This window comes from Streptomyces sp. NBC_01116, assembly GCF_041435495.1.
In the GTDB taxonomy this organism is placed as follows: domain Bacteria; phylum Actinomycetota; class Actinomycetes; order Streptomycetales; family Streptomycetaceae; genus Streptomyces.
This window is the reverse complement of sequence record NZ_CP108644.1, coordinates 2,292,024-2,349,694: the sequence shown is the minus strand read 5'-3', so window position 1 is coordinate 2,349,694 and position 57,671 is coordinate 2,292,024. Positions and strand designations below refer to the sequence as shown.

48 protein-coding genes (2 of these 48 cut by a window edge) are annotated in these 57,671 nt (G+C 71.8%); 19 read left to right on the top strand and 29 right to left on the bottom strand.

Annotated features, from left to right (window positions below; all coding sequences use genetic code 11):
* Positions 1-432: the 3' portion of an ABC transporter permease gene (locus OG245_RS10190; RefSeq protein ID WP_371623208.1), read on the top strand. The gene continues 303 nt to the left of window position 1, outside the view; 432 of the gene's 735 nt are visible here — the last part of the coding sequence; its start codon lies off the left edge, out of view; the stop codon is at positions 430-432.
* Positions 433-547: 115 nt separating this feature from the next.
* On the opposite strand, the gene OG245_RS10185 is transcribed toward OG245_RS10190, so the two are convergent.
* Together OG245_RS10185 and OG245_RS10180 are read right to left on the bottom strand one after the other, a co-directional pair.
* The gene (locus tag OG245_RS10185) at positions 548-1,213 is read right to left on the bottom strand and encodes an HAD-IA family hydrolase (RefSeq protein WP_371623207.1); all 666 of its coding nucleotides are present in this window, start codon (positions 1,211-1,213) and stop codon (positions 548-550) included.
* Positions 1,214-1,448: 235 nt separating this feature from the next.
* On the bottom strand, positions 1,449-2,687 hold the full coding sequence (locus tag OG245_RS10180) for a peptidoglycan-binding protein (protein ID WP_371623206.1): 1,239 nt from the start codon (positions 2,685-2,687) through the stop codon (positions 1,449-1,451).
* 170 nt (positions 2,688-2,857) lie between these two features.
* Here OG245_RS10180 and OG245_RS10175 point away from each other — a divergent pair, with 170 nt between their 5' ends.
* Positions 2,858-5,032 (top strand): DHA2 family efflux MFS transporter permease subunit, encoded by a 2,175-nt coding sequence (locus OG245_RS10175; RefSeq protein WP_371623205.1) that lies wholly within the window; start codon positions 2,858-2,860, stop codon positions 5,030-5,032.
* A gap of 72 nt (positions 5,033-5,104) precedes the next feature.
* Here the strand turns inward: OG245_RS10175 and OG245_RS10170 are convergent, their stop codons facing one another.
* Entirely contained in the window at positions 5,105-5,590 is a 486-nt protein-coding gene (locus tag OG245_RS10170) for a GNAT family N-acetyltransferase (RefSeq protein WP_371623204.1), read from the bottom strand.
* 61 nt (positions 5,591-5,651) lie between these two features.
* On the opposite strand from OG245_RS10170, the gene OG245_RS10165 reads away from it, so the two are divergent.
* Positions 5,652-6,848 carry a serpin family protein gene (locus tag OG245_RS10165; protein ID WP_371623203.1) on the top strand — a complete coding sequence of 399 codons (1,197 nt, stop codon included), beginning with the start codon at positions 5,652-5,654 and terminating at the stop codon, positions 6,846-6,848.
* 148 nt (positions 6,849-6,996) lie between these two features.
* Positions 6,997-9,156 carry a phosphatase PAP2 family protein gene (locus tag OG245_RS10160; protein ID WP_371623202.1) on the top strand — a complete coding sequence of 720 codons (2,160 nt, stop codon included), beginning with the start codon at positions 6,997-6,999 and terminating at the stop codon, positions 9,154-9,156.
* A gap of 201 nt (positions 9,157-9,357) precedes the next feature.
* On the opposite strand, the gene OG245_RS10155 is transcribed toward OG245_RS10160, so the two are convergent.
* On the bottom strand, positions 9,358-10,611 hold the full coding sequence (locus OG245_RS10155) for a cytochrome P450 (RefSeq protein WP_371623201.1): 1,254 nt from the start codon (positions 10,609-10,611) through the stop codon (positions 9,358-9,360).
* 305 nt (positions 10,612-10,916) lie between these two features.
* On the opposite strand from OG245_RS10155, the gene OG245_RS10150 reads away from it, so the two are divergent.
* Entirely contained in the window at positions 10,917-12,095 is a 1,179-nt protein-coding gene (locus OG245_RS10150) for a steroid 3-ketoacyl-CoA thiolase (protein WP_371623200.1), read from the top strand.
* A 15-nt stretch (positions 12,096-12,110) separates the two neighbouring features.
* On the opposite strand, the gene OG245_RS10145 is transcribed toward OG245_RS10150, so the two are convergent.
* The 6 genes from OG245_RS10145 to OG245_RS10120 all read right to left on the bottom strand — a co-directional run bounded on the left by OG245_RS10145 (position 12,111) and on the right by OG245_RS10120 (position 19,383).
* Entirely contained in the window at positions 12,111-12,989 is an 879-nt protein-coding gene (locus OG245_RS10145; RefSeq protein WP_371623199.1) for an ECF transporter S component, read from the bottom strand.
* Positions 12,986-14,746, bottom strand: a complete 1,761-nt coding sequence (locus OG245_RS10140; protein WP_371623198.1) for an ABC transporter ATP-binding protein — start codon at positions 14,744-14,746, stop codon at positions 12,986-12,988. Before OG245_RS10140 ends, OG245_RS10145 begins: the two co-directional genes overlap by 4 nt.
* Positions 14,743-15,996 carry an energy-coupling factor transporter transmembrane component T gene (locus tag OG245_RS10135; protein WP_371623197.1) on the bottom strand — a complete coding sequence of 418 codons (1,254 nt, stop codon included), beginning with the start codon at positions 15,994-15,996 and terminating at the stop codon, positions 14,743-14,745. The genes OG245_RS10140 and OG245_RS10135 overlap by 4 nt, the downstream gene beginning before the upstream one ends.
* Entirely contained in the window at positions 15,993-16,772 is a 780-nt protein-coding gene (locus tag OG245_RS10130) for an SCO2322 family protein (protein WP_371623196.1), read from the bottom strand. The genes OG245_RS10135 and OG245_RS10130 overlap by 4 nt, the downstream gene beginning before the upstream one ends.
* Positions 16,769-18,019: a prenyltransferase/squalene oxidase repeat-containing protein gene (locus tag OG245_RS10125; RefSeq protein ID WP_371623195.1), complete on the bottom strand. Its 1,251-nt coding sequence runs from the start codon at positions 18,017-18,019 to the stop codon at positions 16,769-16,771. The genes OG245_RS10130 and OG245_RS10125 overlap by 4 nt, the downstream gene beginning before the upstream one ends.
* Before the next feature lie 317 nt (positions 18,020-18,336).
* On the bottom strand, positions 18,337-19,383 hold the full coding sequence (locus OG245_RS10120; RefSeq protein WP_371623194.1) for an MBL fold metallo-hydrolase: 1,047 nt from the start codon (positions 19,381-19,383) through the stop codon (positions 18,337-18,339).
* Between the two features lie 194 nt (positions 19,384-19,577).
* Between OG245_RS10120 and OG245_RS10115 the strand changes: the two genes are divergently transcribed.
* Both OG245_RS10115 and OG245_RS10110 read left to right on the top strand, forming a co-directional pair.
* On the top strand, positions 19,578-21,047 hold the full coding sequence (locus OG245_RS10115) for an aldehyde dehydrogenase (protein WP_371623193.1): 1,470 nt from the start codon (positions 19,578-19,580) through the stop codon (positions 21,045-21,047).
* Positions 21,047-21,280 carry a ferredoxin gene (locus OG245_RS10110; protein WP_003969446.1) on the top strand — a complete coding sequence of 78 codons (234 nt, stop codon included), beginning with the start codon at positions 21,047-21,049 and terminating at the stop codon, positions 21,278-21,280. The genes OG245_RS10115 and OG245_RS10110 overlap by 1 nt, the downstream gene beginning before the upstream one ends.
* Positions 21,281-22,031: 751 nt before the next feature.
* On the opposite strand, the gene OG245_RS10105 is transcribed toward OG245_RS10110, so the two are convergent.
* The 8 genes from OG245_RS10105 to OG245_RS10070 form a co-directional block, all read right to left on the bottom strand.
* Positions 22,032-22,448, bottom strand: coding sequence for a contact-dependent growth inhibition system immunity protein (locus tag OG245_RS10105; RefSeq protein WP_371623192.1), 417 nt, complete (start codon positions 22,446-22,448; stop codon positions 22,032-22,034).
* 40 nt (positions 22,449-22,488) lie between these two features.
* Entirely contained in the window at positions 22,489-27,165 is a 4,677-nt protein-coding gene (locus OG245_RS10100) for a putative T7SS-secreted protein (protein WP_371623191.1), read from the bottom strand.
* A complete protein-coding gene (locus OG245_RS10095; protein ID WP_371623190.1) occupies positions 27,165-27,800 on the bottom strand; it encodes a hypothetical protein in 636 nt (211 codons plus the stop codon). The genes OG245_RS10100 and OG245_RS10095 overlap by 1 nt, the downstream gene beginning before the upstream one ends.
* Positions 27,797-28,282, bottom strand: a complete 486-nt coding sequence (locus tag OG245_RS10090; RefSeq protein WP_371623189.1) for an SseB family protein — start codon at positions 28,280-28,282, stop codon at positions 27,797-27,799. The genes OG245_RS10095 and OG245_RS10090 overlap by 4 nt, the downstream gene beginning before the upstream one ends.
* A gap of 532 nt (positions 28,283-28,814) precedes the next feature.
* A complete protein-coding gene (locus tag OG245_RS10085; protein WP_371623188.1) occupies positions 28,815-30,092 on the bottom strand; it encodes an MFS transporter in 1,278 nt (425 codons plus the stop codon).
* Between the two features lies 1 nt (position 30,093).
* Complete coding sequence (locus OG245_RS10080) at positions 30,094-31,890, bottom strand: condensation domain-containing protein (RefSeq protein ID WP_371623187.1); 1,797 nt, start codon at positions 31,888-31,890, stop codon at positions 30,094-30,096.
* Positions 31,887-33,215: a DUF6271 family protein gene (locus tag OG245_RS10075; protein WP_371623186.1), complete on the bottom strand. Its 1,329-nt coding sequence runs from the start codon at positions 33,213-33,215 to the stop codon at positions 31,887-31,889. The genes OG245_RS10080 and OG245_RS10075 overlap by 4 nt, the downstream gene beginning before the upstream one ends.
* Positions 33,197-34,285 (bottom strand): phytanoyl-CoA dioxygenase family protein, encoded by a 1,089-nt coding sequence (locus tag OG245_RS10070; RefSeq protein ID WP_371623185.1) that lies wholly within the window; start codon positions 34,283-34,285, stop codon positions 33,197-33,199. The genes OG245_RS10075 and OG245_RS10070 overlap by 19 nt, the downstream gene beginning before the upstream one ends.
* A gap of 430 nt (positions 34,286-34,715) precedes the next feature.
* On the opposite strand from OG245_RS10070, the gene OG245_RS10065 reads away from it, so the two are divergent.
* The 3 genes from OG245_RS10065 to OG245_RS10055 all read left to right on the top strand — a co-directional run bounded on the left by OG245_RS10065 (position 34,716) and on the right by OG245_RS10055 (position 36,600).
* Complete coding sequence (locus tag OG245_RS10065; RefSeq protein ID WP_371623184.1) at positions 34,716-35,573, top strand: hypothetical protein; 858 nt, start codon at positions 34,716-34,718, stop codon at positions 35,571-35,573.
* Positions 35,574-35,651: 78 nt separating this feature from the next.
* Entirely contained in the window at positions 35,652-35,903 is a 252-nt protein-coding gene (locus tag OG245_RS10060) for an acyl carrier protein (protein WP_371623183.1), read from the top strand.
* Positions 35,904-35,913: 10 nt separating this feature from the next.
* A complete protein-coding gene (locus tag OG245_RS10055) occupies positions 35,914-36,600 on the top strand; it encodes a 4'-phosphopantetheinyl transferase superfamily protein (RefSeq protein ID WP_371623182.1) in 687 nt (228 codons plus the stop codon).
* Here OG245_RS10055 and OG245_RS10050 read toward each other — a convergent pair.
* Positions 36,566-37,177 carry a TetR family transcriptional regulator gene (locus OG245_RS10050; RefSeq protein WP_371627853.1) on the bottom strand — a complete coding sequence of 204 codons (612 nt, stop codon included), beginning with the start codon at positions 37,175-37,177 and terminating at the stop codon, positions 36,566-36,568. The genes OG245_RS10055 and OG245_RS10050 overlap by 35 nt on opposite strands.
* A 266-nt stretch (positions 37,178-37,443) precedes the next feature.
* Between OG245_RS10050 and OG245_RS10045 the strand changes: the two genes are divergently transcribed.
* The 3 genes from OG245_RS10045 (at position 37,444) to OG245_RS10035 (ending at position 40,629) form a co-directional block, all read left to right on the top strand.
* A complete protein-coding gene (locus tag OG245_RS10045; protein ID WP_371623181.1) occupies positions 37,444-38,757 on the top strand; it encodes a glycosyltransferase family 4 protein in 1,314 nt (437 codons plus the stop codon).
* Between the two features lie 70 nt (positions 38,758-38,827).
* Entirely contained in the window at positions 38,828-39,559 is a 732-nt protein-coding gene (locus OG245_RS10040) for a class I SAM-dependent methyltransferase (RefSeq protein ID WP_371623180.1), read from the top strand.
* Positions 39,556-40,629, top strand: coding sequence for a prenyltransferase (locus OG245_RS10035; protein ID WP_371623179.1), 1,074 nt, complete (start codon positions 39,556-39,558; stop codon positions 40,627-40,629). The genes OG245_RS10040 and OG245_RS10035 overlap by 4 nt, the downstream gene beginning before the upstream one ends.
* Positions 40,630-40,652: 23 nt before the next feature.
* On the opposite strand, the gene OG245_RS10030 is transcribed toward OG245_RS10035, so the two are convergent.
* Positions 40,653-40,946: a hypothetical protein gene (locus OG245_RS10030; protein ID WP_371623178.1), complete on the bottom strand. Its 294-nt coding sequence runs from the start codon at positions 40,944-40,946 to the stop codon at positions 40,653-40,655.
* Between the two features lie 184 nt (positions 40,947-41,130).
* On the opposite strand from OG245_RS10030, the gene OG245_RS10025 reads away from it, so the two are divergent.
* Both OG245_RS10025 and OG245_RS10020 read left to right on the top strand, forming a co-directional pair.
* The gene (locus OG245_RS10025) at positions 41,131-41,709 is read left to right on the top strand and encodes a hypothetical protein (RefSeq protein WP_371623177.1); all 579 of its coding nucleotides are present in this window, start codon (positions 41,131-41,133) and stop codon (positions 41,707-41,709) included.
* A gap of 177 nt (positions 41,710-41,886) precedes the next feature.
* Complete coding sequence (locus OG245_RS10020) at positions 41,887-42,666, top strand: maleylpyruvate isomerase family mycothiol-dependent enzyme (RefSeq protein WP_371623176.1); 780 nt, start codon at positions 41,887-41,889, stop codon at positions 42,664-42,666.
* Between the two features lie 22 nt (positions 42,667-42,688).
* Here OG245_RS10020 and OG245_RS10015 read toward each other — a convergent pair whose 3' ends face one another.
* The 7 genes from OG245_RS10015 to OG245_RS09985 form a co-directional block, all read right to left on the bottom strand.
* A complete protein-coding gene (locus OG245_RS10015; RefSeq protein WP_371623175.1) occupies positions 42,689-43,699 on the bottom strand; it encodes an LLM class F420-dependent oxidoreductase in 1,011 nt (336 codons plus the stop codon).
* Positions 43,700-43,810: 111 nt separating this feature from the next.
* Positions 43,811-44,668 (bottom strand): DUF5336 domain-containing protein, encoded by an 858-nt coding sequence (locus OG245_RS10010; protein ID WP_371623174.1) that lies wholly within the window; start codon positions 44,666-44,668, stop codon positions 43,811-43,813.
* Positions 44,669-44,835: 167 nt separating this feature from the next.
* Entirely contained in the window at positions 44,836-45,756 is a 921-nt protein-coding gene (locus OG245_RS10005) for an N-acetylmuramoyl-L-alanine amidase (protein WP_371623173.1), read from the bottom strand.
* Between the two features lie 77 nt (positions 45,757-45,833).
* Entirely contained in the window at positions 45,834-46,490 is a 657-nt protein-coding gene (locus OG245_RS10000; RefSeq protein ID WP_371623172.1) for a class I SAM-dependent methyltransferase, read from the bottom strand.
* 140 nt (positions 46,491-46,630) lie between these two features.
* On the bottom strand, positions 46,631-47,938 hold the full coding sequence (locus OG245_RS09995; protein ID WP_371623171.1) for a M20/M25/M40 family metallo-hydrolase: 1,308 nt from the start codon (positions 47,936-47,938) through the stop codon (positions 46,631-46,633).
* On the bottom strand, positions 47,935-49,329 hold the full coding sequence (locus tag OG245_RS09990) for a cytosine permease (RefSeq protein ID WP_371623170.1): 1,395 nt from the start codon (positions 49,327-49,329) through the stop codon (positions 47,935-47,937). Before OG245_RS09990 ends, OG245_RS09995 begins: the two co-directional genes overlap by 4 nt.
* Entirely contained in the window at positions 49,329-50,282 is a 954-nt protein-coding gene (locus tag OG245_RS09985) for a DUF1177 domain-containing protein (protein WP_371623169.1), read from the bottom strand. The genes OG245_RS09990 and OG245_RS09985 overlap by 1 nt, the downstream gene beginning before the upstream one ends.
* Positions 50,283-50,430: 148 nt before the next feature.
* Between OG245_RS09985 and OG245_RS09980 the strand changes: the two genes are divergently transcribed.
* Both OG245_RS09980 and pepE read left to right on the top strand, forming a co-directional pair.
* Positions 50,431-51,258 carry an IclR family transcriptional regulator gene (locus OG245_RS09980; RefSeq protein ID WP_371627852.1) on the top strand — a complete coding sequence of 276 codons (828 nt, stop codon included), beginning with the start codon at positions 50,431-50,433 and terminating at the stop codon, positions 51,256-51,258.
* Between the two features lie 143 nt (positions 51,259-51,401).
* Positions 51,402-52,130 (top strand): dipeptidase PepE, encoded by a 729-nt coding sequence (gene pepE, locus OG245_RS09975; RefSeq protein WP_371623168.1) that lies wholly within the window; start codon positions 51,402-51,404, stop codon positions 52,128-52,130.
* Here the strand turns inward: pepE and OG245_RS09970 are convergent.
* Complete coding sequence (locus OG245_RS09970) at positions 52,055-53,641, bottom strand: MFS transporter (protein WP_371623167.1); 1,587 nt, start codon at positions 53,639-53,641, stop codon at positions 52,055-52,057. The two genes, pepE and OG245_RS09970, sit on opposite strands and share 76 nt — an antisense overlap.
* Before the next feature lie 176 nt (positions 53,642-53,817).
* On the opposite strand from OG245_RS09970, the gene OG245_RS09965 reads away from it, so the two are divergent.
* Both OG245_RS09965 and OG245_RS09960 read left to right on the top strand, forming a co-directional pair.
* Positions 53,818-56,130: an acyl-CoA dehydrogenase gene (locus OG245_RS09965; RefSeq protein ID WP_371623166.1), complete on the top strand. Its 2,313-nt coding sequence runs from the start codon at positions 53,818-53,820 to the stop codon at positions 56,128-56,130.
* Between the two features lie 28 nt (positions 56,131-56,158).
* Positions 56,159-57,352: a lipid-transfer protein gene (locus tag OG245_RS09960; protein WP_371623165.1), complete on the top strand. Its 1,194-nt coding sequence runs from the start codon at positions 56,159-56,161 to the stop codon at positions 57,350-57,352.
* Between the two features lie 75 nt (positions 57,353-57,427).
* Here the strand turns inward: OG245_RS09960 and OG245_RS09955 are convergent, their stop codons facing one another.
* Positions 57,428-57,671 carry the end of a BCCT family transporter gene (locus OG245_RS09955; RefSeq protein WP_371623164.1) on the bottom strand. It continues 1,538 nt past the right edge of the window, so 244 of the gene's 1,782 nt are visible here — the last part of the coding sequence; the start codon falls outside the window, past its right edge — the gene reads right to left on this strand; the stop codon is at positions 57,428-57,430.

The window sequence follows — 57,671 nt, the reverse complement described above, 5'->3', positions numbered from 1 at the left end:
GTGGTGGGGGCGCTGCTGCTCACGGGGCTCGTGCCGGTCCGGGGCCTGGCGCTCATTCCGGTGGCGGGCATCCTCATCGGCGGGGCGCTCACCGCGACCGTGCTCGGCGGGCGGCGCGCCTTGGACGAACTGGCCGGCCGGCGCGGAGAGGTGGAGGCGGGCATGGCCCTCGGGCTGCTCGACCGGGACGCCCGGCTGGAGATCGTCCGGCCGGCGGCGTCGGACGCGTTGCTGCCCGGGCTCGATCAGACCAGGACGGTCGGGCTCGTCACCTTGCCGGGGGCGTTCGTGGGCATGCTGCTGGGCGGCGCCTCACCCGTGGAGGCGGGCGCCGTGCAGCTGTTCGTCCTGGTGGCGCTGATGGCGGTCCAGGTGGTCGCCGTCGCCACGGTCCTGGAGCTGGTCGCGCGCGGGCTGATGCACCGGGACTGAGCCCCGGGACTGAGCCCCGGGGGTGCCCTGTCCGGCCCAGGGGGTGCGGCCCGGGAGGTGCGGCCCGGGAGGTCCGGCCCGGGAGGTCCGGGCGGTCCGGCCCGGGAGGTCCGGCTCAGGCGGCCTCGGTGATGTGCAGGCGGATCGAGCCGTCCCCGGCCGCCTCCACGCGCACCTGCGTCAGATCGTCGACATGGGCGTCCGGTGCGAGGGCCGCCGCGCGCGGGCCGACGCCCACGACGCGCATGCCCGCCGCCCGGCCCGCCGCGATGCCCGCCTCGGAGTCCTCGAACACGATGCAGTCCGCCGCGCCGAAGCCCAGCTCCGCCGCGCCCTTGAGGAAGCCCTCGGGGTCCGGCTTGCTGGCGCCGACCTGCTCGGCGGTGACGCGGACGGCGGGCATCGGCAGCGCGGCCGCGGCCATCCGGGCCGTCGCGAGCGCGGTGTCGGCGGAGGTCACCAGGGCGTGCGGCAACTCGGCGATCGCGGCCATGAACGCGGGTGCCCCGCCGATCGGCACGACGCCCTCGACGTCGGCGGTCTCCTCGGCGAGCATCACCCGGTTGTCCGCGTGGTTCTCCTCCATCGGGCGGTCCGGGAGCAGGACGGCCATCGTGGCGTACCCCTGACGGCCGTGGACCACCTTGAGCGCTGCCTCGGGGTCCAGCCCGTGCTCGATCGCCCAGCGCCGCCAGCAGCGCTCCACCACCGCGTCGGAGTTCACGAGGGTGCCGTCCATGTCCAGCAGGAGGGCGTGTGCGGTGAGGACGGTGGGAGGCATCGGCTGCTCCAGGACGCGGGGAGGTGTGCGAACAGCCCGGGTGCGCGTGCCGCGGGGCATGGCGTACACGGGCTGTGAAGGGTGCGCGGTACGAGGGTGCGGTACCGCGTGCGGTGAACAGAGCAACCCCCGCCCGCCGGTCAGGGAGTGCGGGCGGGAGCTACTTTGTTCCATCACGATACAAAAACCGGAGCCGGAACGCCAATCCCTCCGCCGGGCGGAAGGGCTGCCGGGCTCAGTGGCGTCCGCGTCCGTTCGTCTCCGCCTCCAGCACGCCCCGGGTGTTCGGCCCGTACACGCCCACCGGATCGCCGTCGATGTCCTGGTAGGACTGGTAGATCACCACGGCGCTCCTCACCTGGTCGTTGTAGTTCCCGTCGGACGGCCCCGCGTAGAGCCACACCTCCTTGAGCCTGTTCTGCAACTCGGTGACCTCCGGGCCGCGGTCGCCGGGGCGCAGCGAGGCGCCGGTCAGCCCCGGAGGTGCGTCGGTGGGCTGCGTGGCCGGAGGGGCGCCGTCGGTCGCGGTGGGCGACGCGCTCGCCTTCGGCGACGCGGACGCGCTGGTGGTCGGGGAGGGCTCCCGGCTCCTCGTCGGCGAGGCGGACGGGGACGTCGATGCGGACGGTGTGGCCGAGGGGGACCGCGTAGCGGGCGGAGCGGTCGACGCGGAGGGCGACGGGGCCACCGACGCGGCCGGTTCCTCCTCGGTGTCCGGGACGCTCGTGGTCGCCTCCGGCAGCGCCTCGTCCGTGCCGTCGTCGCCGCCGAACAGCCCGCCGGCGAAGGCCGCCGTGCCGACCACCGCGGCCACGGCCGCCCCCACGGCGAGCGCCCCGAAGGGGCGCCTGCGGCGCGGTCGCACGGGGTCGGAGCCGAAGGCGGGGCCCGCGCCCGGCGTGCGTCTGCGGCTTCCGTCCGGCGGCGCGGGGTACGCGGCGCCGCCGGGGCTGCCGGTGTCGCCAGGGCCGCCGAGGCCGCCCGTGCCCATGCCTGCGCCCGCGCCTGCGCCCGCACCCACGCCCGTACTCATGTCCGGGTCCGGGCCGCCGCCCGCCAGGAACAGCGGCATCGTGGCCGCCGCCGCACCCGGGTCGATCGCAGGCTCCCCGGTCCCAGTAGCGCCCGCGGCGCCCGCGGCGCCCGCAGCGCCAGCAGTCCCCGCGGTGCCGGGGCCCGGCGGGCCGGTCCCGGTCGCCGCGCTCTCCCACGTACCGGACCCGGAACGGGGCCCCCCGTCCCAGCCCCCGTCCCCGGCCGGTCCTGCGTGGTCCGTCAGCGTCACGTACGGCCGGATGCGCAGCGGGTCGAAGTCCTCGGCCGCGGCGATCTCCGCCGTACGGGCGGCGCGCTGTTCGTCCTCCGTGAGCTGCGCCGTCGGTGCGCCGACGGCGCAGCGGCACGGCGTCCGGTGCTCCGTGCCGGGCTCCCCGGCCTTCCGTCTCCCGCACTCCGGGCAGGCGTGTCCGGTCATCGTGGGTCCCCTCCCTTGAACTGCCTGCGATTATGCAGCCCGCTCCGGGGAAGCCCAACGGCCTGCTGGGGCTCGGCCCGTCCCCGGCAGGCCATATCGGGGTGAAACGGCCAGGATGGGGGTGTAGTGGATCAGGTGGTCAGTTGATTCAGCGGATCGAGGAGACGCCCGTGGCCCAGCAGCTGAGCCCGTCACCCCCGGCGCCCGGTGAGGGACAGTCCCACCGGAGCGTCCTGGTGGCGATCGGAGCGCTGCTCCTGGGCATGCTGCTCGCGGCACTCGATCAGACCATCGTCTCCACGGCGCTCCCGACGATCGTCAGTGAGCTCGGCGGTCTCGACCACCTGTCCTGGGTGGTGACCGCCTACCTGCTGGCGGCCACCGCGGCGACCCCGCTGTGGGGCAAGCTCGGCGACCAGTACGGCCGCAAGAAGCTCTTCCAGACCGCGATCGTGATCTTCCTGATCGGCTCCGCGCTCTGCGGCGTCGCCCAGAACATGCCCCAGCTGATCGGCTTCCGCGCCCTCCAGGGACTCGGCGGCGGCGGTCTCATGGTGCTGTCGATGGCGATCGTCGGCGACCTCGTCACCCCGCGCGAACGCGGCAAGTACCAGGGGCTCTTCGGCGCGGTCTTCGGCGTGACGAGTGTCCTCGGGCCGCTCCTCGGCGGCTTCTTCACCGAACACCTCAGCTGGCGCTGGGTCTTCTACATCAACCTGCCGATCGGCGTCGTCGCGCTGGTCGTCATCGCGGCCGTCCTGCACATCCCGGTCCGCCGCGAGAAGCACACCATCGACTACCTCGGCACCTTCCTCATCGCGGCCGTCGCCACCGCCCTGGTGCTCGTCGCCTCCCTCGGCGGTACGACCTGGGCGTGGAGCTCCCCGCAGATCATCGGTCTCGCGGTGCTCGCCGTCGTGCTGCTCGTGGTCTTCGTCGCCGTCGAGCGGCGCGCGGTCGAGCCCGTACTGCCGCTGAAACTGTTCCGGATCAGGACCTTCAGCCTCGTCGCCGTGATCAGCTTCGTCATCGGCTTCGCCATGTTCGGCGCGATGACCTACCTGCCGACCTTCCTCCAGGTGGTCCACGACATCACCCCGACGATGTCCGGCGTGCACATGCTGCCGATGGTGATCGGCCTGCTGATCACCTCGACCGGCTCCGGCCAGGTCGTCAGCCGCACCGGCCGCTGGAAGGTCTTCCCCATCACGGGCACGGCCATCACGGCCGTCGGGCTGCTGCTGCTCCACCAGCTCGACGAGAACAGCTCCACCTGGCTCATGAGCGCCTTCTTCTTCGTCTTCGGCGCCGGTCTCGGCCTGGTGATGCAGGTCCTCGTCCTGGTCGCCCAGAACTCCGTCTCCTACCGGGACCTCGGTGTCGCCACCTCCGGCGTGACGTTCTTCCGGTCCATCGGCTCCGCGTTCGGCGTGGCCATCTTCGGGACCATCTTCGCCAACCGGCTGACCGGGCAGCTCACGGACGCGCTCGCCGGACAGTCGCTGCCGCCGGGCGTCGACGCGGGGCGGCTGGCCGCCGACCCCCGGGCCATCGGGCAGCTCCCGGCCGACCTGCGGCCCTCCGTCCTCGGCGCCTACTCCACGTCCATCACGGACGTCTTCCTGTACGCCGTCCCGGTGGTCCTCCTGGCCTTCGTCCTCGCCTGGTTCCTCCGCGAGGACAGGCTCCGGGGCTCGGTCACCGCCCCCGACACCAGCCAGACCCTCGCCTCCAACCCCGTCGAGCGCTCCTCGTACGACGAGTGCGCCCGCGCACTGTCGGTGCTGGCCACCCGGGAGGGCCGCCGTGAGATCTACGAGGAGATCACCGCGCGGGCGGGGTACGACCTGCTGCCCGCCGCCAGCTGGCTGCTCCTGCGGATCAAGCGGCACGGCACCGTCGAACCCGCCCGGCTCGCCGAGACGGCGCCCGTACCGCTGCACGTGATCACCGATGCGGCCCGGCAGGTCGAGGAACGCGGACTGGCCCGCCGGGAGGGCCTGCAGATGATCCTCACCGACAGCGGGGCCGAGGCCGTCGTGCGGCTCTCGCAGGCGCGTGAGGACTCCCTCGCGGAACTCCTCGGCGACTGGTGGGGTCCCGAGCGCCCCACCGACCTGATCAGGCTCGTCAGCGAACTGACCGCCGAGGTCAGCGGCTCGACCAGGGAGCGGCCCCCCTATCCGAAGCCTCCTCGCGACCACGAGGCCCACCTGCGCCAGGACGAGCGCGAGGCCCACCGGCGGAGCCTCGACGGCTACGACGATCACGGCCGGAGTCCCGGCGATCACGGACGGAGCCCCGACGATCGCGACGATCACGGCCGGCGCCACCCGCCGGCCTGAGCGCCTGCCTGAGCATCCGCCTGAGCGCCCGGAGACCGGTCCGGGGCGCCGCCCGACAGGCCGGACGCCGCGTCACAGCTCCTTGGCGAACCAGTGCTCCGCGTACTGGCGCCGGTGGAACGCCGGCACCTCCCGGTACCCGTGCTTCGTGTACAGCCCGCGCGCCTCGACCAGGTCGCCGCGGGTGTCCAGCCGCAGCAGCCGTACGCCGTACGCCCTCGCCGCCTCCTCCACCGCGGCCAGCAGCAGCCCGCCACCGCCCGTGCCCCGGAACGCGGGGCGCACGTACACCCGCGTCAGCTCCGCCGTGCCCGGACCGGCGGCCTCCGTCAGTAGCAGCCCGGCGCAGCTCGCCGCCTTGCTCCCGTACCGGCCGACGACGAACTGCCCGGTCGGCGGTACGAGCAGGTCGGCGCCGTCGTCGTCGAGCCCGTCGTCGATCTCCGCGGTGGTGGCGGGCCGCTGCCAGTACCGGCTCGCCACCTCGTCGTAGTAGTCGCGGCGCAGGGCGCTCGCGTCGGGGGAGTCGAATCGTTCGGCGGCCACGGTCCAGGTCATGTGGGGCATTCTTGCTGCCGCACGGCCGGGAGGCGAAGCAATTTATGTGTAGGGGGCAGTAGTGACTGATGTGTCCGCGACCGCGACCGACGCCGCGACCGGTGTGACCGCGACCGATGCCGCTACCGAGGTGACCGCGACCGACGCAGCGACCGCGACCGGAGCCGTCCAGCGCCTCGCCGCGCGCTGGATACGGGACGGCATGGCCGCAGGAGAGGGCCCGGACGGGACGGGGAGGGGCGCCGACTTCGTGTGCTCGCCCGCCGGGCTCTGGCTCGCCCTGGCCGCCGTGGCCGCCGGTGCGCGCGGCGCGACCGCCGCCGAGCTGAGGGCCCTCCTGGGCACCGCGGACCGGGAGGCCGCGCCGGCCGTCACGGAGGTGGCCCGCACGCTGGCCGGGACCGGGGCGCTGGGCGTGGCCACCCGGGTCTGGAGCCGGGTACCCGTCCTCCCCGCGTACCAGGAGGCGCTTCCGGACGTCCGCTTCGACCCGATGGACCCGGCGGCCGTCGACGCCTGGGTCCGCGAGGCCACCGGAGGGCTGATCGAACGGCTGCCGTCGGCGATCACCGACGCGACCCTGCTCGCCCTGGTCAACGTCCTGGCGCTGAAGGCCCGCTGGGAGGATCCGTTCGAGGGCGTGCGGACGCGGAACCTGCTGTTCACCGACGCGGCCGGGGCGGTCGGCCCGGTGCCGACCATGATCAAGGACGTGCCGCCGGCCGACGTCCGGACGGTGGACGGCACGTACGTCGTCGAGCTGCGTTGTGCCAGGGAACCCGGCGGCCTGCCCGGGGCCCGGGTCCGCCTCGTCCTGGGAGAGCCGGGGGCCGGGGCCGGCCGGGTGCTGCCCGTGGGATGGGCGCCCCGGGGCGCGGGAGCCCTGCTGGACGCCGACCGGGTGACCATCGGGCTGCCACGCCTCGGCCTGCGGACCCGGGTGCCCGTCACCGATCACCTGCCCGCCCTCGGCGTACGGCTGGCCACCTCCGACGCCGCCGACTTCTCCGGCCTTTCGCCGGAACGCCTCGCCGTCTCCGCCGTGGTCCAGGAGGCCGTGCTGAAGATCGTCGAGGAGGGCGTGGAGGCCGCGGCCGTGACGGTGGTCCCGATGCGTCCGGGCGCCGCACCCCGGCAGGAGCGGGCGCGCCACATCGCCTTCAACCGTCCCTTCGGCGTCGTCGTGCTGGCCGGGTCCGAGGACACCCCGCTGTTCACCGCCTGGCAGGCGGAGGCTCCGGTCGCCCCGATCGCCTGAGGCCTGCCGGCGGTCCCCGTCATCCCCACGGACGACTACTTCCGGACCGAAGCAGGATGACAGTCAGGCAAAGAGGGGGTTGATTGTGTCTACCTCGTAGGGCAATGCGAGGCTTCATCCGGCATGGCCCCACTCGAAGGGGAGATGCATGGAACGGTGGGAGGGTCGGCGCAGCGTGGTGAATGCGGATCACAGTGTGCGCGGTGGCGCGGCGACGGACACGGGGGGAGGGGCCGGGCTGACCAGGGCCCTGCTCTGGCTGGTCGTGGCCGTGCTTGCGGTACGGCAGGTGGCGGTGGTGCTCCGGCAGCCACCGGGAGAGCGGCTCCTCGATCTGGAGACCTGGATCGGGGAGAACGGTGTCCTGCACGTGACGGGCTCGCTGTACGACAGCGGTCGGTTCACCGGCACTCCCTTCGCCGGGCTGGTGCTGAAACCTCTCACCGCTTCGGCCCAACAGGCCCTGGGCGTCGCGTGGACGTTCGGGTCCCTGCTGCTCGTCGTCGCCCTCGGCCTCGTCGCGGCGCGGGCCCTGCCCGCACCGGTGGGCCGCCGGACGGCGCTGCTCGCCGCCCCCGTCGCGATCAGCCTGCTCATGCTGTCGCTGCCGGTGCGCAACGCCCTGCACCTGGGTCAGACCAGCATCCTGCCCGTCCTGCTGGTGCTCCTGGCCTGGTTCGTCGTCCGGGAACACCGTGCGGCGGGCGTTCTCGTCGGCCTCGCCGCCGCCTTCCAGCCGGTGCTGCTGCTCTTCGCCGCCCTGCTCTGGCTGACCGGCAGGCGGCAGGCGTCGGTGAGCGCGGGCGTGACCTTCGCCCTCGCCACGGCCGCCGCCTGGGCTGCGGCGCCGAAGGACTCGTGGACGTACTGGGTGCACCATCTCGCGGGCGCGGGGCTGGGGGAGCGGCCGGACAGCCTCGCCAACCAGTCCCTGCACGGGGCGCTGCTCAGGCTCGGCCTCGAAGGTCCCGTGGAGATCGCCCTGTTCCTGGTGCTCTCCGCCGCCGTCGTGGTCGTCGGACTGCGGCGCGCGGTGCGGTACGCGCAGGACGGACAGGTGCTCCTCGCCGTGGCCGTGACCGGCTGCGTCGTGGTCGCCGTCTCGCCGACCGCCTGGCAGCACCAACTGCTGTGGGTGCTCCTCGCGGTCGTCGGCAAGGTCGGCAAGCGGGCCTCCGACCGGCTGGTCTGGCCGTCCGTGGTGCTGCTGGTCGTCATCCTGCCGGGCACGATGCTGCTGCCGAACATCGAGGCGCTCTTCCCGGTCCGCGACAACGTGCTGCTCCTCGTGGCGCTCGGCGCGGCCTGCCTCGCCCCGTTCGTGCCCCGCACCTCGCCGTACTGGCAGCACCCCGTCCCCACCGACTACGCGAAACCGGTCGCGGCGCGCTGGAGACGCGTGCCGCTCCTGCCGTTCTGGCGCCGGGTCCTCACCCGCCCCAACCTGCTGCTGGAACTCCTGCTCATCAGGGTCGTCTACGACGCCTACGCCCAGGTCCGCCTCGCCGCCAGGGCGGGCCGCCCGCTCGCCGAGGAGCACGGCCGGCAGATCCACGCCATCGAGCAGTGGCTGCACATCGACATCGAGCACTGGGTCAACCACACGGTCGTGCAGATCACCTGGCTGCGTGAGTTCTTCGACTACTACTACTCCACGTTCCACTTCATCGTCCCGCTGACGATCCTCGGCGTCCTGTACGCGCGCCGCCCCGCCGACTACCGCTGGGTCCGCTCGTCCATCGGCTTCGCCACCCTGCTCGCCCTCGTCGGCTTCTGGCTCTACCCCCTGGCCCCGCCCCGGCTCATGCCCGGCCTCGGCTTCATCGACACCGTCCACGGGGTGCAGGACTTCGCGAAGCCCGACTACGGGACGCTGACCACCGTCACCAACCAGTACGCGGCGATGCCGTCGCTGCACTTCGGCTGGTCGCTGTGGTGCGGTGTGGTGATCGTGATGCTGGCTCCGAAGCTGTGGATGAAGGCGCTCGGCCTGCTGCACCCGCTCTTCACGATCGCCGCGATCGTGGCCACCGCCAACCACTGGGTGCTCGACGCGGCCGGCGGCGCGCTCGTCGTGGCGATGGGCTTCGGGCTGACATATCTGCTGTCGGGGCCGCGGCAGCTCCTGACCGACGGGGAGGGGGCGGGGGAGCCCGCGCGGACGACGTCGCAGCCCGCCCACTCCGACCCTGAATCCGACCCCGGCCCTGAATCCGAATCCGAATCCGACCCCGGCCCCCGGCCCGGCTCAGACCCCGACCTCGACCCCGAACCCGCCGTCGTGCCCGAAAAGGTCGGCGGCAAGTAGGCGACACGACACGGAGCAGGCCCGGCCGCGCCGGGCCGAACGCGCCGAAGGGGTGCCGGGACGGCTGGAACCCGTCCCGGCACCCCTTCGGCATGGATCGCCGCGTCCTCCCATGGTCCGCCCGCCGCGCCCGCCGCGCCCGCCGCGCCACCCGGACGGACGGCCGCGGACGGCCCGGGATGGTCCGGGACGGGGCAGGTATCAGGTGGCCGCGTCCGTCGTCACCTGGAGCTGCTTGATCCCGTTCAGCCATGCCGAACGCAGCCGCCGCGGGTCCTCCAGGAGCCGCAGGTCCGGCAGTACGTCGGCGATGGCGTTGAAGATCAGGTCGATCTCCATCACGGCCAGCGACTTGCCCAGGCAGAAGTGCGGGCCGCCGCCCCCGAACCCGAGGTGCGGGTTGGGATCGCGGGTGATGTCGAAGGCCTCGGGGGCGTCGAACACCTCGGGGTCGTTGTTGGCCGAGGAGTAGAACAGCCCCACCCGCTCGCCCTTCCTGATCCGCTGACCGCCCAGCTCCAGGTCCTGGGTGGCGGTCCGCTGGAACGAGACGACCGGGGTCGCCCAGCGCACGATCTCCTCGGCGGTGGTCTGCGGGCGCTCCCGTTTGTAGAGCTCCCACTGTTCGGGGTGGGTGAGGAAGGCGTGCATGCCGTGGCTGATCGCGTTACGGGTGGTCTCGTTCCCGGCCACCGCGAGCAGGATCACGAAGAACCCGAACTCGTCCGACGACAGGTTCCCCTGGCCCTCCGCCGCGACGAGTTGGCTCACGATGTCCTCGGCCGGGCACTCCTTGCGGGCCGCCGCCAGGTTCATCGAGTACGCCACGATCTCCATCGCCGCCTCGGCGCCGACCTCCTCGGTGATCGCGTACTCCGGATCGTCGTACGCGGCCATCTTGTTGGACCAGTCGAAGATCTTGGAGCGGTCCTCCTGCGGTACGCCGATGAGCTCCGCGATGGCCTGGAGCGGGAGCTCCACCGCGATGTTGGTCACGAAGTCGAAGGAGCCGTCGGCGTCGGCGGACGCCAGGGCGGTCTCGACGATGGAGCGGGCCCTGGAGCGCAGAGCCGTCTCCAGGGAGCGCACCGCGCGCGGGGTGAAGCCGCGCTGGACGATCTGGCGGACCCGGGTGTGCTCCGGCGGATCCATGTTCAGCATGATCAGCTTCTGGACGTCGATCTGGTCGCGGCTGATCGTCTCGTTGAAGCGGATGACGGCGGTGTTGGTGTTCGAGGAGAACAACTCGGGGTGCGTGGAGACGTATTTGACGTCCGCGTGACGCGTGACGGCCCAGTAGCCCTCGTCGCCGAACCCGGAGATGTTGTGGGGCTGGGTGCACCACCAGACCGGCGCGGTCTGCCGCATCAGGGCGAACTCCGGGTGCGGCACGCGGGCCTGGAGGAGGTCGGGATCGGTGAAGTCGAACCCGTCGGGCAGATGGGGGCAGCGCATGGGCACCTCTCCACTCCGGAACAGCCGGCGAACCGGTGGACGGCCGCGACTGTCTGACGCTCCATCAGAAGTTGCCCGCAAGGTAGTAACGAGTTCTACAAGTGGCAAGAGCGGTGGCCGGATCTGTTGCCTCCGGGCCCGGTGGGCGCCCGTCGCCCCACCGGAGGGGCGCACGCGCGGTGTGTGCACGCCCCTTGCGCAGCCGGGTCACCGTCACGAGACTGCCAGGAGAACTAGAACGCGTACTAGTTCCTTCCGCGGGCGCCGGGACGCCCCCTGCGGAAGCGCGAGGAGAGGACGAGCTCATGGCCGCGGAACCCGTCATCGTCGAAGCCGTACGCACGCCCATCGGCAGGCGCGGAGGCGCACTCGCCAATCTGCACCCCGCCTACCTGCTGGGCGAGACCTACCGTGAACTTCTCGGCCGCACCGGCATCCAGGCCGACTGCGTCGAACAGATCGTCGGCGGCACCGTCACCCACGCCGGTGAGCAGTCCATGAACCCGGCCCGCAACGCCTGGCTGACCGTGGGACTGCCGTACGAGACCGCCGCCACCACCGTCGACTGCCAGTGCGGCTCCTCGCAGCAGGCCTCCCACATGGTCGCCAACATGGTGGCCGCCGGGGTCATCGACGTGGGCATCAGCTGCGGCGTCGAGGCGATGTCCCGGGTGCCGCTGGGCAGCGGCTCCAAGCACGGCCCGGGAAAGCCCTGGCCCGACGAGTGGAACGTCGACCTGCCCAACCAGTTCGAGGCGGCCGAGCGCATCGCCCGCAAGCGCGGCCTGACCCGCGAGAAGGTCGACGCGCTCGGCCTGCTCTCCCAGCAGCGGGCGGCCGCCGCCTGGGCGGAGGAGCGCTTCAAACGCGAGACGTACGCCGTCCAGGTCCCGACCACCGAGGAGGAGCAGGCGGCCGGCCAGGGCATGTGGCGGCTCGTCGACCGGGACGAGGGGCTGCGCGACACCTCGATGGAGGCGCTCGCCGGGCTCAAGGCCGTCATGCCGAGCGCGATCCACACCGCCGGGAACTCCTCGCAGATATCCGACGGGGCCTGCGCGATCATGTGGTCCTCCAAGCGCATGGCGCGGGCCCTGAAGCTCAAGCCCCGGGCCCGGATCGTGGCCCAGGCCCTCGTCGGCTCCGACCCGCACTTCCACCTGGACGGCCCGATCGACGCGACCCGGGCGGTGCTCGGCAAGGCGGGCATGACGCTGCGGGACATCGACCTCGTCGAGATCAACGAGGCGTTCGCTTCGGTGGTGCTGAGCTGGGCGCAGGAGTTCGAGGCGGACCTCGACGGCCTGGAGAAGGTCAACGTGAACGGCGGCGCGATCGCGCTGGGCCACCCGGTCGGCGCGACGGGCGCGCGGCTGATCACCACGGCCCTGCACGAACTGGAACGCCGTGACAAGGAGTTCGCGCTCATCACGATGTGCGCGGGAGGGGCCCTGGCGACGGGCACGATCATCCAGCGGCTGTGACCCCGTAACGGCACTTCACGGGGGGCCCGGGGTGGTCCCCACGGGCCGCTTCCCGGGCTCCTCCGGCTCCCCGAACACGGCACGCGCGTCGAAGGCGGCGCGACGGGTGGCCCGGCGCAGCGCCTTCAGCAGCGTCGGGCCGAGCGTGAGGGTCAGGACCACCGTCAGCACCGCCCGCCCCAGGTCCCAGCCCAGCGAGGTCGCCGCGCAGTAGGCGAGGAACCGCACCAGGTTCTCGTGCAGCGGGGCGCCCTCGTCGAACGAGATGCCCGAATGCAGCCCGTTGACGAGCACCCAGCCCTGAAGATTCATCACCGTGCCGTACGCGAACGCCGCCACGCAGCCGTACACCGCCAGCATCGCCAACTCCGCCCGCCCGCGCAGCCGGTCCGCCCCCGGCAGCAGCCCCGCGCCCATGGTGAACCAGCCCATCGACAGCATCTGGAACGGCATCCACGGCCCCACTCCGCCGGTCAGCAGCGCCGAGGCGAACATGGTCACCGAGCCGAGGACGAAGCCGAAGCCGGGCCCCAGCACCCGGCCGCTCAGCACCATCAGGAAGAACATCGGCTCCAGGCCCGCCGTCCCCGCTCCCAGCGGGCGCAGCGCCGCCCCGACCGCCGCCAGCACCCCGAGCATCGCGACGGCCTTCGCGTCCATGCCGGACTCGGAGATCGTCGCCACCACCACCGCGACGAGCAGCGGCAGCAGCGCCGCGAACAGCCAGGGCGCGTCCTGCGCGTGCGCGAGCCCGGACCCGGCGTCCGCCAGCAGCGGCCATCCGAAGGCGACCACCCCGACGGCCCCGGTCAGCAGCAGGACGGCGACCGACTTCGGCCCGAGCCGCACGGGCCGGGCCACCCGCTGCCGGACGCCGGCCTCCTTCTCGCTCATGCGCCCGCCTCCAGCGCGCCGCGCACCTGGGACACGGTCAGCCACTCCTGAGGGGCCAGGATCTTCGCCGTCTGCGGGGCGAACGCGGGCGAGGAGACCACCACCTGTCCGGTCGGCCCGTCCGCGACGACCTCCCCTTCGGCCAGGATCACGACCCGGTGCGCCAACTCCGCCGCCAGCTCCACGTCGTGCGTCGCCAGGACGATCGCGTGCCCCTCGGCCGCCAGGCCGCGCAGCACACCGACGAGCCGGCCCTTCGCCGCGTAGTCCAGACCACGCGTCGGCTCGTCCAGCAGCAACAGCGGCGGGCGGCCCGTCAGCACCAGCGCCAGGGCCAGGGCGAGCCGCTGGCCCTCGGAGAGGTCCCGTGGGTGGGTGTCGTCCGCGACGCCCGGCAGCAGCTCCGACACCAGCGCCCGGCAGGAACCCTCCGCCGCGCCCGCGTCCCGGTCGGCAGCGGCGCACTCGGCGGCCACCGTGTCCGCGTACAGCAGATCGCGCGGTTCCTGCGGTACGAGGCCGACCCGGCGCACCATCGCCCGCGGGTCCGTCCGGGCCGGGGCCAGGCCGCCGACGCGCACGGTGCCCGAGGTGGGCTCGATCATGCCGACGAGCGCGCCGAGCAGCGTGGACTTGCCGGCCCCGTTGCGGCCCATCAGGGCCACCGTCTCGCCCGGCGCCACGGTGAGCGTCACCCGCCGCAGCGCCTCGACCCGGCCGCGCCGCACCCCGAGCCCGTCGACCCGGGTGACCGGATCGGCGGCGGGGGCGACCGGGGTGGCCGGGGCGCCGGCCCCGCGCCCCAGGAGCCGGGCGAACCGGCCGGTCCGCGGCGGCCGCCCGGCCACGACCGGAACAGTCGCCTCCGGCACCCTCGGCGCCCCCGGTACTCCCGGTACCTCCGGCGTTCCCGACGCCCCCGGGGGCGGGGGCGGTGACACCTCCGCGAGCCGCTCCCGCAGCCCGCCCGCCCCGCGCCGGGCGTCGCGTACCGACAGGGGCAGCGGGTCCCAGCCCGCGAGCAGACCCAGCTCGGCCACCGGGGGCCGCACGGGCGACACCTTCATGATCTCGGCGGGCGGCCCCATCACGGGGGCGGCGCCCGGGGAGGGCAGCAGGACGACCTGGTCCGCGTACTGCACCACGCGCTCCAGCCGGTGCTCGGCCATCAGCACGGTCGTGCCCAGGTCGTGCACCAGCCGCTGGAGCACCGCGAGGACCTCCTCGGCCGCCGCCGGGTCCAGCGCGGAGGTCGGCTCGTCCAGCACCAGCACCCTCGGGTGCGGGGTGAGCACCGAGCCGATCGCCACCCGCTGCTGCTGGCCGCCCGACAGGGTCGCGATCGGCCGGTCGCGCAGCTCGGCCAGGCCCAGCAGATCGAGCGTCTCCTCGACCCGGCGGCGCATCACGTCGGGGGCGAGCCCCAGCGACTCCATGCCGTACGCCAGCTCGTCCTCGACGGTGTCCGTGACGAAGTGCGCGAGCGGGTCCTGGCCCACCGTGCCGACCAGATCGGCCAGTTCACGGGGCTTGTGCGTGCGGGTGTCCCGGCCGCCCACCGTGACCCGGCCCGACAGCAGCCCGCCCGAGAAGTGCGGGACGAGCCCGGAGACCGTACCCAGCAAAGTCGACTTGCCGACACCGGAGGGGCCGACGAGCAGGACGAGTTCACCCTCCGGGACCGTGAGGTCGACCCCGGACAGCGTGGGGCGCTCCGCGTCCTCGTACCGCACGGAGACCCGCTCGAACCTGATCACGCCTGCTCCTTGCCGATACGAGCCTGTTTCCCGCCCCCGTGCGCGTTCCCGTCCCGGTGCCCATTTCTGTGCCCGTCCCCGTGCCCGTTTCTGTGCGCGGACGGCTTCCCGGTCCCGTACGCGGCCGGCGGCACGGGGGCGACCAGCGCGGGCAGCAGCCCGACCAGCACCGCCGCTGCGGGCCACAGCGGCAGCACCGGCGCGACCAGCGGCACGACACCGGGGCGCATCGCCGCCGGATCCACCGCGCCCGCCCAGATCATCGCCGCCGCGACCGCCGCACCCGAGCCCGCCACCAGCCAGGCCCGAACGCCCCACCGGTCCGGCCGGTACCGGGTGCGCACCGAGCGCCGCCCGCCGAGCCGCAGGCCGGCCATCGCCGTGACCAGACCGGCCAGCAGCAGCGGCAGCCCGTACACCGCCCCCTGCGTGGCCAGCAGCCCGTACGTGCCGGCGCACACCCCGAGCAGCCCGCCCAGGGTGAGGACGTTCGTGGTGTGCCGGACGGCGGCCGGGACCTGCGCCGTACGCCCGTACCCGCGCGCGTCCATCGACGCAGCCACCGCCACCGACCGCTCCAGCGCCCCCTCCAGCACCGGCAGCCCGATCTGCGCCACGGCCCGCACACCTCCGGTCGGCCGACCCCGCAGCCGGCGCGCGGTGCGCAGCCGGACCACGTCGGCCACCATGTTCGGCGCGAACGTCATGGCCACCACGACGGCCACCCCCGCCTCGTACAGCGCGCCGGGCAGCGACTTCAGCAGCCGCGCCGGGTTGGCCAGCGCGTTCGCCGCGCCGACGCAGATCAGCAGCGCGGCCAGCTTCATCCCCTCGTACAGCGAGAAGACCACCTGCTCGGCGGTGACCCGGCCGCCGATCCGCACACCCCGCGCCCAGTCGGGCAGCGGCAGTTCGGGCAGCGTCAGCACGGTGTGCGTGCCGGGGATCGACGAACCGAGGAAGACGGAGAACAGCAGACGCAGCGCCACCACGAACAGCCCGAGCTTGACGAACGCGCCGTAGGAGCGGGCCCACGGCGCATCCGTCCGCCGCGCCGCCACCACGTAGCCCGCCACGCCCACCAGCAGCCCGAGCAGCAGGGGGTTCGTCGTCCGGGACGCGGCGGTGGCCAGGCCCAGCGCCCAGAGCCACCACGCCCCGGCGGGAAGCGCGTTGCCCCGGTCCGCCTCGGGGGCGTGCAGGGCACGGCGCAGCAGCCGGGCCGGAGCCGGGGCGGGGGCGGCGGTCACCGGCGGCGGCGGGCCTGGACCACGGCGGCGATGCCCAGCAGCAGGACCGCGCCGACACCGACGAGCAGCCCGACGGACGGACCGCCGCCACCGTCTCCGTCCCCGGCCGGCTTCGAGGCGTCACCCGCCTCCGAAGAGGAGGACGGCTCGGCGGGGGCGGACGGCTCCGAAGGGGAGGACGGCTTCGCACTGCCGTCCTCCCCGGACACCTGCTCGCCGCAGCCCGACTTCGGGTAGCCGGAGATCGCGCAGAGCATCGCGCTGCTGTCGTACCGCAGCGGCTTCGCCACCGCCGCGAGCGCCTCCGCGCTGCTGGCGTCCGGTGCGACCTGCGCGCAGGCCGTGCGCGGGGCGGGCGGTTTCTCCCCGCCAGGGGCGTCCGCCGTCGTACCGGGGTCGATCACCAGCGCCACCCGCTTCTGCCCGTCCTTCGCCGGGGTGTCCGCGCAGATCGCCCCGAAGTCGGGGGCGCGGCGCGGCTGTGCGGCATCGCCCGAGTCCTCGCTCACGGCGAACCGGAAGCCCTGGACCGCACCGTCGTCCGGGCGCAGCAGCGACGGCCCCTGGGTGGCGTACTCCCAGTTCTTGCCGTTGCCCTCCCAGAAGGACCAGTAGCGGTAACCGGCGGCCTCGGCGCTGCCCGCGCCGAGCAGGACGGCCGAGGCGGCGACCAGGGCGGCCAGCAGAACGACGAGCGGATCCCGCCGTCGCACGGTGGCGGGAATCCGAGGCCGCGCGGCGGCGGGAGACCGCGCCGGGACCGGCGTACGCCTCACGGCTGCTGCTTCTTCCGCCGCATGCTGAGCACGAATCCGATGCCCGCGCCGAAGACGAGGCCGATGCCGATCAGCCACCCGAGACCCAGTCCGCTGTCGTCGCTGCTGGTGCCGCTGGAGGGCTGCGGCCCGGTCGGCGTGGGCGAGGGGAGGGCGGTGGCGGCCGGGGAGGGGCCCATCGTGTTGAGCTGCTTGACGAGGTCGACGCCGCCGAAGGCGCGGGCGTCCGCGCCGGTGGCGTGCGCCGCGAGGATCAGCTGCGCGGTGGCGGCCGGGCCGCCCTGCTTCGCCCAGCCCGTGGCGTTCTTCTGCAGCCAGGCGACGGAGGCCTCGGCCCGGTCCGTGTGACCGGAGGCGGCGAGCGCGACGACCGCGTCCGCGGTGTTGCCGTAGTCGGGCTGCGGCTCGGTGTCCTCGGCGCCCGGCATCGGGGGCTGCTCCAGGTACGGCGACTTCTTCAGGGTGTCCGCGAGGAACGAGGAGCCGTTCTGGGCGGTCTGCTCCGGGCTGAGGTCGTCGCCCTCCGTGCAGGAGGGGGCCTTGACCGCGTTGGACGTGCCGGAGGCGATGCCCTTGCCCATCAGACCGAGCACCGAGGCCGCGGTGGCGTCCAGGTTGGCGGTCAGCTCGCCCTTCTTGCCCGGCTGGTAGGCGAACGCGCCGCCGTCCTCGTCCCCGCAGGGGATGGCCAGGGACTGGAGCGCGGTGTACGGGGTCTTCCCGTCGGCGGTGGTGACCTCGTTGATCGGAATCCCGGTCCGGGCGAGCGCGCCGACGACGATGGACGTGGAGTTCGCGTCGCTCGGGCTGCCGGGGTTGTAGCCCCAGCCGCCGTCCTCGTTCTGCACGGACTTCAGCCAGTCCGCGCCGTTGTTCGCGGCGTCGCGGTGCTGGTTGATCTCGACGAGGGCCTGCACGGCGACGGCGGTGGCGTTGGTGTCCATCACGGTCGACGCGTCGCAGGGCTTGGCGGCGTCCCGGTACGAGGTGAACGCCCCGCTGCCGCACTGCTGGCCCACCAGCCAGTCGACGGCCGCGGTGGACGGCGTGACGTACTCGATCTTCTGCGCGAGGAAGGCCAGCGACTGCCGCCACACCCCGTCGTAGGTGGGGTCCGTGCTGCCGTAGAGCCCGGCGGGCAGCTCCGCCGACGGGGAGGGACTCGGCGCGGCGACCGCTACAGGTGCGGCCGCGCCCAGGAGCACGGCGGTGGTCGCGAGCGCGGCTGCGCTGCGGCGTACGGTCATGGCTGGCTGGGCCTCTCCTGCGAGGGCCGGACTTCCCGGGCGCACGAGGGCGGCCCCGGGCTCCGGCCCCGTATGCCTCGACGGTGCCGGCCACCGGGGTTCCGGCGGCCCGAGCCGGTCACGCTCCGCGGAGGGCGGTCCGGCTGCCGTCGGACGGACGACGGGTCACGGCTGGGGCACTGTGCCGGATTCGCACCGGCTTCCCCCTGTACGGGCATGATGACGACCTGCCCACTCTACCGGTCCGTAGCGGAGGGGCCGTGAGCTGCACGTCGCGATGTACGTCACCGGGGCGCGGGCCACGGAGGGGCCGGACGTCAGACGGCGGTGTACGTCACCGGGGGCCCGCCCGGCACGGCCTCCGCGCGGCCGAGCTTCACGAGCCGCCGCAGATGGGACTCGGCCTCGGAGACGGCGATGGACCGCGAGCCGTGCGGGATCTGCTCCCAGGGCCGGTTCCACTCCATCCGCTCCGCGAGCTGCCACGGGGTGAGAGGCGTGGCGAGCAGTGCGAGGAGCCCGGTCAGCCGCTCCTCGTGGTGGTCCAGCAGCTCCCGCACCCGCCCGCCCGCGTCGGTGAACGCATACTGGTGCGCGGGCAGCACCTCGGCGACCCCGAGCCGGCCGATCCGCTCCAGCGAGGCGAGGTAGTCGCCGAGGGGATCGGTGACCGTCGTGTCGTCGGGGTCCTCGTACAGCCCGATGTGCGGACTGATCCCGGGCAGCAGGTGGTCGCCGGAGAACAACCGCCCGTGCCCCGCCAGGTCCGCCGGATGCCGCTCCTCCAGATGGAGGCAGACGTGCCCCGGGGTGTGTCCGGGGGTCCAGACGGCCCGCAGCCGCCGCCCGGCGAGGTCGAGCAGCTCGCCGGGGACGATCTCCCGGTCGGGCAGGGCGGCGCGCAGACCCGGCAGGGTCCGCAGCCGCCCTCCGGTGCGGGCGGCGCGCAACGGGGCGAGGTGTTCCTCCGGCGCGCCGACCGCGGCGAGCTTCCGGGTGAGGTAGTCGAGCCAGGTGCCGGGCTCGGACTCCCGGGTACGCCGGACGATCGCGGTGTCGGCCTCGTGCATCGCGATCCAGGCCCCGGACGCCTCGCGGACCTGGCCGGAGAGACCGTGGTGGTCGGGATGGTGGTGGGTGATGACGACGCCGTGGATGTCGGCGACGGCGGTGCCGAGGGCGGTCAGCCCCGCGACCAGGGTCTCCCAGGAGGCCGGGTCGTCCCAGCCGGTGTCGATGAGGACCGGCCCCCGGTCGGTGTCGACGAGGTGGACCAGGGTGTGGCCCAACGGGTTGTCGGGGATGGGGACCTTGATGCTGTGGACGCCCCCGCCGTGGTCGGTCACCTGCGTCAGCTGCGTCATGGGATTCCCGTCTCTGCCTGGGCTCAGCGTGCACTGCGCCCACTGTAACGAGAACTTGTTCCAGTGGTAGCCCAGGTCTACCGACTATTCGCGCCCCGGGTGAGGTCGGCGCCGTGGACTCCTGGAACAGGAACTGGTATCAGTTCTGACGAGCAGTCAGTTTCGGGTGCACGGGTTCGTGGGAGGCAACGGCCATGACGGAACGTACGGAGCTTGTGGAACACGGACAACTGTTCATCGGCGGGGAGTTCACCGATCCGCTCGGCACCGGGGTCATCGAGGTGATCTCCCCGCACACCGAACAGGTCATCGGCCGTGTGCCGCACGCCTCCGAGGGCGATGTGGACCGGGCGGTCGCCGCCGCCCGCCGCGCCTTCGACGAGGGCCCCTGGCCGAGGATGGGTCTGGACGAGCGGATCGCGGTGATCACCCGGATCAAGGACGCCTTCGCCGTACGCCACGAGGAGTTCGCGCGCCTGATCAGCGCCCAGAACGGCACCCCGTACAGCGCGAGCGTCATGGTGCAGGCGCTGGCCGCGATGATGGTCTGGGACTCGGCTATCACGGTGGCGCGCGACTTCCCGTACGAGGAACGACGCGACGGCGTCCTCGGCCCCCTCCTGGTCCGCCGCGAACCGGTCGGGGTGGTGGCCGCCGTCGTCCCGTGGAACGTCCCGCAGTTCACGGCCGCCGCCAAGCTGGCCCCGGCGCTGCTGGCGGGCTGCACGGCGGTCCTGAAGGTCTCACCGGAAACCCCCCTGGACGCCTACCTCCTGGCGGAGATCGCGGCGGAGGCGGGCCTGCCGCCCGGGGTCCTCTCCATCCTCCCGGCCGACCGGGAGGTCAGCGAACACCTGGTGGGCCACCGGGACGTGGACAAGGTCTCCTTCACCGGCTCGGTCGCCGCCGGCCGCCGCGTCATGGAGGTGGCCTCCCGCAACCTCACGCGCGTCACCCTGGAGCTGGGCGGAAAGTCGGCAGCGGTCATCCTCCCCGACGCCGACCTGGAGGCGGCGGTGGCGGGCATCGTCCCCTTCGCCTGGATGATCAACGGCCAGGCGTGCGTGGCCCAGACGCGCATCCTCGCCCCGAACTCCCGCTACGGCGAGATCGCGGAAGCCTTCGCGGCGGCGGCCGGAGCACTGCGCGTGGGCGACCCCCTCGACCCCTCGACCGAACTGGGCCCGCTGGTGGCCCGGCGACAGCAGCAACGCTCTCTGGACTACATCGCGTTGGGCCAGGAGGAGGGCGCCAAGATCCTCACCGGCGGCAACCGCCCGGCCGCCCAGGAACGAGGCTGGTACGTCGAACCCACCCTCTTCGGCTCGGTGGACAACTCCATGCGCATCGCCCGCGAGGAGATCTTCGGCCCGGTGATCTGCCTGATCCCGTACGAGGACGAGGACGAGGCCGTCCGCATCGCCGACGACTCCCCGTACGGCCTCAGCGGCAGCGTCTGGACGGCGGACACGGAACGCGGCATCGACGTGGCCCGCCGGGTGCGCACGGGCACGTACAGCGTGAACACCTTCAGCCTCGACATGCTCGGCCCGTTCGGCGGCTACAAGAACTCCGGCCTGGGCCGCGAGTTCGGCCCCGAGGGCTACGGCGAGTTCTTCGAGCACAAGATGATCCACCTGCCCGCCGGCTACCGGGAGGCGTGATGGGCGACCGCTGGCACGTGGAGGTCGACCGCTCGGTCTGCATCGGCTCCGGCATGTGCGTCAACCACGCGGGGGACGCCTTCCACCTGGACTCGGCCCGCCAGTCCCGCCCGACGGACGAGGACTGCGACGCGGGCGAGCACGTCCTCGCGGCGGCGGAGGGCTGCCCGGTGGAGGCGATCACGCTGACGCTGGCGGGGTCGGGGGAGGTGGTCTTTCCGCCGGAGGAGTGAGGGGTCTCATACCTACTCGAGCTGCCGACCACCGTGTTTCTTACCGCGATCCGGAAGCGCGCATCCGGAAGGGCAGCGATTACTCGGATCGGGATTCCAGCCCCACGCGGGCTCCTGTGCAGGACAGGACCTGGGAACGAAACGCCACCGGTGCACCGTCCGAAGTGATCGGCGTGGTCAGCCCGTCACCCGCGTGACGCCCGACAGAAATTTCTTCTGTGCCGGAGCGCCCCACCCCTCTGCGGTCAATCCTGAACATCAGAAAAGACAAGATAGAAAGTGAAGGTATTGTATTCCGTTCCCACTCATTCGGGCCTCGTATGCGCCGGCAGCTCATCGGTTCGTAAAGCTGGTGAAATTCCTGCGTATCGTCCAAGAAGTGAACCCAGTCAGATGCGCCCGGAATAAGCACTCTCAGATGTTTCAGGTAGGTTAGAAACCTGCGAGCATCGAGGGGCTGCAGAAAAATTCGCCCCTCGCTTTCGGGCGCGGATGCAGAGGATCGGAAAGAGCTGATGTGACCGACGCCAAGCGAATTGCTGCATGTAAAGGAAACTTCCAGTCCCGCTCCGCTGACTTGAGGCGAAGAACTGTAGTCCGGGCCCCCTTCCAGCCGAATGGATGAACCCAGTCGCAGAAATATTGAACATGCTTGACATGGCTCTCGCCTGCCTGTCTGCGATGTAACACATAGGCCTTATTTTAATTTGAAAGGTTGCACTTTCCGCCCCTTGCTTCGAAGGTGCGGAAACTATCCATTCTCGTCACTCTCGGTCAAAAACTCTTGAATGTCCTCCTGAATGTGCGGTGAAATGTCGTCGAGTGCGGTGATGATCTCCTTCATTTTGGTAACCCAGCGCGGGTTAGATTTCCATACATGTGACTTCCTAGTCAATGCCGCTGTCAGGAGATCGTCATCGTAGAACCCACCCAAAGATTGGTCGGATGCTGTCCTGTGAAGGAGGTCGAGCGCGAGCGGAAGCAGCCAGGGAACTCCGATGTCCTGTCCGATCAGCCTGCTGAGCTCGTGCGCGTCGAGGCGGCCAACCGGCAGTTTGCGTAGGTCGTGGGCCGCCTTCACTAGGCCAGTTGCGTCTGCTGGGGGTGCTGGCCATTGAATACCCTCTAGCTGTTCGAGTGACTTCGTCTCGTCAATTTCATGGTTCATCTCGTGTCCTTCAGCGATTGAGTGCGTCAGCTCTGACGGGTCAGCGATGGCCGATTGAATGAAGGAACCCGTTGAGATTGTTGAGCAATTTGTTTACCTCGGTGCGCTTGGCAAGAAGTACGTCGAGCCCTCGCTCGGTCAACGTGTCCGGGAGGTTCTTCATCTCGAGTTCTATAACCTTTCTGATCTTTTCCAGTCCATTCCTGGCCTGTTTCAGGTCGGCAATGTGGTCGAAGGGGGTGCCATCTGGCTTCCTTGCGACAACCTCGCCCTGTGCCTCGCGTCGGGCCGCATCGTAGTGGTTATGATTCGGTTGCGAGTTTATTTCTCCCAGAGGATCCTTTTTGATGTTTTGAAGCTTCTCGAAGGCGTGCTGTGCGGCCTTGCTGAACCCCATGCTCTCGTAAGGTGATAGGCCAAGCGGGTCAATCCACGTCGTAGGGTTGAAGACGTAGGAAAACGTGTTCGGCGAAGGTGTGATCCCTAGTGGATCCTGTGTCAGATATCGACCGCACTCGGGAGAGTAATAGCGGTGGAAATTATAATGCAAACCTGATTCTGAGTCGCAATACTGGCCCGGAAATCGCAAGGGCGTGTAAGCGGCGCTGTTTTTTGGCCATGACGTTTCTCCCCACAGTGAAGACTGTGAGCTCCAGGCGACATCTCCAGTTTCTCCTATCAGTTCTTTGGGTGTGCCGATAATATCGGTGATAATAGCGTAGAATCGACTGTTGATGACTTCCTGTCCGGGGGTGGAGTCAAGGATTCGTTCCGACTGTATTACCGGTTGGATTCCCTTGTGTTCCCAGGTGAGCGATATGGCATTTTGCTGGCTCTCATTCCGATGTACTTCTTCGCACAGTGTGATTCCGTCCCAGGTGAACGTGGTCTCCTCCGCAACGCCGATTCCGTCCGCAGCCAGGCGTTGTTTGGCAATACGGCGGCCCAAGGCGTCGTACCGGTAACGCCACACCACTCCGTCGGGCGTCGTGATCGACCTCATCCGGTCTTCGGCATCCCACTCGTACCGCCAAGTCTCCGGCTTCCGCGAGAGGCGCGTCTTCTGGCGAAGCGTGATGCGGCCAAGGGCATCGTGTTCGTAGCGGACGTTGCCGGCGCGAGTAATTTTCGTGCCGCTGTAGGAGCGCTGTCCGGCTGCCTCTTGTCCGGAGCGGGACGAAGGCCAGGAGGCGGCCGCCTGGTTGCCCGCTGCGTCGTAGGCGTAGTGCTCCGTCCAGTTCGTCGCGTGGACAGTGGTCACGCGGCCCGCAGCGTCGACGTCGAACGTCTTCATGCCGGACAGTTCATCGTTTAGGCCGATCAGATGGCCATCTTCCCGATAGGTATAGTCGCGGCGCTGGATACTCCGACCCGCGCCGGTGATCTGTTGAGTTATGAGGCGGCCGACAACGTCGAACAACGAAGTCATGCCCATGCCGTCGCCCAGACTGCGGACGACCTCCTGGCCCGCAGCGTCGTGCTCGAAAGTGAGTGTGCGGCCGGAGGCCGTGAGGGAGGCGTGGCGTCCCGCGGCGTCGTAGGTCCACGTGCTGGTCGCGCCTGTGGGGGTGGTGCGGCTCGTGCGTCGGCCGAGACGGTCGTAGGTGTACGAGATGGTCCGGCCGTTGACGGATTCCGATTCAAGGCGGCCGTACTGGTCATGGAGCCAGGTCACGGTCGCGTCCGTGTTGACTGTCTCGGCCAGTTGGTCGGTCAGGTCGTACGCGAAGGTGGTGACCGCCCCTGCCGCGTCCTTGCGGACGATGCGGTCAAGATCGTCCCGTTCGAAGCGAACGGTCTGGCCCAGAGCGTCCGTACGGGCGGCGAGCCTTCCGACCGCGTCCCGTTCGTAGATGAGCGTCCGCTCGTCGAAGTCGGTCTCGGACACCAGATGGCCGGCTGCGTTGTAAACGTACGTCCACGTCGGCCCCTGCGGGCTGAGCACCTGGGTAAGTCGGAGAGCATGGTCGTGCGTGAATTCGTAGCGCACTCCGTCGGGATCGGTGCGCGACGTCATCAGGTCGAAGTGGGTGTATTCGAACCGCGAGACCGATCCCATGGCGTCGGTGTGGGAGAGGCAGTTCCCTTCACCGTCGTAGGTCCATGACTGGGAGCTTCCGTCGGCGTCCGTTCGCCGGGCGAGCCTTCCCTCCGTGGTCCAGGCGAGACGCGTGGTCGCTCCGAGAGCGTCGACGAGAGTGACCGGGCGGCCGAATACGTCGCGTTCGATGCGCGTGGTCGCGCCCAGCGGATCGGTGACCTCGATGGGCAGTCCGGCCGCATCACTGCGGATGTGAGTCGTGTTACCCAAGGCGTCCGTGACGGACGTCGGGTGTCCTGCCCCGTTGTACGTCGTGTGGCTCACCGCTCCGGACGCGTCGATCGCCGTCACGCGGTTGCCGCGATCGTCGTACACCTGCCGGACGACCGTCCTGTCCGGGTTGGTGATCCGGACCGGCAGGCCGCGACTGTCGTACTCGGCGGATACCTGCCCGCCGTCGGCTCGGACGGCTGTGATCAGCCGTCCGGAGGCGTCATACGCGAAGCGGGTTGTACGGCCCAGTGGGTCGGTGCGGGACAACAATCGATGGCGGCGGTCGCGTTCGAAGTAGGTGGTCCCGCCGAGCGGGTTCGTTTCCGCAACGATCTGATGTGTTTCGTTGATCAGGTAGCGGTGGACTGCGCCGCTGGGCGTCGTGGCGGTCGTGACGCGGTGGCCTGTTGCCGGGTCGGTATCGGTGTACTCCAGGTGCAGAGCCATGTGGCCGGCGGAACCTCCCTCGGAGACGCACCGCCCCAGGTCGTCGTACACGTACCGATAGCTGCTGTTGTTGGTATCGGTCCAGGACGTGACACGACCACGTTCGTCGTAGGTGAAGCGCAGAGGAAGCCCTGAGGAGTTGACGACCTCTGTCAGGTGGCCGTCGGCGTAGCCGTAGCGAAGGAGTTGCTGGTCCTCGCCCTCGTCACCTCCTCCCACCACCAGATGCAGGGAGGTGATCCTGCCATTCTCGGTGGCGAGTCCGAGGTGGTACCCGCTGTGGTGGACGATCGACGAGGGGGCAGCCGAATCGTCGTACTCGAAGGTGACCCAGTTGCCGTTGCGGTCGTCCAACTGGGTGAGGAGGGCTTCGGAGCCGTCGTCCCGCGGGGTGAAGTGCCTGATGTGGCCCGTGTCAGGGTCGGTGATCGTGTAGTCACCGCCGGTGTCCTTGTCCAGTGGCATGCAAGGGCCGTGGCTGGGCAGGACCGGAACGCCCGGTGCCGGGTGCGGGTAGGACAGCAGCAGGCCGTCCTCGGATACGAAGATGACGCCCTCGGAGTCGATCTCCAGACGCTGGTCCGCGGTGGAGGACCACGAGGGGCCGAACCAGCGCCCCGACCGGTAGTCGGAGGCGACGCGGCGGCGGAACACGAGGGGCAGTGTGCCGGGCAGCACGACGTCCGTCTGCGGCAGGTACATCGCCCCGGTCGCCATGTCCACGGGGTCCGAGGGGTCCTGCTCCGGTGCGCGTTCCGTACGGGAGGGCTCGGCCGGATCCTGTGTGCCCTCGCGCGCCGGGCCCGGCGGCTTCTGCGGGCCCTCGGGTCCGCCGCCCTTCCGCAGTCCCGCCCGCAGACCGCCCTTCAGCGCTCCGGCCCCCTTGGTTCCGACTGCCTCGGGGAGCAGGCGGCCGACGAATTCGGTCGGGTCGCTCTTGACCGCGTCCCAGGCGTTCTCCAGGGCTCGGTCGGGGTTCGCGACCGTCCTGGTCAGGCCGGAGAGCGTCATGTTGACGCCCTTGTACATCTCCGCCGGGTGGGTCAGGTTGTAGGGGTCGATCGGGTTCGTCTGGCGGAGAAACCCCACCAGACCGCCGACACCCTTGAGCACGCCCCCGCCGAAGTGCGCCAGCTCAACGCCCTGCGAGAGCCCGTAGTCGTACAGCTCGTTCTTGAGCCGGTCCGCTCCCTTCGGCTCTTTCGGCGCGTGCGCCATCGCCGCGGTGACCGCACTCTCGGCCCGCCCGCCCGCCTCGTTCCGTATGCGTCGGGCGTCCTCCAGATCGTCCTGAGCCCGCTTCCGCTTCGACGCACCCGGGTCGGAGAAGGTACCGGGGTGGGGGAGGGGTTCGTCGCCGTTGCGGGCCGCGTTGTAGGCGTCGACCTTCTCGTTGAACGCCGAGACCGCCTTCTCGGAGTCCTGGGTGCCCTCCTTGTAGAGCGCGATGGCCGCCCGTGCCTTGCTCTGGGCGCTCGTGACAGCCGACGCGTACGTCTCCAGCGCCCTCGCCGCGTCCTCGAACGCGTCCGCCGCCCGAAGCCAGTCGGTGGGAAGCGTCGAGAACTTCGACCGGAAGGCGTCCGCCGCCTCCCCGCGCCACTGACCGGCATCGAGCTTCTTCATCCCGCCGCCGACGAGGTCGAAAGCCTTCTGGAAGTCCCGGAGGTTCTTCACCGTCGCGGTGATCTTCTCCGGCCTTCCGTGAACCAGCTCGTTGGCTTGCCCACTCTGCCCGAGCTGCTTCTCACCGACCTCCGCGCCGAGCGAGGAAGCGGTCTCGTCACCCCAGTCCTCGACCTTGTCGGCCCAGTCGTGCGCACCGACCTTGTCCAGTCCCGCGCCGACCTTGTCCGTCGCCGCGTCGACTCCCTTGCCCAGGAGTTCCTTGCCCTTGTCGAGGCCCCGAACGGTCCCGTCGACGACGCCGTCGAACCCTCCTCGCCAGTCCACCATCAGCGGTCCTGCCCCCAGCGCGGTTCCTCGGCCTGAGCCACGGTCTCCTGTGACGGATCGAGGTGCTCCTCAGCCCATGCGTCGATACCTTCACGCTGCGCCGCGTCGGCACCCGAAGCGTCCAGCAGCGCGTCCCCGACGTCGTATCCGGTGTCCTTCCACTGCTGCTTCACCTCGCCGTGGGCCTCGGTGAACGAGTCCACGCTCCAGTCCGGGTCGTCCCAGGCGTGCTGGTTGCTGATCGAGTCCCAGCTCATGTCCTTGACCTCGTCCTCGGACAGGTAGGGGTTCCCGTTGGTGGAGTTCACCACGATCTTGAGCGAGTCCTTGACGTACTGCTCCTGCTCGGCGAACGAGCCCACCGACAGGCCCAACCCGGCAGCGAGGCCGTTGCCCCGCTGGGACAGCGCCCGCACGCCCCACTCCCACCGGTTGCAGAACGTCTCGAACTTCGAGGTCAGTCCGCCGTGCCCCAGCTCCAGCCCGGAGAGTGCGAGATCCGAGAAGCCGCGGCCCGCAGTCGCCTGCCCGGTCATGCCGAGTTCCTTCAACTCCGTGTGCGCCAGGTCGATGCCCTTCGCGATCTGCGCCAACGTCGCCGGTGGCACGTTCAGATCCGCGTTCTCCCCGCTCATACCGTCTCCCCCAGATCGACCGCCACATGGTCGGGCACGATGCCCGCGACAGGCGGAAACAGCACGCCGTCCGTACTTCCGGCATCCAGCGCGATTCCTGCCGGGCCCGGCACCATCGGCACCAGCGCATCCAGCAGGCGCGCACCGAGAATCGTGCGGTACGTCCACTCCCGCTCGCCGTCGCCCTGTGCTTGTGCGAACCGGGCGAGAGCTTCCTCATTCGAGAACGCACAGATCCAGCGGACGCCGTTCTGATCCGCCGTCCACAGACTCCCGTACGAATCGAACGGGACCAGGACCGCTGTACGCCGGAACTCGCCGAGCAGAACCGCGAATTCGCGCCGGGCGGAAGACAGAGCTTCGGCTGGCTCCGGCTCCAGAGGTGCGGCCTTCGCAGGGGGTGCGGATACGGTCCAGTCCGCCAGATCGGCGAGCCTGGACCGGCGGCCGGGCTCAGATACATCGTCCCCGTGGTCAGTCACCCACGGATGCTGTCACGGCTCTCTTCCCGGGAGCAACGTCGAAAAGCAGTCAGGCGGGCTTCGGCGATGAGAGACCGGTCGCTTGCCGTCCGCTCTCGCCGGGCTTTCGCCAACTCGCCGACGAAGGCCCGCCAAGGCCTCGCGGTCCATGGCGATGTGCTTCCGAAAGATCTGGCGTGCTGTGGTGCGCGCGAGATGTTCACCCCCCCGTTCCAGCCACACGCAGCCGGACAAGATGTCCGCCGACACAGCACGTCGAGTGGTCCCCTCCTCGGGAACCTCAGCGCTACGTACGAACGAATCTCTTTGCCTTGTCCGCCGTCTGACACTGACGCGAGGCCACCGTGGCGGCACCGATGTGGGCACGGAGTGCGGGCCGGGCGGCTGCCGATGGGCCACGACGATCCCTTCGACCGGCTGCTCACCGCGCAGGCGCAGGCCCATCGGCAGCCGCCCGGCCCTCGTCACGCGTAGCGCCTTGACCCCGCAGTACGACGTACCAGCCATGCGGGTCTGACATCGTCGGCGCGGGTCAGACCGCCGGCTCCCCCTCCGCCTTCCGAAGCACACCCTCTGGCGCCCTGCGCAGCGCCCGGATCGCCGGGACGCTCAGCATCACCGCCAGCAGGGCGAACGACATCACCGACGAGAAGATCAGCACCTCGTTCGCGCCGAACGCGTCCGCCGCCGGGCCCGCCAGCGCGCGGCCGAGCGGGATGACCATGATGGAGCCGGCGACGTCGTACGCGGAGACGCGGCTCAGGACCGTCAGCGGGATGTGCGACTGGACGCTCGTCGCCCACATCACCCCCCAGAACGCGAAGCCGTAGCCCGCGATCACGTGGGCGATCGCCGTGGCCGCGAAGGACCATTCGAGCGCCGGGGCCAGAGGATTCAGCGCGAAGCAGAGCATGGCCAGGGCCCCGGCCACCAGGGGGCGGCGCGGGCGGACCCGCATGCCGATCAGGCCGCCGATGATCGTCCCGGCGCCGTCCGCCGAGGCGATCCAGCCGTATCCGCTCGCCCCGTGCTGCTCGATCATCAGCGCCGCGCCGAGCGGCAGCGCGGGGCCGAACACGAACAGGCCGTAGACGGACCAGACCGCGATGACGCCCCACAGCCACTGGCGGGACCGGAACTCCTGCCAGCCCGTGGCGAGCCTGCGCCACATCGGGGCGTCGCCCTCGTCGCGTTGCGTGTGAAGCTTCCGCAGGGGCAGCAGGACCAGGGCGCTGAGCGCGTACGCCGCCGCGATGACCACGTACGAGCCCGACACCTGCCAGTACGCGACCAGGATGCCCGCCAGACCGGGGCCGAGCAGCGTGCTCAGGGCCTCGGATATGCGCAGCAGCGCGTTGGCCTTCTGGATGTCCTCCGCGACCCGGGGGACCATGCTCGCCATCCCGGGCTGGAACATCGCCGTCGCGGCCCCGCTCAGCGCCATCAGCCCCATGATCTGCCACAGGGGGACGCTGTCGGAGGAGAAGAGCAGAGTGGCCAGCGTGAGCATGGCCAGCATGCGCGCCACGTCCGCGCAGATCATCATCAGCTGAGGCGTGAAGCGGTCGGCCAGCACCCCGCCGAACAGCACCAGTACGACGATCGGGGTCATCCACGCCGCCAGCGCGTACCCGACACCGCTCGCCCCGTGGCCCGCCCCCAGCACCGCCGTGGTCAGGGAGACCATCAGCATGCCGTCGGCCAGCAGCGACGCGCTGCGGGCCGTGAAGAACAGCCGGAACCGGGTCGACCGCCAGGGACTGGGCAGCGTGTCCGGCTGCTTCGGGAGGGTCGTGTCGTCAACGCTCATGTCACACCTGCCGGCTTCTGCCGGTCCCTTCCTCGATGATCTCCAGTCGACGCCATGCGTCGCTCCGGTCCGGCTCGGTCGGCGGGTGCTCGACGAGCACGTAGCGGTGGGGGGCCAGGACCCCCGAACCGGCGGCCGGGATGAGGGCGGTCAGCGCCCGGTGGGCTTCCCCGGGCGTCAATGAGGTGTCACCGCGGGCGATGTACGCCGTGAGGCGCGGTTCCGCGCCGGCCGCCCCCTCCTCGGTGCCGTCCGCTGTCCCGTCCGGTCGGGGCTCCTCGGCCACCCGCACCGGCAGTCCGCCCACCGCCCGGCCGAGGGCCTCGCGCACGGCGTCGGGCGAGACCCAGCAGCCGTCCACACGCAGCCACGTGGGCCCGCGCTCGGAGGGAAGGACTCCCGTCACCCCGGACAGCGCCTCCATCGGCACGTCCCCGGCGGCGGCCGCCTCCAGGAGCCGGACCAGTCCGGAGAGGAAACCCTCCGCCTCCTCGGGGGCGAAGAGCGTGGGGGCGGCCCACAGGGAGATGTGGAGCTGGGGCGCTGTCCGGTACGTGAAGGCGAGCAGCCGGGTCGGCAGCGTCTGGGGCGGCCCCCAGGTCAGCTCGTGCTCGGCGTCGTCGCGGTCCTGCGTGTCGGTGCCCAGGAGCGGGGCGGGCAGGGCGCTCACATCGTTGAACACCACGTCCCTGCCGAAGTGGCTGCCACGCTCGGTGGTGACCCGGTCGATCATCTCCCACAGCCGTACGGAGTCGAACTGGCTGTGCCGGAAGGCGTTGAGCACCGCCCCCCAGGTCCGGGCGACCAGGGCGTCGAAGCCGGGCACCCGGACATCCAGGTGGAGCAGCGCGTCCTGGGACGTGGTGGTCACCGAACGGGCGACCCGGGCGTGGAACCGGTTGGCGCTCGGGACGGCGGTGACACAGCTGTCCTGGCCCGCCCGGTGGGCCACCAGGGCGCACCAGGCGGCCATCAGCACGGTGGCCTCGGGATGCCCGGTACGGCGGGCCGCCCCGGCGAGCGCCCGGCCGCCCCGGCGGGAGCGGAGCGTCAGCTGCCGGGCCTCCTCCTCGGTCCCCGGCCTCCTGCCGCGCGGCTCCGCGAACATCTCCTGCGGCCCGGTGCGGATGATCCGCTCCCAGTACCGCAGGGAAGCCTCCGACTTCCGCAGCCCGGCCGGGGACGCCTCCACGGAGGCCAGGTCGACCGGGGGCAGGGAAGTGAGCCCCGGCAGTTCCTTGCCCGCCAGCAGTTCGGCGAACTCCTCGCGCAGGATGGCCATCGCGCTGCCGTCCGCCACCGCGTGGCTGAACGCCAGCGCGACGTGGACCGGCGCTCCGGCCACGGTGAGCAGGGTGATCCGCAGCGGGAACTCCCGCTCCAGGGCGAAGCGCCCGGCCCGGGCGGCCCGCGCCACCGACTCCGCGTACCCCGCCGGATCGGCGGGGAGTTCGGCGTGGTCGAGGACGGTCACCGTGAAGGTGCCCTCCGCCGACACGACCTGGTCGACCGGCGCGGCCCCCGGAGGGTGGGGGAAGGTGGTGCGCAGCCCCTCGTGGCGCCCGGCCAAGGTGCGCAAGGCGTTGGTGACGGCCTCCGAGGTGGTGCCCCCGGGGACGGTCCACACATCGTGGATGTTGATGTGGGTGGGGTCGTCCCGCAGGATGCAGCGGATCATGTTGGCCTGGCCCATCGTGAGCGGGCCGCGGCGCTCCTCACCGCCCGCGTAGGCGACGGTGACCGTGGTGGTGTGCGGGAGGTGCGGGTGCATGGTGTCCTTGCCGACGGCGGAGGTCATCGGGTCACGGCCGGGCCCGCGTCCGCGCCGGCACGGGTCAACGCCTCCCAGTGGTCCATCAGGAGCGCGAAGTCGGCCATGTCGTCGCGGGCCTCGTCCAGGAGGCGGGAGCGGTGTTCGACGAGGAGGTCGGCGACCGTCTTGTAGCGGTCACCGAGCCGCCGGTAGGCGTCGTCGAGGACGTCGAGGCGGTGGGCGCTCGACGCCCGGTCCAGGCGGGTGCTGTCCCGGACGAAGCCGGCGACCTCACCGGCCCGGATGTGGCCTTCGGCGTCGAGCAGCGCGTCACCCGCCGCCGCCGTCCTCGCGTACACCGCGTTGAGATAGGCCTTGGACAGCAGGAACTTCACGAAGCGCACCTGGTACGCGAGGAAGCCGTCGTCCGTACGCCTCTCCTCCGTATGGAAGTTGACGATGTGCCGGTTGTGCTGGAGGCCGGGCATCCGGGCGTCGTGGAGGAGGTGGATCAGGAAGTAGTCGCTGCCGATGGTGTCGGTGGCGGGCGGCAGGGGGACACGGCGGTAGACCTCGTGGTCGAGCGCGATGTTGCACATGTCCACGCGCATCGGGCTGACGGGGGCGAGCGTGGTGCGGTCGCCGTCGAACGCGGTGTCCCCGGCGCCCCGGAAGGACTCGTCGATCAGGTGCTTGCGCCAGAGCTCCGGGTATCCCTCGGGGATCGACAGGCCGATCAGTTCGCGGTACGTGTCCGGGTCCAGGTCGCGGATCTCCGCGACGTCCACCGACATCTCTCCCACGAAGGAGCCGCCCGCCATCGTGACCCGCAGTCCCCCGGTGCCCGGCGGCAGCTTGCTCCGGGTCGCCGACTCGCGTACGTCGTCGGCGCGTCGGCCCAGGTAGCTGAGCTCCTGGTGGAGCGGGTAGACGGGTTCGCCGTCGAGGTGCTGGTAGCGGCTGTCGGAGTCCCTGCGGTGGACGGACGTGCAGCCGAGGGCCTGGGCGATGAGGAACGCCCGGTTGGTGCAGGCGCCGTAGGAGACGCGGGACGGCAGCATCAGCTCCAGCAGCCGGTCCGCCGAGGCCGAGTCCCTGGCCGAAGCTCCGCCGGACCGGTCGACCACCGCGCGCAGGAAGGCCCGTTGCTCGTCCTCGTCGAGGTGGTGGACGGTCACGCCGGGGGACGGGGGCAGCCCGGCCACCGCCCTGCGGTGCTCGGCGAGCACCGGTGCGGGAGAGGAGTCCAGGATGAGGAGACGCACCTCGACGCCGAACCGCCGTGCCCCGTAGGCCGCTTCCTCACCGATCGCCGCGATGGTGTCGGGGCAGGCCCGGTGGGTGGGCAGGGTCAGACAGACACGGCGCACGAAGGCTCCCCGCTCTGCGCGGCGGGTGCGGTGTCCTCGACCGGGTCCTGCCAGGAGGCGAGCCCCAGCAGCCGGCTGCCCAGCGGGTTCAGCTCGGCCGTCGGGTAGCGCTTGGACTCGGGCAGCACCGGGTCGCCGACGAGGGTGCGGTTCCAGCGCGGGGTGCGCAGGTGGCGCCAGGACTCCACGCGGGACGTGCGCAGCCGCTCGTGCTCCTCCAGCGCGGGCATCATCGACAGGTACTGCACGGCCCGCACCCCGTTCTCGGAGAGGTTGCGCGCCACTCCGTGGGCCAGCAGACCGTTCCAGATGAGCAGGTCGCCGGGGCGCAGATCCGGTCGTACGACGGGGAGTTCGTCCCGGTCGATGGTGGGGCGCAGCGGGTCCCGGTCCCCGGGCTGGCCGGTCTTCCAGGTGTCGAACTGCCGGAACAGCTCCGGGCAGCACTGGAAGCCCCCCGTCTCCGGCCGGGTGTCGTTGAGCGCGATGATGCCCTGCACCCGCTGCGGCGGGACGGCGAGCGTGGTGTCGATGTCCCAGTGGAGCTCGATGTCGAAGCCCCGGTCCGTCGCCTCGATGAGGGCGCGGTCACGGTTGCCCCGGTTGGGCGGGTTGAGGTTGAGCCGGTCCAGGGTGACCCACAGCTCCTCGCAGTCCCATACGTCGACGAAGGCGTCGTACACCCGCTGCGACTGGCGGTTGTCCCAGAGGAGCTGGTGGTGGTACGCCTCCACGAAGCCGTAGATGTGCAGTTGCTGGTCCAGCTCGGAGCGCAGCGGCCGGTCCTCGTACCAGCTCTCCGGCCGCTCCGGGTCCAGGCCCTGGAAATCCCAGGTGAAGTCCAGCAGTTGGCGTGCCACCGAGGCCGGTACCGCTTCCCGGACGATGACGTACCCGTAGCTCTGCCAGTGGGCGAAGTCCTCCTCGGACAGCACACGCAGCGGGCGTGACTTGTCGAGCTCCCGCAGGGCGGTCTGTGCGAGGTAGGCCTCGCCGTCCGCGCTGAAGTACGGGATGTCCGACGCCGCGCGGTGCAGGCGGGGCCGACGGCGGGCGGTGGGTGTCGTCATGGGGTTGATGGCAGGTCCCTTCTCCTCGGCCGGCTGTGCGGCGACCCCGGGGGAGCGGGGTCGCCGCTGACGGCGGGGCGGATGGCAGTGCCGTGGCGGGAGGAGCCGTGACCACGTCGGTCAGCAGGATTGGTCCAGACCGCCCGGACTGTCAAGTGCCATCCACATATGGGGATATGGGGTGTCGACTCGCGCTCGACGGCCATGTAATCGATACCCGGCGTTCGGTATTTTTGGTCTAGACAACAGGCGAGCGACGGGCCTAATGTCCAAGGGCGCGGTCGGGTTCATGAGGGGGTTTCACCCCGTACTTCTGCCCGTACTCCGTTCGGTCATGGACCTGTTCGGGGCCGCCGACGCCACGGCGCTGTGGTCCGTACACCCGAGGGGTGTCCCCATTGCCGGCCCACACCGAGAAGGACGCGGTTTCATGAACACATCCAGCACCACGGCCCTGCCGGGCATCACGCTGAAGAGTCCCGGTGCCGGGCTGATCACGCTGGATCCGGTCCGCACCGCACTGCTGCGGGGCCTGGACGAACTACTGACCGGCCTCGCCGCGCGGCTCGCCGCACCCGAGGTCGTGGGGCCGCCCCTGCTGTCCGTCGACGGACTGGCGCGGCTCGACTTCTTCCGCAACTTTCCCCATCTCGGCGTCTCCGCCGGGCGGTTCGGCCCGGAGGCGCTCGACGGGCTGGCCTCCGGCGGCTCGCCCCAGGACCTGCCGCTGCACCCGACCGGTCATGTGCTGCCGTCCGCGACCTGCTACGGGCTGCTGCTGTCCCTGGAGGGCGAGGACGTCGGCGAGGACGGGCTGCGGCTCTCGGCGGTGGGCCGCTGCTTCCGCAACGAGACCCACTACGAGGGCCTGCGCCGTCTGTGGGGGTTCCACATGCGTGAGGTGGTCTACCTCGGCACCAAGGACGGAGCCGCCGAACACCAGGAACGCGGCGGGGAGTTCATCCAGGAGGCGGCCGGACGGCTCGGCCTGACCCTGACCCGGGCGGCGGCCGACGACCCGTTCTACGACAACGGGGGATCGCGGGCCCGCCTGATGGCGCTCGACCCGGTGAAGTACGAGTACAGCGCCCCCGACGGCACGGCCATCGCCTCCGTCAACCGGCACCGCAACTTCTTCGGCGAGCGGCTCGGCATCCGGGCCGGCTCCCACGGTCCCGCGTACAGCTCCTGCGTCGCCTTCGGCATGGAGCGCTGGGTGCACGCGATGGTCCTCGCGCACGGCACCGCCGAGCAGGCCCTGGAGCGGCTCCGCGCCGCCGCTTCCTGATCCGATCCTCAGCCGCGGCCGACCACCGGCCGACCACCGGCCGTCACCCGAACAGAACATAGAGGAGCGATTTCTCCCATGGAACGCGTCGTAGCGTGGATCAACGAGAAGAACCCCGGCCTCGACGGCCCGATCGGCGTCGAGGAGGACCTCATCGAGGCCCGTCTCATCGACTCGATGGACTTCCTGGAGTTCGTCGACCTCCTGGAGGAGATCTCGGGCAGCGGCATCGATCTGCAGGAGGTCACCATCGACGACTTCCGCACCCTCGCCCGCGTCAAGGAGCGCTTCCTGGCCTCCGCCGACCTGGCGGAGGCGCCGGCCGGATGAGCCCGGGCCGGTGACCCGCCCCCCGCCGCCGTACGGGAAGAGCGTGGCCGCCGTCGCGCTGGTCGCCACCACCGCGGAGGTGCTGGCCTGCCCGGAACTGGACGAGGGCATGCTCGCCCCCTGGGAACGGCGGCGGCTCACGGACATCCGGGTGCCCGCCCGGCGCGACGACGTGGTGGCGGCCCGGCTGCTGCTGCGGCTGTGCGCCTCCCGGCTCACCGGGCTGCCGCCGGACGCGGTGGTGCCGGCCCAGCGCTGCCCCGGGTGCGGGCGGGACGGGCACGGTCGGCCGCATCTCCCGGACCACCCCGAGCTGGGCGTCAGCTACAGCCACGCCGACGGCCTCGCCGCGGCGGCGGTCGGGCCGGGGCCGGTCGGTATCGACGTGGAACCCCTGACGCGCCGGCCGGGCCCCCTGCCCGTACTGCGGCGGCTGCTGCCCGGGGACGAGGTGGACGCCGCCTGCGCCGAGCCGGACCCCGGCCCGGCGCTGCTGCGGTTGTGGGTCCGGCGGGAGGCGCTGTTCAAGGCCGGGTTCGAGGGTGGGTTCACGGCCGGATTCGAGGCCGGGCGGGACGATGTCCGGCTGACCGAGTGGACCGACCACGGGCGCGCGGCCGTGGTGGCACTCGCCGGGGCCGACGGGGTCCTCGCGCCGCTCCTCAGCCCCGGTCCGGCTCCGCCGTCAGGTCGATGAGACGGCAGACCGTCTCGATGTCGATCTTCACCTGGGCGATCGAGGCCCGGCCCGACAGCCAGGTGATCAGCGCCGAGTGCCAGGTGTGCTCGATGACCCGGACCGCGGAGAGCTGCTCCGGGGTCGGGTGCTCCAGTCCCATCGCGTCCAGGATGATCGCCGTGGTGAGCCGGGAGACGGTGTCCACCTCGGGGCTCACGCTGCGGTCCGCGAAGGTGAGGGCGCGGACCATGGCGTCCGCGAGGTGCGGTTCGCGCTGCAGGGCGCGGAAGGCGCGCATCAGCGTCTCGGCCACCCGCCCGGCCGCGTCGTCGCCGGCCGGCGGGCGTTTGCGGAGTGTGGTGTGCAGGTGCTGGAGCTGGTCCTGCATGGTCGCGACCAGCAGATGGATCTTGGACGGGAAGTAGCGGTAGAGGGTGCCCAGCGCGACCCCGGCGGCCTCGGCCACCTCCCGCATCTGCACCGCCTCGAACCCGCCCCGGCTGGCCAGCTGGGCGCTGGCGTGCAGGATGCGGCGGCGACGGGCCTCCTGGCGCTCGGTCAGCGCAGGCGCTGCCGGTCTGGCGTCCGCGGTCATGCTGTCCCCGATCCACGATCCGTGATCCATGGCTTGATCCCGCACCCGGACGGACGAACCGGCCCGGACGGGCGCGCACAGCATGCCAGGGCGTCCCTCGTGGCGCGAATCACCTGATCCGGCCGCCACGCCGACGCTACCTGCCGGTAGATTCGATGCACGTCGAACGAACAAGTCTGCAACGTGTTCTATCAAGTCTGAAACTTGTTCTAGATTAGCGCGACCGGTTACGCTCCGGCGAACACGCAGTCAGAAGGGGGCCGAGTGTGACCGCTGAGGCCATAGAGACAGGCCCCCGCACGGGCGACGGCAGCCCCACCGGGACCGGCGACCGGCCGTTGCGCATCGCACTCCTCACCTACAAGGGCAATCCGTTCTGCGGCGGCCAGGGCGTCTACGTCCGCCACCTCGGCCGGGAGCTGGCCCGCCTCGGCCACAGCGTCGAGGTGATCGGCGCGCAGCCCTACCCGGTGCTCGACGAGGGCGTTCCGCTCACCGAGCTGCCCAGCCTCGACCTCTACCGCCAGCCCGATCCCTTCCGCACCCCGAAGTGGGGCGAGTACCGCGACTGGATCGACCTGGCCGAGGTCGCCACCATGTGGACCGGCGGCTTCCCCGAGCCGCTCACCTTCAGCCTGCGGGCCCGCCGCCATCTGCTGTCCCGGCGCGGCGAGTTCGACGTCGTCCACGACAACCAGACCCTCGGTTACGGGCTCCTCGGCGATCTCGGGGCCCCCCTCGTGACGACGATCCACCACCCCATCACCGTGGACCGCAGGCTCGATCTGCAGGCCGCCGCCAACCGCCGCCGGCGCGCCTCCGTACGCCGCTGGTACGCCTTCACCCGGATGCAGAAGCGGGTCGCCCGCAAGCTGGACACCGTCCTCACCGTCTCCGGCTCCTCCCGCGACGAGATCGTCGAGGATCTCGGCGTACGCGCCGACCGGATCAGCGTCGTCCACATCGGCGCCGACACCGACCTGTGGTCCCCCGACCCCTCCGTTCCCGAGGTGCCCGGCCGCATCGTCACCACCTCCAGCGCCGACGTCCCGCTCAAGGGCCTCGTCCACCTCGTCGACGCGCTCGCCAAACTCCGCACCGAGAACCCCGCCGCCCACCTCGTCGTCGTCGGCAGGCGCGCCGAGAACGGCCCGGTCGCCCGCGCGATCGAGCGGCACGGGCTCGCGGACGCCGTCCAATTCGTCAAGGGCATCAGCGACGCCGAGCTGGTCGACCTGGTGCGCGGCGCCCAGGTCTCCTGCGTGCCCTCGCTGTACGAGGGGTTCTCGCTGCCCGCCGCCGAGGCCATGGCCACCGGCACCCCGCTCGTCGCGACCACGGGCGGCGCGATCCCCGAGGTCTCCGGACGCGACGGGGAGACCTGCCTCGCCGTGGCGCCCGGCGACGCGGACGCGCTGGCCGGGGCGCTGGCCCGGCTGCTGGGCAGCCCGGAGCTGCGGGCCCGGCTCGGCGCGGCGGGCCGCGAGCGGGTCCTGGCCAACTTCACCTGGGCCCGGGCGGCGGCCGGAACGGCCGAGATGTACCGTCAGGCGATCATCGCCCGCGGAGTCCGCAGGTGACCGCGCGCCCCCGGGCGACCGCGGGCCCGATCGTCGCAACCCGTACCTCCGACCTCGAAGGCAGGCCCCCGTGCTGACCGTCGACTTCACCCGCTTCCCGCTCGCCGCCGGCGACCGAGTGCTCGACCTGGGCTGCGGTGCCGGCCGGCATGCCTTCGAGTGCTACCGGCGCGGCGCACAGGTCGTCGCACTCGACCGGAACGCCGAGGAGATCCGCGAGGTCGCCACGTGGTTCGCCGCGATGAAGGAGGCCGGTGAGGCCCCCGAGGGCGCCACCGCCACCGCGATGGAGGGCGACGCCCTCAACCTGCCCTTCCCCGACGACTCCTTCGACGTCGTGATCATCTCCGAGGTCATGGAGCACATCCCGGACGACAAGGGCGTCCTCGCCGAGATGGTCCGGGTGCTCAGGCCGGGCGGCCGGATAGCCATCACCGTCCCGCGCTACGGCCCCGAGAAGGTCTGCTGGACCCTCTCCGACGCCTACCACGAGGTCGAGGGCGGCCACATCCGCATCTACAAGGCCGACCAGCTCCTCGCCCGGATCCGCGAGGCCGGGCTCAAGCCGTACGGCACCCACCACGCCCACGCCCTGCACTCGCCGTACTGGTGGCTCAAGTGCGCCTTCGGCGTGGACAACGACCGTGCGCTGCCGGTGCGGGCGTACCACAAGCTGCTGGTCTGGGACATCATGAAGAAGCCGCTCGCCACCCGGGTCGCCGAGCAGCTCCTCAATCCGGTCGTCGGCAAGAGCTTCGTCGCCTACGCCACCAAGCCGCACCTGCCGAAGGCCGAGGCGTGAGCACTCCCGAACAGACCGAGCACCTCGTCCTGCCGGGCGTCCTGACGGCGGCTCAGGCCACCGAGACGGTCGCCGCGCTCGCCGCCGTACAGCGCGAGGACGGGGCGCTGCCCTGGTTCCGGGGCCACCACCTCGACCCGTGGGACCACACCGAGGCCGCGATGGCCCTGGACGCGGCCGGCGAGCACGAGGCGGCGGGCCGCGCCTACGACTGGCTCGCCCGCAACCAGAACACCGACGGCTCCTGGTACGCCGCCTACCACGACGGCGATCCGCGGCAGCCGACCGACCGGAGCCTGGAGAGCAACTTCTGCGCGTACGTGGCCGTCGGCGTCTGGCACCACTACCTGGCCACCGGCGACGACGCGTTCGTCGACCGGATGTGGCCCACGGTCTTCGCGGCCGTCGAATTCGTCCTCGGGCTCCAGCAGCCCGGCGGGCAGATCGGCTGGAAGCGGGAGCCCGACGGAACGCCCGTGAGCGACGCGCTGCTCACCGGCTCCTCCTCGATCCACCAGGCGCTGCGCTGCGCGCTGGCCATCGCCGAGCGCCGCGAGGAGCCGCAGCCCGACTGGGAGTTGGCGACCGGGGCGCTGGCCCACGCGATCCGCAGCCACCCCGAGCGCTTCCTCGACAAGAGCCGTTACTCGATGGACTGGTACTACCCGGTCCTCGGCGGCGCGGTCACCGGGGCCGAGGCCACCGCCCGCGTCCAGGAGGGCTGGGACCGCTTCGTCGTCCCCGGCCTCGGGGTGCGCTGCGTGCTGCCCAACCCCTGGGTGACCGGCGGTGAGAGCTGCGAACTCGCCCTGGCCCTCTGGGTGACGGGGGAGTCGGACCGGGCGCTGGAGATCCTCCAGTCCGTCCAGCACCTGCGCACCGAGGGCGGCCTGTACTGGACGGGATACGTCTTCGAGGGCAACCGGGCCTTCTGGCCCGAGGAGCTCACCACCTGGACGGCGGGCTCGCTGCTGCTCGCGGTGGCCGCGCTCGGGGGGGACGAGGCGACCACCGCGGTCTTCGGGGGCGAGCGGCTGCCGGTCGGCCTGGAGCCTGACTGCTGCCGCTGAACACGCCCTGGGGCGGGCCCTGTTCAGCCGCGGCGGAGCCGGCCCGCCACCGCGTGCCCGATGAAGAGGTAGACCACGGCCGCGAGGCCGTATCCGGTGACGACGTTCGCCCACGTCCTGTCGAACGTGAACAGGTCGTACGACCAGCCCGCCAGCCAGCGGGCCGAGTCGTGCACCCACTGCACGAAGTCGTTGCCGCGGTTGGCGTCCAGCAGGTACATCAGAATCCAGAGGATGATGATGAAGGCCAGAATGTCGGCCACGACGGCTATGACACGAGCCGCTGAACTGCTTCCTGAACGGGTTCTGGGAGACATGGAACTCTGGTTGCCGCTTTACGCAGGGTGAAACCCGTACGGCCCGCACCGAGTGGCGGCCACGGGGTGAACGGGCGAGGCTCAAGGGGAGTGCCGAGATCCGTCACTCGCTGTGACGTGCCCGGATGGTCCGGCTCGTCCGGTCGATCTGGCCGGACCGGTCGGTCGGGCCAGGAGGCCCGCCGTGTCCCGTTCCGTACCGCTCCGCCGAACCCTGGCAGCGCTGCTGCTGTCCTGCGCCCTGCTGGCGGGCACCACGGCGTGCGGCGACTCCGGCGAACCCGCGGCGGGCGACGCGACGAGCGCATCGCCCGCGACGGACCCCTCGGCGGCCTCTCCTTCGGCCTCCGCCGAGAAGCAGCGGCTCGCCAAGACCCGGTTCGTCGCCAACGCCGGGCTCGCGGCGGGGGCGACGTACCAGTGGATCGTGAAGCCGTACCGCGCCGGGACGTTCAAGAAGGGCGCGGAGGGGCGCAGATTCGCCCTCGTCAAGGCGGGTCTCGCGGGCGGGTTCGCCTACAACCGGCTCAGGGCCGCGGCGGAGAACGCCAAGGGCGACCCGCTGCTGTCGAAGGCCGTCGCCCCGCTCACCGCCTCGATCGCATCGCTCAAGGGGCTGGGGACGAAACTCCGCGAGGGCGAGGCGGGGGAGGGCGACGTGGGGGCGTTCGAGAGCGTCATCGACAGCATCAAGAAGGCGGGCGAGGACGCGGGCGCCGAGGTGAGGGACAAGGTCCCCTCCACCTCCCAGCTGACCGGATAGCGGCGGCCCGGGAAGCGCGACGGCACGTGCTCGCGGCACGTGCGGCACGTTCCCGAACCGGCTGTGGGCCGGAACCCCGCCGGCCACCGCTCGGCTGGACCGTCGTGTATCCGGGACGGGGCCGGGGCCCGGATATCGGGGTGATCGACGCGGGCGCCGCCGGTTAGGGTGCGCCGCATGACCTCTCTCTCCCACGAGCGTTACTGCGACGAGATCCTGGCCCAGACCGACGCCCTGCGCGCGGTGCTGACCGGCGCCGATCTCACCGCGACCGTCCCCACCTGTCCCGACTGGACCCTGCGCGAACTCGCCGTGCACGTCGGCGGCGCGCACCGCTGGGTCGGCGAGATCGTCCGCACCCGCGCCACCGAGGACCTGCCCGAGGACAAGGTGCCCGGAGGCGAGGGCCCGGAAGGCGACGACCCGGCCGCGCTGGACGCCTGGCTCGCCGAGGGGGCCGCGGCCACCGCCGCCGCGCTGCGGGAGGCGGGGCCCGACACCGAGGTGTGGGCCTGGGCCTGGGAGGGGCGTACGGCCTTCTGGGCGCGGCGCATGACGCACGAGACGGCTGTGCACCGGGCGGACGCGGCGCTCGCCGCCCGCGTCCCGTACACGGTGGACGCCGACGTGGCCGCCGACACCATCGAGGAATGGCTGCGCATCGTCTCCTTCTCGCAGGAGGAAGGCGATCCGGAGGCGGCCGAACTGCGCGGAGGCGGGCGCTCGTTGCATCTGCACGCCACCGACGTGCCCGGTGCGGAGTGGCTGATCGAGTTCGGCGACGACCGCTTCACCTGGCGGCACGCGCACGACAGGGCCACGGTCGCGCTGCGCGGACCGCTCACCGATCTGATGCTCGTCTTCAACCGCCGACTGGAGCCCACGAGCCCGCGGGTCGAGGTGCTCGGCGACGCCGCGCTGCTGGACTTCTGGCTGGACCGGTCCTCGTTCGGCTGAGCGGCGAAATCCGGTACAGGAACTAGGAGTTCAGCTCCGCCAGGACCCGCAGCGTGTGCGGGTCCGGGGCGGTGACCAGCAGGTCCGTCACCGGTCCCGTGCGCCACAGCTCCAGCCGCTCCGCGATGCGGGCGCGCGGCCCGATCAGCGAGATCTCGTCGGCGAACGCGTCCGGCACCGCCCGCACCGCCTCCTCCTTGCGGCCCTGGAGGAACAGCTCCTGGATCTGCCGGGCCTCCTCCTCGAACCCCATGCGGGCCATCAGATCGGCGTGGAAGTTGCGGGCCGCGTGCCCCATCCCGCCGATGTAGAAGCCGAGCATCGCCTTCACCGGCCACAGCCCCTCCGCCACGTCGTCGCAGACGTGCGCGCGGGCCATCGGCGCGATCATGAAGCCGTCCCGGAGGCCGGCGAGCGAGGCCCCGTAGACGTCCCGGCGCAGCGGCGACCAGTACAGCGGCAGCCAGCCGTCCGCGATCTCCACCGTCTGCGCGATGTTCCTCGGGCCCTCCGCGCCCAGCAGGACGGGGAGCGAGGCCCGCAGCGGATGCGTGATCGGCTTCAGCGGCTTGCCGAGCCCGGTGGCGTCCGGGCCGGTGTACGGGTGGGAGTGGAAGCGGCCCGCCAGTTCCACCGGAGCCCGCCGCGCCAGCACCTGCCGGATCACCTCGACGTACTCCCGGGTCGCGGTCAGCGGGCTCCTGGGGAACGGCCGGCCGTACCACCCCTCCACCACCTGCGGCCCGGACAGGCCGAGGCCGAGCAGCATCCGGCCGCCGGAGAGATGGTCCAGGGTCAGCGCGTGCATGGCCGTCGCGGTGGGGGTGCGGGCCGCCATCTGGACGATGCCGGTGCCCAGCCGGATCCGGGAGGTGTGGGCGGCGATCCAGGTCAGCGGCGTGAAGGCGTCCGACCCCCAGGCCTCCGCCGTCCACACCGAGTCGTAGCCGAGCCGCTCGGCCTCCTGGACCAGGGCGAGTTGGCCGGGGTCCGGGCCGCGGCCCCAGTATCCGAGCGCGAGTCCGAGCCGCATTCCGTACCCTCCAGCCGTAACTGACGAAGCGTCAGGCATGGTGACCGGGTTGGACTGTACGACAACGGCCCCCCGCCCGGAAGGGCGAGGGGCCGCGGCGCTCGTACGGGATCAGCCGCGCTGGATGCCCGTGGTGTCCTGGAGGACGCCGCGACGGCCGTCCTGCGTCTGCGCGATGAGGCTCTGGCCGCGCTGCTCCACCGCGAGGTACCAGGTGCCCGGCGCCAGCTCGGCGATCGGGTTCGGCGAGCCGTCCTCGCCGTACAGCGGGCGGGCCACCGGAACGGCGAACCAGAACGGGGTGAAGTCGCCCGCCGGGGCCGCGCCGCCCTGCGAGGGCTGCTGGGCCTGGGCCTGCTGCGCCTGCGCCGGGTCGGCCTGGGCGGGCTGGCCCTGCTGCGGAGCGCCGGGGTAGCCGTAACCCTGGCTCGGCTGGGCGCCGTACGGCTGCTGCTGCTGGCCGCCCGGGAAGCCGTAGCCCTGGCCGGGGCCCGCGCCGTACGGGGCCTGCCCGGCCCCGACGCCCTGCGCGGGGGAGGCCGGGCTGACGAGCGGGGCCTTGAGCGCGGGGATCATCGGACCGGCGACGGCGCCCGCGACGAGCACGATGGCGGCGAGCAGGCCGAGGATCAGGCCCGCGCCGGCGCTGTTGACGTCGAGGATCGTCCAGAAGGCGGTCCACAGCGCGAAGACGGTGAGCGCCGCACCGAACTGGCCGAGGTCGAGGCCGACGACCTTGCGGCCCGGCATCGCACGGCTGACGATCAGCAGCGCCGCGCCGATGACTCCGGCGAGGAAGACGCTCATCAGGAGTCCGAGCGAGTCCCAGGCGTTCGGGCTGTCGAACCGGGAGCAGTCGACGCCCTGCGGGCAGTCGTAGCTGGAGAAGTCGAGGAAAGAGGCGATGAACAGCACGACCGCTGCTCCGATCACCACGCCGTCGCCTCGAGTGAGGGATCGGATATTCACGTGAAGGTCCTTAGTCGGTCGTCTCGTCGGGGCGGTCGTCGCTGGTGCCGGTGCGGCTCGAAGCTCGGGAGCGGCTCCCCATCGTACGGATGAATCTATCGTCTGCCCGGGCGGGTTGCGTCCGGGCCCGGATCATCAGCGGTTATCCCCCCAATATCACCGCAGAACTACCCCTTCAGGTAGCCGGTAATGCCGTCGGCCAGTCCCCGGGCGGCCTTCTGCCGCCAACTCGCGCTGGTGAGCAGGGCCGCGTCCTGCGGGTCACGCATATTGCCGCATTCGACGAACACCTTGGGCGCGGTCGACAGATTCAGTCCGCCGAGATCATTACGCGTGTCCAGACCGGTATTTCCGCCGATGTAATTGGAAGGCGCGCTTCCGGTCGTACGGACGAAGTGTCCGGCGATGCTCGCGCCGAGATCGGCCGAACTCTTCACGATCTTCGAGGTGTCGGCCCCGCCGCCCTTCACCGCGGCGGGCAGGATCACGTGGAAGCCCCGGTTGCCCACGGCCGATCCGTCGGCGTGCACCGAGACCACCGCGTCCGCCTCCGCCTCGTTCCCGATCCGGGCCCGCTCGTCGATGCACGGGCCGAACGGCCGGTCCGCGTCGTGCGTCAGCCGGACGCGGGCGCCCTCGGCCTCCAGGAGCGTGCGCAGCCGGTGGGAGACGTCGAGGGTGAACCGGGCCTCCGCGTAGCCGTCGTCGGTGGACGTACCGGTCGTGTCGCACTCCTTGCGGCCGGTGCCGATGTCGACCTTCTCGTTGATCTCCCGGGTGTGATCGCGGTTGCCCGGATTGTGTCCCGGGTCGATCACCACGGTCCGGCCGGTCAGCGGGCCCTTCGGCAGCGGCTTCGCGGAGTCGGCGGGGGAGGCGGTTCCGGACGGCTGCGGCTGCTTCCCGGTCGGCGTCGGAGCCGCCGAGGAGGCGGCGTCCGCGCCGGGCCGGGGCGGGGCCGCGCCGGAACCGTCGGCTCCCTGACCGCTGCCGCAGCCGGCGGCGGTGAGGCATACGGCGGTCAGCGCGGCGGCCACGGAGCGGGGCCGGGCGCGGCGTGTGGGGGGAGGGCTGTCGTCGTACGGCACGCGGCGATGCTACCCACGCGGCTGTCCGGACGGCCCGGACCGCGGCCCGTGCGACCCGGATCCCGCTCCCGTACGGCTCAGATCCCGGCCCCCGTGCGGCGCAGCACGCGCAGCGAGTCCGTCACCGACACCTCGGTGAACGCTCCGGAGGCCAGCGCCCGGAGATAGATCCGGTACGGGGCCTGCCCGCCGTCGGCCGGGTCGGGGAACACGTCGTGGATCACCAGCAGCCCGCCCTCGGCGACATGCGGGGCCCAGCCCTCGTAGTCGGCGTTCGCGTGCTCGTCGGTGTGCCCGCCGTCGATGAAGACGAGCCCGAGCGGTCCGGCCCACACGGCGGCGACCTGCGGGGAGCGCCCGACGAGCGCCACCACGTGGTCCTCCAGGCCGGCCCGGCGCAGGGTGCGGCGGAAGGTCGGCAGGGTGTCCATCAGCCCGACCTCCGGGTCGACCACGTCCGGGTCGTGGTACTCCCAGCCGGGCTGCTGCTCCTCGCTGCCCCGGTGGTGGTCGACGGTGAGCGCGCTCACCCCGGCTCCCCGCGCCGCGTCCGCGAGGAGGATGGCGGACCGCCCGCAGTAGGTGCCCACCTCCAGCAGCGGCAGCCCGAGCGCACCGGCCCCGGTGGCGGCGGCGTACAGGGCGAGGCCCTCGTGCACCGGCATGAAGCCCTTGGCGGCCTCGAAGGCGGCGAGGATCTCCGGCTTGGGTCCGGCTGCGGACTCGGCGGTCACGGGGTTCCTCCAGGTGGGGCGGGGTGAGTGCGGAACGGCGCCCCATCGTGCCGTACGCCCCCGCCGAAGGGATCGGCGGGGGCGTACGCGGGGTGAGCCCGGGTCGGGGCGGGCCCCCGGCAGAACCATGGACCGTGCGGTCAGCAGCTCTGCCAGAGTCGGGTCATGACGCGGACGCCGAAGCGCAGGCCCTCCAGCGGGACGCGCTCGTCCACGCCGTGGAAGAGGCGGCCGTAGTCCAGGTCGTGCGGGAGCTTCAGGCTCTTGAAGCCGAAGCAGCGGATGCCCAGGTGGGTGAAGGCCTTGGCGTCGGTGCCGCCCGGGTTGCAGTACGGGACGGGGTGGCCGTCCGGGTCCTCGGCGCGGACGGCGTCGCACATCGCGTCGACCAGCGGGCCGTCGAACGTCGTCTCCATCGCTATGTCGTGGTTGACCCACTCACGGCTGACGGAGGGGAGCAGGAGCCGGTCGATCGTGTCGATCAGTTCCTGCTCGTGACCGGGGAGGAACCGGCCGTCGACGCGGGCGGTGGCCTTCCCGGGGATGACGTTGGTCTGGTAGCCGGCGGTGAACATGGTGGGGTTCGCCGAGTTGCGGAGCACCACCTGCATGAAGTCCGCGACCGGGCCGAGACGGGCGAGGCTCGCCTCGATGTCGTTCTCGTCGAACTCCACGCCGTAGAGCCGGGCGGCCTCCTCCAGCAGGGCGCGGACCGGTTCGATCAGCCGGACCGGGAAGGTCTCGCGGCCGATCCGGGTGAGGGACTCGGCGAGGTCGGTGACCGCGTTCTCGTCGTTGGGCGACGAGCCGTGGCCGGCCCGGCCGTTCGCGGTGAGCTCCATCCAGGCCATGCCGCGCTGGGCGTTCTCGATCGGGTACAGCCGGCGCGTGTCGTCGATGGCGAAGGAGAAGCCGCCGCCCTCGCCGATCGCCTCGGTGACCCCCGAGAAGAGGTCCGGCCGGTGCTCGACGAGCCAGTGGGCGCCGAACTTGCCGCCCGCCTCCTCGTCGGCGAGGAAGGCGAGCACCACGTCGCGGGCCGGCTTCGTGCCGGTGCGGGCGAAGTGCCGGGCGGTGGCGAGCATGACCGCCACCGTGTCCTTCATGTCGATCGCGCCCCGGCCCCAGAGGTAGCCGTCGCGGATCTCGCCCGAGAACGGCGGGACCTGCCACTCGGAGGCGTCGGCGGGTACGACGTCCAGGTGGCCGTGGACCAGCAGGGCGCCGCGCTCGGGGTCGTCCCCGGCGATCCTGGCGATGACGCTGGCCCGGCCCGGGGCGGACTCGACCAGTTCGGAGGCGATGCCCACCTCGGTGAGGCGGTCCACCACCCAGTCGGCGGCGGCGCGCTCGTCGCTGGTCGGGTTGGAGGTGTCGAACCGGATCAGTTCGGCGCAGAGGTCCACGACCTCGGTCTGGGCCTGCTCGGAGGCGGGGGTGGGATTCATGCTGCTCCTGCCGCGGTGGTCGCGTGGGCGGCGGGGGCGGAGCTGCTGCCGTCCTCGTCGTCCAGGGTGGAGGTGCCGTACGGCTTGACCCAGCCCAGCAGGCCGAGGGCGCAGTACAGCAGGAAGGCGGTGGCCAGCGAGTTGAGGGCCGGTATGCCGCCGTCGTAGAACTTGCCGACGCAGAACGCCACGACCCAGATGACCAGGGACATCGGCACCCAGGTGGGCGAGGTCGACGGCAGGGTCTCCGCCGCACGGGTGTCGTCCAGCGGCTTGCGCATCCGCTTCACGACCCAGTACTCGGCGACGATGATGCCGCCGATCGGCGGGATCATCACGCCCAGCAGGGAGAGGAACTCCGTGAAGTGGGTCATGATGCCGACCGCGGACAGGAGCGTGCCCGCGATGCCGAGGACGACGGTGACCACGCCGCGGTGCAGCCGCTTGCGGAAGACGACCTGGAAGAAGTTGACGACGCCGAGCGAGGAGCCGTACAGGTTCCAGTCGTTGATCTTCGCGGTCGACATCAGGACCACCATCACACCGAAGGCGCCCGAGGTGGAGAGCACGATGTGGGACACGTCGCTCGACTTCACCAGGTGGCCGAGGAGCACACCGACCATGCCGACGATGTACTCGGAGAGGATCATCGAGGAGGCGCTCTGCACGAAGACGTGCGAGCCCTTCTTGTTGTAGCGGGTCATCTCCGGGGAGACGATGGCGCCGGTCATGTAGCCGCCCGCGATGGCGGTGGCGGCGACGGCCAGCGGGATCGCCTCGCCGGGCGGCGGCGAGCTGATCAGCTCACTGATCGAGTGGTCGTTGAGGGTCGTGATGATCGACCAGGCGACCATGCCGAAGAACAGCGGCGTCACGATCTTGGCGAACAGGGCCATGTACTTGAAGCCGAAGATCACGAGGCCCGTGATGGCGACGCCCGCGATCACGCACCACATCCAGGACGGTCCGCCGACCAGCGCCGAGACGCTGTTGCCGAAGATCGTGTTCTGGACGCCGAACCAGCCGACCAGGCTGACCGCGATGACGAAGCTGACCAGGGCCGAACCGTTGCGGCCGAAGCCCGTCCAGCGGGTGAGCATCGGGGTCGCGAGACCCTCGCGCATACCGGCCAGGCCGATCGCGAAGATCACGATCTCCAGGATCACCGCGCCGAGCGTGAAGGCGAGGAAGGCGTCCCCGAAGGTCATGCCGACGCCGATGGTGGCGCCCAGCGTGAACTGGGAGATCGAGCCGGACTGGGCCAGCCACTGCAGGAGCATGGACCAGAAGCCGAAGCGCTTGTCGCGCGGGACCCGCGAGAGCGAGTAGTCGTCGCTGCCGATGCTCTTGGCTTCGGGGGCCGTGGCGCCGGCCTGGGGGGCGGATGCCATCAGGACTCCTGGGTGGTGCGGCCGAGGGTCTGGAGGTGAGCCAGCGACCCGTAGCGGTTGACGAGGTTGTCGAACTCCACGGCGTCGTGGAAGTCCAGGTTCCCGGCGCCGAAGCCCTTGGCGACTTCCACGGCGTAGCGGGCGGCGGACGCGATGTCGCTCTCGTGACTCGCGCCCGTCTGGCAGCCCGGTACCGCGGCGGCCGAGGTGACCGCGAGACCGACGACCGGGGCGGCGGTCGCGGTGGCGGGCTGGAGGATCGAATTGATGTGGTGTGCACCGTTACCGTACGGCGTGATGTCCTGGGTGGTCACCGGGTATGTGACCAACGGCTCACCGGTCACCACGGCCAGCAGCTCGCCGAGCTGCTCGCTGACCCGGAGCACCCAGCCCTCCTTGACGGTGGGCGACAGGGCCAGGCCCTTGTGGTTGATGATCCGGTTGCCCTTGGTGGTGTCGATGGAGAGCACGGCCTCCATGTCGGCGGTCACCTCGTGCCGGTTCATCGTGGCGATGTCCACGGGCGAGCCCATGAACGGCACCGGGTCGTGCGGCTCGGTCGGCGCGTTCGGGCAGATGTGCGTGGCGACGATCACGTCACCGGGCAGCACATCGCCGCGACGGCGCATGTCGAGCAGCTTGGCCGCCGTGGCGATGGCCGCGGCCGCGCCGTCGGCGTCGGAGACCAGACCGGTCACCTCGGGCCGGGCGCCGATGCCGCCGAGCCGGCCGACCACGCCGAGGGTGCGGGCGCTGCCGCCCGCCGTCCGGCCGCGGGAGCCGGGGATGCGGACGAGCACGAAGTCCGTCGAGCCCTGGTCACCCATGACGGTGGTGACCTGCGCGGACGAGCCTTCGGCCCCCGCTGCGTCGTCGAGGTACCCGACGACCGTCTTGCCAGTGACCTGGGGATCGTCCAGCAGCTCGACGATGTCCAGTACGTACTTCAACATGGGGGCGTTTCTCCTGATCCTGACACCCGCCCGGCGCTCGTCGGGGGAGAGCGCGGGGCGGGGTGCTGAGGCAACATTCGGGATCGGATAGCGTTGGGCGCAACTGTTTCCCGTTATTTGCAATTCTGGTCTGAATGGTGAGATGACGATGGCCGAAGCCGAACTGGACCGGCGTACGCCCGCCGGGGCGCTGCAAACCGTCGACCGGGCGCTCCTGGTGCTGCTCGCCTTCGAGCGCACCCGGCCCGACTGGGGCGTCACCGAGGTCGCCGAGGAGTTCGGCTGGGACACCTCCGTCGCCCAGCGGCTGCTCGCCACCCTGGCCGGCCGGGGCTTCCTGGTCTCCGACCCGGCCACCCGCCGCTACCGCATCGGCCCCGCCGTCCTGCGGCTCGGCCGGCTCTGGGAGCGCTCGGGCTCGCTGGAGCTGCTGGCCGGTCCGGTCCTGGAGGAGCTGCGCCGGACCACCGGCGACACCGTCCTGTTCTGCCTTCCGGACAGCTTCCACATGCGGTGCGTGGCCGCCGAGGAGGGTGAGACCGGGCCGCTGCGCTACTACCCGCTGGTCGGCGAGCTCTACCCGGCGCACGCGGGCGCGACCAGCAAGTCGTACTACGCCTATCTGCCCGACGAGCAGCGCCACCGGCTCTTCCGGGGCCGCCCCATGGCCCGCTTCACGGACCGCACCGTCACCGAACCGGACCTGCTGGAGCGGGAGTTCATCCAGATCAGGGCCCAGGGCTACGCCTGGACGGTCGGTGAGTACGACACCGGGATCGCCACCGTCGCCGTACCGGTGTTCCTGGGGCGCGAGCCGTACGGAAGCCTCAGTCTCGGTGGCGGAGAGAGCCGGTTCCAGGGAGCGCCCGAGGACCGGCTCGACGCGCTGCGCCACGCGGCCCAGCTCCTGGAGCAGCGCCTCACCCACCCGCCGCAACGGCCGAAGCCCCGGGCCCGGCGGCCCCGCACCACCTGACCGACCCGATCCGCCCGGCCGACGCGATCCGCCCGGCCGACGCGATCCGCCCGGCCGACGCGATCCGCCCGATCCGCCCGGCCGGCCCGATCCGCCCGACGTACCCGACGTACCCGATCCGCCCGATGTGACCGAGGAACCCCGTGAATCTGCTTCTGCTCTCCAACTCCACCCAGTACGGCTGCGGTTACCTGGAACACGCCCTGGACACCGTCACCGCGTTCCTCCCCGCGAACGCGCGGCTCGCCTTCGTCCCGTACGCGCTCGCCGATCACGACGCGTACACCGCCCGGGTCCGCGAGGCCCTGGAACCGTCCGGCATCACCGTGCGCGGCGTCCATGAGAACACCGACCCGGTCGCCGAGCTCGCCGCGTCCGACGCCGTGTTCATCGGCGGCGGCAACTCCTTCCGGCTGCTCGCCGCCCTCTACCGCACCGGCCTGCGCGAGGCCGTGCGCGACGCGGCGCGGGGCGGGCTGCCCTACATGGGCGCGAGCGCCGGCACCAACATGGCCGCCCCGACCCTGCGCACCTCCAACGACATGCCCATCGTGCAGCCGCCGTCCTTCGAGACGCTGGGCCTGGTCCCGTTCCAGATCAACCCGCACTATCTGGACCCGGACCCGGACAGCACCCACAAGGGCGAGACCCGCGAGGAGCGGCTCACCGAGTTCCTGGAGGAGAACGACGTGCCCGTGCTCGGGCTGCGCGAGGGCTCCTGGCTCCGTGTCGACGGGGAGCGGGCCCACGTCCAGGGCGCCCGCCCCGCCCGGCTGTTCACCCGTGCGGCCGAGCCTCAGGAGCTCCTGCCGGGGTCCGAGGTGTCCCGGCTGCTCACGACGGTGCCGCTGTTCGACACTCCGGTGCGCTGACCGCGCTCGGCCCCGGCGCGGGCGGCTCGCGCGGTCTGCGCGGCCCGCGCGTCGCCCGCGCTGCTCGCCAGGAGCACCGGGTGCGCGGCGGGCCGTTGCGAGGGCAGGAACGCCGCCAGCGCCAGACCGATCAGCACCGCCCCCATGGCGATCAGGAACGAGATCCGGAAGCCCTCCATGGACGGCACCTGGACCGAGCCCGTCGTCACGGAGGTGTTGGCCAGCACCATGCCGATGACGGCGCTCGACACCGAGGTGCCGATGGACCGCATCAGGGTGTTGAGGCCGTTGGCCGCACCGGTCTCCGACGGGTCGACGGCCCCGATGATCAGGGCGGGCAGCGAGGAGTAGGCGAGGCCGATCCCGGCGCCGAGGACCACCGCGATCAGCACGGTCTGCCAGGCTGCGCCGAGCAGCCCGAGCCCGGCCCCGTAACCGATCGCGATGACCAGCAGGCCGAGCATCAGCGTGGCCTTGGGGCCGCGGCGGGCCGAGATCCGGGCGTACAGCGGGGCGACGAACATCATCGTCACGCCGAGCGGGGCCACGCAGAGCCCGGCGACCACCATCGACTGGCCGAGGCCGTAGCCGGTGGACGTGGGCAGCTGGAGCAGTTGCGGCAGGACCAGGGAGACCGCGTAGAAGGCGACGCCGACCATGATCGAGGCGAGGTTGGTGAGGAGCACCTCGCGGCGGGCGGTGGTGCGCAGATCGACGAGCGGCGCCGGGGTGCGCAGTTCGAACAGGCCCCACAGCACCAGTGTGGCGACGGACGCGGCGAGCAGCCCGAGGGTCGGGGCCGAGGTCCAGCCCCAGTCGCTGCCCTTGGTGACCGGCAGCAGGAGAAGGACCAGGCCGAGCGAGAGCCCGAGGGCGCCGACCGCGTCGAAGGTGCCGGGCGCGCGCAGCGGCGGCTCGGGGACGAGCGCGTACGTGAGCGCCATCGCGAGCAGCCCGAGCCCGGCCGAGCCGAGGAACAGCGCGTGCCAGTCGGCGTGCTGGGCGACCAGTGCGGCGGCGGGCAGCGCGAGCCCTCCGCCCACCCCGATCGACGAGCTCATCAGGGCCATCGCCGAGCCGAGCCTCTCGCGGGGCAGCTCGTCGCGCATGATGCCGATGCCGAGCGGGATGGCACCCATGGCGAAGCCCTGGAGCGCGCGGCCGGTGATCATCACGACCAGCTCGTCGGTGGAGGCGCAGATCAGCGAGCCGACCACCATGACGGCGAGGGAGGCGAGCAGCATCCTGCGCTTGCCGTACAGGTCGCCGAGCCGCCCCATGATCGGCGTCGACACGGCGCCCGCGAGCAGGGTGGCGGTCATCACCCAGGTGGCGTCGGCCGGGGTGGTGTCCAGCAGGACCGGCAGGTCCTTGATGACCGGGACGAGCAGGGTCTGCATGACCGCGACGGTGATGCCGGCGAAGGCGAGGACGGGCACGATGGGTCCGGAGCGTGCCCGGCGCGGCCCGGACGGTTCCCCGGTGCGCCGTATCTGTTTCGTCCGTCGCATACGTGGGGCCTCCGGGCAGCGTCGATCACCCGGGCTCCCCCCAAGTGTGTGCATGGTGAACACTTCCCGGCGGCGTCCTATTCCGGCCCGGATCCGACGGTCTCCTGACCTTCCATCAGATTGAAACGTGTTCTACTCTTGCGCCGTTCCAGTGGCCCCGACCGGCGAGGACCCGCATGGGCATCGGCACAGGCACAGGCACAGGCACCCGCACCGGTACCGGCATCGGGATCACCGAGGAGCACCGCGCCCTGGCGCACTCCGTGCGGGGCTGGCTGGGCCGCGCCGCACCACCCGGCGAGGTGCGCAGGATCCTCGACGCGGGGAGCCCCGCCGCCCCCGGCGCGCGCCCGGCCCACTGGGAGGGGCTCGCCGCGCAGGGGCTCACCGGCATCCATCTGCCCGAGGCGTACGGAGGCGGCGGCGGGGGGCTCCTCGACCTCGCCGTCGTCCTGGAGGAGGCCGCGTACGCCTCGCTGCCCGGCCCCTACCTCGCGACCGCGCTCACCTCCGCGGTGCTGCGCCACGCGGTGGCCGCCGGGGCCGGGGCGTCGGTCGGCCCGCTCCGGGAGCTCGCCGCGGGAGACCGCACCGCCGCCGTCGCCCTCGCGCCCGGCACCCTCACCGCCACCCCGGCCGAGGGCGGCCACCGGCTCGACGGCACCGCCCCGCCCGTCCTGACCGCCCAGGCGGCCGACCTGCTCCTGCTGCCCGCCGCCACGCCCGACGGCGAGCGCTGGTTCCTCGTGGACGCCGGGGCCGAGGGGATCGCCGTGCGCCCGCACCGCAGCGTCGACCCGACCCGGCCCACCGCCGAGGTGCGCGCCGACGCCGTCCCCGTACCGGCACAGCGGGTGCTGCCCCTGGACTCCGCGCTCGTCCGCGACCTGGCCGCCGTCCTCCTCGCCGCCGACGCCTGCGGGAGCGCCGCCCGGAGCCTGGACACCGCCGTCGAACACGCCTCCTTACGCGAGCAGTTCGGGCGGCCCATCGGCGCGTTCCAGGCCGTCAAGCACCTCTGCGCCGACATGCTCGTCCGCCTCGAACAGGCCCGCGCCCTCACCTGGGACGCGGCCCGCGCCGCCGACGAGTCCGCCCGCGCCGCCGACGAATCCGCCCGCGCCGCCGAGGAGGGCGCCCACGCCGCCGAGGAGAGCGGCGGGGCGGGGCCCGGGGCGCTCGGGCTCACCGCGGCGCTCGCCGCCGCCACCGCGCCCGAGGCCGCGTACACCTGCGCCAAGGACGCCATCCAGATCCTCGGCGGCATCGGCTTCACCTGGGAGCACGACGCCCACCTCCAGCTGCGCCGGGCCGTCCTCGCCCGCCAGCTCCTCGGCGCCGCCGACGCGCACCGGCTGCGCGCCGTCCGCCTCGCCGAGGCCGGAGCCCGCCGCGAACTCGCCCTGGAACTGCCCGCCGAGGCCGCCGGCCACCGCGCCGACGCCCGCCCCCACCTCATTGCCGCCCGGGGCCTGGCGCCGGCCGAGGCCCGCCGCGCCCTCGCCGCCACCGGCTACGCCGCCCCGCACCTCCCCGCCCCGTACGGACTGGACGCGGGGCCCGTACGGCAACTGGCGATCCAGCAGGAGTCGAGGGAACAGGGCATCCGCCTCAGCGATCTGTCCATCGCCACCTGGGTGGTGCCGTCCCTCATCGCGTACGGAACCGAGGAGCAGCGGGAGCGCTATCTGCCGGCCACCCTGCGCGGCGACCTCCAGTGGTGCCAGCTCTTCTCGGAGCCCGAGGCCGGTTCCGACCTCGCCGCGCTGCGCACCCGGGCGGTACGGACCGACGAGGGGTGGCGGATCACCGGGCAGAAGGTCTGGACGAGCGCAGCCCGCACCGCCGACCACGGCATCCTGCTGGCCCGCACCGACCCGGACGCCCCCAAGCACCGCGGGCTCACCTACTTCCTGGTCGACATGAGGAACGCCGAGGGCATCGACATCCGCCCGCTCAAGGAGATCACCGGCGAGGCCCTCTTCAACGAGGTGTACTTCGACGACGTCCTGCTGCCCGCCGACGCCGTCGTCGGCGAGGTCGGCGGCGGCTGGCGGGTCGCCCGCAACACCCTGGGCAACGAACGCGTCCACATGGCCGACCAGATGACCTTCGACAGCGGGCTCGAAGCCCTGATCGCCCGCTCGGCCGGGCTGGACGGGGCGACCCGCACCCGGATCGGCGCGCTGGCCGCCGAGGCGCACGCGCTGGCCTGCGTCCACCTGCGCACCACCCTCCAGCAGGTCTCCGGCCGCGAACCGGGCGCCGGGGCCTCGGTCCGCAAGCTCGTCCAGACCCTCCACCAGCAGAAGGTCGCCGAACTCACCCTCGAACTCCTCGGCCCGGACGGCGCGGTGGACGAACCGGCGGCGGGGGAGCGGGCCCTCCACGGCTTCCTGATGTCCCGCTGCCTGACCATCGCGGGCGGCACCACCCAGATCCAGCTCAACGTCGTCGCCGAACGCATCCTCGGCCTCCCCCGGGACTGACCGCACGGACAACAAGAGGAGTCTGACCATGAAGGCCTACATCGTCGGCGTCGGCATGACCACGTTCGAGAAGCCCGAGACCCGTGACTGGCAGTACTGGGACATGGTCCGCGAGGCGGGCACCGCCGCCCTGGACGACGCGGGCGTCCGCTACGACCAGGTCGAACAGGTCCCCGTCGGCTACTGCTTCCAGGCCTCCACCGCCGGGCAGCGGGCCGTCTACGAACTGGGCCTGACCGGCGTCCCCGTCTACAACGTCAACAACAACTGCGCCACCGGCTCCACCGCCCTGATGCTGGCCCGGCAGTTCGTCGAGGGCGGCGGCAGCGACTGCGTCCTCGCCGTCGGCTTCGAGAAGATGGCCCGCGGCTCGCTGGGCGGCGGAGCGGACGCCGGCGGCGACTTCGCGGCCTCGCCCGTCGCCCGGCACTACGGGATCATGGCCGCCGCCCACGGCTTCGAGATGTCCCCGCCCACCGCCCAGATCTTCGGCAACGCGGCCCGTGAGCACATGGAGCGGTACGGGACGACGCCCGCGCAGCTCGCGGCGGTCGGGGCCAAGAACCACCGGCACTCCGTGAACAACCCGTACGCCCAGTTCCAGGACCCGTACACGGTCGAGGAGGTCCTCGCCGCCCGCACCGTCCACCGCCCCCTCACCAAACTCCAGTGCTCGCCCACCTCCGACGGGGCGGCGGCGGCCGTCGTCGTCTCCGAGCGGTTCGTCGAGCGGCACGGTCTGGGGGAGCGGGCGGTGGAGATCGCCGCCCAGGCCATGACCACCGACACCGGGGCCTCCTTCGCCTCCGGCAGCTGCATCGACGCGGTCGGGGCCCCGATGTCCAGGGCCGCCGCCCAGCAGGTCTACACCGCCTCCGGCCTCGGCCCGGACGATCTCGACGTCATCGAGCTGCACGACTGCTTCTCCGTCAACGAACTCCTCACCTACGAGGCGCTGGGCCTGTGCGGCGAGGGGGAGTCGGGCAAGCTCGTCGAGTCCGGGGCGACCACCTACGGCGGGCGGTGGGTCGTGAACCCGTCCGGCGGGCTCATCTCCAAGGGGCACCCACTGGGCGCCACCGGCATCGCCCAGGCCGCCGAGCTGACCTGGCAGCTGCGCGGCGAGGCCGGCGCCCGCCAGGTCCCCGGCGCACGGACCGCCCTCGCCCACAACATCGGCCTCGGCGGGGCGGCGGTGGTCACCCTGCTGCGGCGCGGCTGAGGCCGGGCCCCGTGCCCGGGGCCACTTCCCGGGGCCACTTCCCGGGGCCACTTCCCCCGGGCCCCGCACCGATCGTCAGCTCTCCCGCCCGGAGGGCCCGTCCTCCTCGCGGCCCTGCCTGCCCCGGTCGTCCCGGTCGTCCCGGTCGTCCTCGGCGTTCGTCGTACGGGCCGTGGCCGCGCGACGCAGATGGCGGTGGCGGGCCCCCGGCTGGTTGCCCAGCTCCTCGCCGACCATGACGCGCACCGCGTCGCGCACACCGTGCAGGCCCTCGCTGCGTCCCGGCCCGGCGCCGGGGTCGCTGCGCAGCTCCCGCAGC

Coding starts and splice junctions, on each gene's coding strand:
- OG245_RS10050 (WP_371627853.1), bottom strand. CDS start 37,177: ATGACCGCGGACGCCAGACCGGCAGCGCCTGCGCTGACCGAGCGCCAG.
- OG245_RS10020 (WP_371623176.1), top strand. CDS start 41,887: ATGACCTCTCTCTCCCACGAGCGTTACTGCGACGAGATCCTGGCCCAG.
- OG245_RS10150 (WP_371623200.1), top strand. CDS start 10,917: ATGGCCGCGGAACCCGTCATCGTCGAAGCCGTACGCACGCCCATCGGC.
- OG245_RS10085 (WP_371623188.1), bottom strand. CDS start 30,092: ATGAGCGTTGACGACACGACCCTCCCGAAGCAGCCGGACACGCTGCCC.
- OG245_RS10105 (WP_371623192.1), bottom strand. CDS start 22,448: ATGAACCATGAAATTGACGAGACGAAGTCACTCGAACAGCTAGAGGGT.
- OG245_RS09990 (WP_371623170.1), bottom strand. CDS start 49,329: ATGGCATCCGCCCCCCAGGCCGGCGCCACGGCCCCCGAAGCCAAGAGC.
- OG245_RS10115 (WP_371623193.1), top strand. CDS start 19,578: ATGACGGAACGTACGGAGCTTGTGGAACACGGACAACTGTTCATCGGC.
- OG245_RS10100 (WP_371623191.1), bottom strand. CDS start 27,165: ATGGTGGACTGGCGAGGAGGGTTCGACGGCGTCGTCGACGGGACCGTT.
- OG245_RS10110 (WP_003969446.1), top strand. CDS start 21,047: ATGGGCGACCGCTGGCACGTGGAGGTCGACCGCTCGGTCTGCATCGGC.
- OG245_RS10065 (WP_371623184.1), top strand. CDS start 34,716: ATGAACACATCCAGCACCACGGCCCTGCCGGGCATCACGCTGAAGAGT.
- OG245_RS10060 (WP_371623183.1), top strand. CDS start 35,652: ATGGAACGCGTCGTAGCGTGGATCAACGAGAAGAACCCCGGCCTCGAC.
- OG245_RS10155 (WP_371623201.1), bottom strand. CDS start 10,611: ATGCGCTGCCCCCATCTGCCCGACGGGTTCGACTTCACCGATCCCGAC.
- OG245_RS10030 (WP_371623178.1), bottom strand. CDS start 40,946: ATGTCTCCCAGAACCCGTTCAGGAAGCAGTTCAGCGGCTCGTGTCATA.
- OG245_RS10185 (WP_371623207.1), bottom strand. CDS start 1,213: ATGCCTCCCACCGTCCTCACCGCACACGCCCTCCTGCTGGACATGGAC.
- OG245_RS09985 (WP_371623169.1), bottom strand. CDS start 50,282: ATGTTGAAGTACGTACTGGACATCGTCGAGCTGCTGGACGATCCCCAG.
- OG245_RS09965 (WP_371623166.1), top strand. CDS start 53,818: ATGGGCATCGGCACAGGCACAGGCACAGGCACCCGCACCGGTACCGGC.
- OG245_RS09970 (WP_371623167.1), bottom strand. CDS start 53,641: ATGCGACGGACGAAACAGATACGGCGCACCGGGGAACCGTCCGGGCCG.
- OG245_RS10015 (WP_371623175.1), bottom strand. CDS start 43,699: ATGCGGCTCGGACTCGCGCTCGGATACTGGGGCCGCGGCCCGGACCCC.
- OG245_RS10145 (WP_371623199.1), bottom strand. CDS start 12,989: ATGAGCGAGAAGGAGGCCGGCGTCCGGCAGCGGGTGGCCCGGCCCGTG.
- OG245_RS09960 (WP_371623165.1), top strand. CDS start 56,159: ATGAAGGCCTACATCGTCGGCGTCGGCATGACCACGTTCGAGAAGCCC.
- OG245_RS10125 (WP_371623195.1), bottom strand. CDS start 18,019: ATGACCGTACGCCGCAGCGCAGCCGCGCTCGCGACCACCGCCGTGCTC.
- OG245_RS10095 (WP_371623190.1), bottom strand. CDS start 27,800: ATGAGCGGGGAGAACGCGGATCTGAACGTGCCACCGGCGACGTTGGCG.
- OG245_RS10180 (WP_371623206.1), bottom strand. CDS start 2,687: ATGACCGGACACGCCTGCCCGGAGTGCGGGAGACGGAAGGCCGGGGAG.
- OG245_RS10080 (WP_371623187.1), bottom strand. CDS start 31,890: ATGACCTCCGCCGTCGGCAAGGACACCATGCACCCGCACCTCCCGCAC.
- OG245_RS09980 (WP_371627852.1), top strand. CDS start 50,431: ATGGCCGAAGCCGAACTGGACCGGCGTACGCCCGCCGGGGCGCTGCAA.
- OG245_RS10160 (WP_371623202.1), top strand. CDS start 6,997: ATGGAACGGTGGGAGGGTCGGCGCAGCGTGGTGAATGCGGATCACAGT.
- OG245_RS10120 (WP_371623194.1), bottom strand. CDS start 19,383: ATGACGCAGCTGACGCAGGTGACCGACCACGGCGGGGGCGTCCACAGC.
- OG245_RS09995 (WP_371623171.1), bottom strand. CDS start 47,938: ATGAATCCCACCCCCGCCTCCGAGCAGGCCCAGACCGAGGTCGTGGAC.
- OG245_RS10070 (WP_371623185.1), bottom strand. CDS start 34,285: ATGACGACACCCACCGCCCGCCGTCGGCCCCGCCTGCACCGCGCGGCG.
- OG245_RS10170 (WP_371623204.1), bottom strand. CDS start 5,590: ATGACCTGGACCGTGGCCGCCGAACGATTCGACTCCCCCGACGCGAGC.